Below are 55698 nucleotides of genomic sequence, written 5' to 3' on the forward strand. Positions count from 1 at the left end.
CAACAGCCCCCTCACAAGGAAGACATCATGACCGTGACCGTTGAAACTCTCGAGAAGCTCGAACGCAAGATCACGCTGACCCTGCCGGTCGGCACCATCCAGAACGAAGTCGATTCGCGCCTCAAGAAGCTCGCGCGCACCGTCAAGATGGACGGCTTCCGTCCCGGCAAGGTGCCGATGAATGTCGTGGCCCAGCGCTATGGCTACTCGGTGCACTACGAAGTCATGAACGACAAGGTCGGCGAAGCCTTCTCGCAAGCGGCCAACGAAGCCAAGCTGCGCGTGGCCGGCCAGCCCCGCATCACCGAGAAGGAAGAGTCGCCCGAGGGCGAGCTGGCCTTCGACGCGGTGTTCGAAGTGTTCCCCGAAGTCAAGATCAACGACCTCTCGGGCGCTGAAGTCGAAAAGCTCTCGGCCGAAGTGGGCGACGACGCGATCGACAAGACGCTGGACATCCTGCGCAAGCAACGCCGCACCTTCGCCCAGCGCGCGCAAGACGCCGTCGCGCAAGACGACGACCGCGTCACGGTCGACTTCGAAGGCAAGATCGACGGCGAGCCCTTCCAGGGCGGCAAAGCCGAAGACTTCCAGTTCGTGGTCGGCGAAGGCCAGATGCTCAAGGAATTCGAAGACGCCGTGCGCGGCATGAAGTCCGGCGACAGCCGCACCTTCCCGCTGTCGTTCCCGGCCGATTACCACGGCAAGGACGTGGCCGGCAAGCAAGCCGACTTCATGGTCACCGTCAAGAAGATCGAAGCCTCGCACCTGCCCGAAGTCAACGAGCAGCTGGCCAAGTCGCTCGGCATCGCCGAAGCCACCGTCGAGGGCCTGCGCGCCGACATCAAGCGCAACCTCGAGCGTGAAGTGAAGTTCCGCTTGCTGGCCCGCAACAAGAACGCCGTGATGGACGCGCTGGTGGCCAACGCCGAACTCGACCTGCCCAACGCCAGCGTGCAGTCCGAAGTCAGCCGCATGATCGAAGGCGCCCGCGCCGAGCTCAAGCAGCGCGGCATCAAGGACGCCGACAAGGCCCCGATCCCCGACGAAGTGTTCCGCCCGCAAGCCGAGCGCCGCGTGCGCCTGGGTCTCGTGGTGGCCGAGCTGGTGCGTGCCAACGAGCTGCAGGCCAAGCCCGAGCAGATCAAGGCCCACATCGACGAGCTGGCCGCCAGCTACGAAAAGCCAGCCGACGTGGTGCGCTGGTACTTCAGCGACAACAACCGCCTGGCCGAAGTCGAAGCCGTCGTCATCGAGAACAACGTGACCGATTTCGTGCTCGCCAAGGCCAAGGTCAACGAGAAGTCGGTGTCGTTCGACGAACTGATGGCGCAGCAGCAAGGTTGATCTCCTGGCTGCCCGCAACGCCAATGGGGCTTGTGCTTTGCGGCACGAGCCCCATTTCACTCAGGCGTACAGTTCATACACAGCGAACGATTCATCTTCCGGAGAGCTAATTCATGATCGCAAACGAAATTCAAGGCCTCGGCATGGTCCCGATGGTCGTCGAGCAATCGGGCCGCGGCGAGCGGTCCTATGACATCTATTCGCGCCTCCTGAAGGAGCGCATCGTGTTCCTGGTGGGCGAAGTCAACGACCAGACCGCCAACCTCGTGGTGGCCCAGCTGCTGTTCCTGGAGAGCGAGAACCCGGAGAAGGACATTTCCTTCTACATCAACTCCCCGGGCGGCAGCGTGAGCGCCGGCATGGCGATCTACGACACCATGCAGTTCATCAAGCCCGACGTGTCGACCATGTGCCTGGGTTTTGCGGCCAGCATGGGCGCGTTCCTGCTGGCGGCCGGCGAGAAGGGCAAGCGCTTCTCGCTGCCCAACTCGAAGATCATGATCCACCAGGTGCTGGGCGGCGCACGCGGCCAGGCGACCGACATCGAGATCCATGCGCGCGACATCCTGCGCACCAAGGACCAGATGAACCGCATCCTGGCCGAGCGCACCGGCCAGCCGCTGGAAAAGGTCAAGACCGATACCGAGCGCGACTATTTCCTCACGGCCGACGAGGCCAAGGACTACGGTCTGGTCGACCAGGTCGTTGCCAAGCGCGGTTGAAGCTGCCGGCGCCTGTGGCGCAAAAGGCGAAAAACGGCGTTTTCCACACGGGAAACGCCGTTTTTGTTTAGTTATCATTGTCCATACCCTGTCACGAGGCACCTGTCCATGGCCGAAAAAAAAGGCTCTTCCAGCGAAAAAACGCTTTATTGCTCGTTCTGCGGCAAGAGCCAGCATGAGGTCAAGAAGCTGATCGCGGGCCCTTCGGTCTTCATCTGCGACGAGTGCATCGACCTGTGCAACGAGATCATCCGCGACGAACTGCCGGCCGGTGAAGAAGCACGTGAAGCGCGCAGCGACCTGCCCACGCCGCTGGAGATCAAGACCAACCTGGACAACTACGTGATCGGCCAGGAGCCGGCCAAACGCATGCTGTCGGTGGCGGTCTACAACCACTACAAGCGCCTTCGCCACAAGGAAAAGGCCAAGGGCGACGACGTCGAACTCAGCAAGAGCAACATCCTCTTGATCGGCCCCACGGGCTCGGGCAAGACGCTCCTGGCGCAAACGCTCGCGCGCATGCTCGACGTGCCCTTCGTGATGGCCGACGCCACCACGCTGACCGAAGCCGGCTACGTGGGCGAGGACGTCGAGAACATCATCCAGAAGCTGCTGCAGAGCTGCAACTACGAAGTCGAGCGCGCCCAGCGTGGCATCGTCTACATCGACGAAATCGACAAGATCTCGCGCAAGTCGGACAACCCCTCCATCACGCGCGACGTGTCGGGCGAGGGCGTGCAGCAGGCGCTGCTCAAGCTCATCGAAGGCACCATGGCCAGCGTGCCGCCCCAGGGCGGGCGCAAGCACCCGAACCAGGACTTCCTGCAGATCGACACGACCAACATCCTGTTCATCTGCGGCGGCGCGTTCGCGGGCCTGGAGAAGGTCATCGAAAACCGCACCGAGGCCTCGGGTATCGGCTTCGGCGCGACGGTCAAGAGCAAGGCGCAGCGCAGCATCACCGAGGTGTTCCGCGAAGTCGAACCCGAAGACCTGATCAAGTTCGGCCTCATCCCCGAACTCGTGGGCCGCATGCCCGTGGTCGCATCGCTCGCGGAACTCAGCGAGGACGCGCTGGTCCAGATCCTGACCGAGCCGAAGAACGCGGTGGTCAAGCAGTTCACCAAGCTCCTGCAGATGGAGGGCGTGGACCTGGAAATCCGTCCGGCGGCGCTCAAGGCCATCGCGCGCAAGGCGCTGGCCCGCAAGACCGGTGCACGGGGCCTGCGTTCGATCCTTGAACAGTCGCTGATCGACACCATGTTCGAATTGCCGAATGCGACCAATGTCGACAAGGTGGTGGTCGAGGAATCGACCATCGACGAAAACAAGCCCCCGCTGCTCGTGTACCGCGAAGCGGCGAAAAAGGCGTAAAGCCAAAGACGCGAAGGATCTGCATGTCTGGCCATACCCCCCTGCCTCCCGAAGCCCTCGACCTGCCGCTGCTGCCGCTGCGCGACGTCGTGGTGTTTCCCCACATGGTGATCCCGCTCTTCGTGGGACGCCCCAAGAGCATCAAGGCGCTCGAACTGGCCATGGAGGCCGAGCGCCGCATCATGCTGGTGGCCCAGAAAGCCGCCGCCAAGGACGAGCCCTCGGTCGAGGACATGTTCGAAGTCGGCTGCGTCTCGACCATCCTGCAGATGCTCAAGCTGCCCGACGGCACGGTGAAGGTGCTGGTCGAAGGCCAGCAGCGCGCACGCGTGAACCGCATCGATGACGGCGAGACGCACTTCACGGCCAACGTGACGCCCGTCGAGGCGACCGAAGGCGGCGAGAAGGGCACCGAGGTCGAGGCCCTGCGCCGCGCCGTGATGCAGCAGTTCGACCAGTACGTCAAGCTCAACAAGAAGATCCCGCCCGAGATCCTGACCTCGATCTCGAGCATCGACGATGCCGGCCGCCTGGCCGACACCATCGCCGCCCACCTGCCCCTGAAGCTGGACAACAAGCAAGCCGTGCTTGACCTGGACGACGTCAAGGCGCGTCTGGAAAACCTGTTCGGCCAGCTCGAGCGCGAGGTCGACATCCTCAACGTCGACAAGAAGATCCGCGGCCGCGTGAAGCGCCAGATGGAGAAGAACCAGCGCGACTTCTATCTGAACGAGCAGGTCAAGGCCATCCAGAAGGAGCTCGGCGAAGGCGAAGAGGGCGCGGACATCGAGGAGATCGAGAAGAAGATCAAGCTCGCCAAGATGTCCAAGGAAGGCTTGAAGAAGGCCGAAGGCGAACTCAAGAAGCTCAAGCTGATGTCGCCCATGTCGGCCGAGGCCACCGTGGTGCGCAACTACATCGACGTGCTCATCGCCCTGCCGTGGAGCAAGAAGACCAAGATCAAGCACGACCTGGCGAATGCCGAGGCCGTGCTCAACGCCGACCACTACGGGCTGGAGAAGGTCAAGGACCGCATCCTGGAATATCTCGCGGTCCAGCAACGCGTGGACAAGGTCAAGGCGCCCATCCTGTGCCTCGTGGGCCCACCGGGCGTCGGCAAGACCTCGCTGGGGCAGTCGATCGCCAAGGCGACCGGCCGCAAGTACACGCGCATGGCGCTGGGCGGCATGCGCGACGAAGCCGAGATCCGTGGCCACCGCCGCACCTACATCGGCGCGCTGCCGGGCAAGGTGCTGCAGGGCCTGAGCAAGATCGGCACGCGCAACCCGCTGTTCCTGCTGGACGAAATCGACAAGCTGGGCACCGACTTCCGCGGCGATCCGTCGAGCGCGCTGCTCGAGGTGCTCGACCCCGAGCAGAACCACACCTTCGGCGACCACTACGTGGAAGTCGACTTCGACCTGAGCGACGTGATGTTCGTCGCCACCTCGAACTCGATGAACATTCCGCCGGCGCTGCTGGACCGCATGGAAGTCATCCGCCTCTCGGGCTACACCGAGGACGAGAAGACGCACATCGCGATCAAGTACCTCCTGCCCAAGCAGCTGAAGAACAACGGCGTCAAGGAAGAAGAACTCCTGGTCACCGAAGAGGCCGTGCGCGACATCGTTCGCTACTACACGCGTGAAGCCGGCGTGCGTTCGCTCGAGCGCGAGCTCTCCAAGATCTGCCGCAAGGTGGTCAAGGGCCTGCTGCTCAAGCAGATGACGCCCAAGGTCACCGTCGACGGCGCGAACCTCAACGAGTTCCTGGGCGTGCGCAAGTACAGCTTCGGGCTCGCCGAGAAGCAGAACCAGGTCGGCCAGGTGGTCGGCCTCGCGTGGACCGAAGTCGGCGGCGACCTGCTGACGATCGAGGCGGTCACGATGCCCGGCAAGGGCGTGATCAGCCGCACCGGGTCGCTGGGCGACGTGATGAAGGAATCGGTCGAGGCTGCACGCACCGTGGTGCGCAGCCGCTCGCGGCGCCTGGGCATCAAGGACGAGATGTTCGAGAAGCGCGATATCCACATCCACGTGCCCGACGGCGCCACGCCCAAGGATGGCCCGAGCGCGGGCGCCGCGATGACGACCGCCTTCGTGTCGGCGCTCACCGGCATCCCGGTGCGCGGCGACGTGGCGATGACGGGCGAGATCACGCTGCGCGGCGAGGTCACGGCCATCGGTGGGCTGAAGGAAAAGCTGCTGGCCGCCTTGCGCGGCGGCATCAAGACCGTGCTGATCCCCGAAGAGAACGCCAAGGACCTGCAGGACATCCCCGAGAACGTGAAGAACGGCCTGGAGATCGTGCCCGTGAAGTGGATCGACAAGGTGCTGGAGATCGCGCTGGAGAAGATGCCCGAGCCGCTGTCGGACGAAGAGGTCGCGGCCTCCGCGGCTGCCGTGGCCGAGCTCGCCAAGCAGCGCGCCGGTGGCGCCGCGACCGAAGGCTCGGTCAAACATTGAGGGTGTGAATTTGCCGGGCCTCGAAAAACTGGTATATAATTCGAGGCTCGAAACGCGGGAATAGCTCAGTTGGTAGAGCGCAACCTTGCCAAGGTTGAGGTCGAGAGTTCGAGACTCTTTTCCCGCTCCAGTTTTGAAAAAGGGAAGCAACTGCTTCCCTTTTTTTCGCAAGTTCGTTTTTTGGTTCTGCGTGGCGCGATAGCAAAGCGGTTATGCAACGGATTGCAAATCCGTCTAGCCCGGTTCGACTCCGGGTCGCGCCTCCACCTTCTCGTTAGACACGATTCGACCCGACAAACAAGCCCCGCCAACCACCGTTGTCGGGGCTTGTTTCGTTTGGGTTATCGTCGATGTTCAACCTGACGCCCGGATGGTGAAATTGGTAGACACATCGGACTTAAAATCCGCCGCTTCCTTGATCGGGGCATACGGGTTCGACCCCCGTTCCGGGTACCACATATAGAAAAAGGAGCATTCGATGCCTCGCTACAACGCTCCATTTGAAATCCATGTGCATGGCGACGTGCCACTGCGCCCGGACGTGAACTTCGAGCAGATCCAGGAAGCGCTCAAGCCGCTCTGGAAATATGCAGGCGCCAAGTCGCTGGCCGACGGTGCCACCAGCACCTACGAAGAAGAACCCGGCATCCGCTTCGAGCAGAAGGACCACACGCTGCAGATCTGCTGGACCGTGCCCGGCGACGAAGACTTCCGCCAGGCCTTGGACGAAATGTGCATGGCCCTGAACGAGCTGTCGGATCGCGGCGCCGCCATCGAGGTCACTTTCTACGACACCGACTTCGACGAGGAAGAGGGCGACCCCGACGAAGAATCGCGCGACGATTTCCTGATGCTGTTCGTCGGCCCCAACCCGGCGGCAATCATGCAGGTGCAGCGCGACCTCTTGGTGGAAGACGTCGTCAACCTCATGGAGCGCCACTTCGACGGCGCCGAGCTGGGTGGCGTGGTCGCCGAGATCGATCGCCTCTTCAGTGACCGTTTCGATGCACTGGTGAACTCGCTCGAAATCGGCAAGCGCCCGCGCGGCACCGGTGGCCCCGGCAGCGGCGGAAGCGGCGGTGGCCACGGCGGCGGTCGCCGTCCGCGTCACCTGCACTAACCCCGCGACCACTCACCCGACGCACAAGGCCGCATGGCCCTGTTTCCCGCCTCCGCGCTGCGCCCGGGCGTGCGCAAGCGCGAGGTGTTTGGCTGGGCGATGTACGACTTCGCCAACTCGGGCTACACGACGGTCGTCATCACGGCCGTGTTCGCCGCCTACTTCGTGGGCGGCATCGCGAAAGGCGCGCCCTGGGCCGCCTTCGCATGGACCGCGGCGCTCAGCATTTCCTACGCGATCGTGATGCTCACGACGCCCGCCATCGGCGCCTGGGCCGACCTGCGCGGCGCCAAGAAGCGGGTGCTGGTCATCGCCACCACCGGCTGCGTGCTGGCCACGGCCGCACTGGCGTTCACGCCGCGCTTTGCGGGCGCCTCGGGCGGCATTGCGCTGGCCATGGCGCTGGTGATCGTCTCCAACGCTTTCTATTCCTACGGCGAGTCCCTCACGGGCGCCTTCCTGCCCGAGCTTGCAACGCCCGAAGGCATGGGCAAGGTGAGCGGATGGGGCTGGAGCTTCGGCTACGTCGGCGGCATGCTCACGCTCGGCATCTGCCTGGCCTACGTGCTGTGGTCGCAGGCCAAGGGCCTGCCGGCTTCGCATTTCGTGCCGGTCACCATGCTGATCACGGCCGCGATCTACGGCGCCGCTGCCTGCGCCACCTTCGCGCTTCTGCCCGAGCGGGCGCAGCCGAAAACCGCCGGCGGCGAACTCGGCGCATGGCAGCAACTGCGCGCGACCTACAAGCAGGCGCGCGCGTACCGCGACTTCATGTGGCTGCTGGTCTGCACCGTCTGCTACCAGGGCGGCGTGGCGGTCGCGATCACGCTCGCTGCGATCTACGCCGAGCAGGTGATCGGCTTCGTGGCGAGCGAGACGATGGTGCTGATCTTCGTGCTCAACGTCGCCGCCGCCATCGGCGCTTTCTCGTTCGGCTACATCCAGGACCGCATCGGCCACAAGGTGTCGCTCGCGGCCACGCTGGTGGCGTGGATCGCGGTCTGCGTGATCGCCGCCGTGGTGACCACCAAGGGCGGCTTCTGGTGGGCCGCCGCCATCGCAGGCCTCGCGATGGGTTCGAGCCAGTCCGCCGGCCGTGCGATGACGGGCTACCTCGCGCCGCCGCAGCAGCTCGCCGAGTTCTTCGGGCTCTGGACCTTCGCGACCCGGCTGGCCAGCATCATCGGCCCGCTGAGCTTCGGCGCCATCACCTGGGCCACCGGCGGCAATCAGCGCATCGCGATCCTCTCGACCGCGGTGCTGTTCGTGGCGGGGTTGTTGCTCTTGCTGCCGATCGACATGCGGCGCGGCCGCGAAGCCGCGCTGCGCAGCTGAGCCGTCAGAACAGGCTGTTGTTCGTCAGCGGCCAGCCGGCCTTGCTCTGGAACTTCCAGTTGGCCGTGTTCTTCACGCTCGCGGCAAAGTTCGCGATGTCGGTCGGCGTCGGCGAGGCCGGCAGCATCGGTCCGTTGTAGAGCACGTCGAACTGCGTGGGGAAGATGATCGCTGCGCCCGCGGCCGTCAGCGTCGCGGGAATGGCGTTCGCGTCGGGCACCGGTCCCAGCGTGATGCTGGCCAGGTACGTTCCCACGCCGCTGATGGTGCCGGCAGCACCGTCGCCCAGGCCGGCGATGGTGCCGCCGACGAAGGCGTAGACCGTCTCGTAGCTGGCGCTGATGCCGCCGCCCGCGCCCTGCACGGTGCCGACGTTGGTGATCGGGTTCGTGTTCTTGGCCACGTCCGGCTGGATGGTCACGATGGTGCCCGCGGGCAGGGCGCGGTCTGCGGTCCAGACGAAGGCGCTCTCGTTGGTGATGGTGTCGAAGTCGGCGGCGGTGCGGTCGCGGTCGGTGAAGAAGATGCGCGTGCCCGTGTCCATCGGCTTGAGCAACACGAAGGCGAAGGCGTCGGTCTTGTCGGCGTTCGCGCCCATGAAGAGGATGTCGCCGGCAGCCAGCGCGGGCGGTGCGCTGGTCGTGAAGCTCAGCGTGGTCGCGTCGGCGATGCCTGCGTAGGCGTTGCCCTTGGCATCGGTGATCGCGTTGGCGTCCACGGTCACGTAGTAGCCGGTGGATGCTGCCAGCGGCTGGCTCGGTGTCAGCGTGATCACGTTGAACGCGGCTTGCAGGCGCGTGGCCGGGCTCGCGGCCGAGAAGCTTTCGACCACGCTGCCGTCGGCCTTGTGCAGCACGATGCTGCCGGCGCCCAGGCGCACGCCTTCGTTGAAGCTCAGGGTCACCTTCGCGTTCGCGCCGACGCTGCCGTCCGTGGCTTTGGGCGAGCCGCTGCGAAGCACCGGGCCGGCGGTGTCGACCCATGGTGCGCCCAGGCGCACGACGAAGCCATCGAATTTCTGGTCGGCCGGCGGCAGGTCCTTCGAGGCGTCGCTCTGGCCGGGCCAGACGGTGTCACCGTTGTCCAGCAGCAGTTGCACTTCTGTGCCGGCCGTCACCGGCCCGGGCACTTCGACGGTCGATTCGAAGCTGCCGCCCGTGTCCTTGCGCAGCTTGTCGAGGTCGTTCGACAACTCGACCGGTGCAGTGCCCGGATTGCCGTTCCACGAAAAGAGCGCGAAGTTGCGGTCCACGTCTGCGCTGGCGGCGCCTGCCGGGCCGGCCACGATCAGGTAGTTGCCGTCCGTGCCCTTGTCGATCGAACGGATGCCCCGGCCGCCGAGTTCCAGCTCGATGGGTGCGCCGAACGCGGCCTGCGTGGCCGTGCCGCCCACCAGTGCAGCGTAGTTCTGCACCGGCACGATCAACGCCTTGGCGCGCGTCGATGCGCCCGTCTGCGGTGCGCGGAAGCCCAGCCACAGCGCACTGTCGCCCGGTGCGCTGGTCATGCCCTCGACCGAGAAGCCATCGACCCGCTCAGGCACGATGCCCGCGCCGGCCGACACCGTGAAGCCGAAATGGTTCGCGCCCAGGCCGTGCGCGTTGGTGGCATCCCAGGCGACGAGTTGTGCTTCGAGCGACGAAAACTGGCCCACGTAGCTGAAGGCTGTTGCGGCGCCAGTGCCAGTGACTTTCACGGCGAATAGGTGCGAACGATCAGGCGCATCGCCCCCATCCTTCTTGTTGCTGTTGGAGCCCGTGAGGTACAGCGTGTCGCCGATACGCGTGCCGGCTTCCAGGTCGAGTTCCTTGCCGAGCTTGGGGCCTTCGAGCTCGTAGCTCCATTCCTTCACCGCGGCGCCGCTGGTGCGCGGGTACACGCGCAGCACGTTGGCCTCGTCGTCGGCCACGATCATGAAGTTGTCGGGCAGGGCGAATGCGGTCGATGCGTCCGACGAGCCCTCGGTGGTGCCGGCATTGGGGGTGAACGTGGCCTTGGAGACGAACTGGTCCGGCTCGGCTGCCGGCGGCGCTGCCGCGGGTGGCTGGGCGGCCGGCGGGGGCGCGACCCCGACCGGCGGGAAGGCAATGCCGCCACCTGCGTCGCTACCGCCGCCGCATGCGGCCAGTACGAGAGCGAGGGCACTGGCGAGCAGCATGGGCTTGAAGGGAATGCGGGAGGCGGAGGGTGTGTTCATGTTGCGCGGTTCTTGTTCTGGACAAACCGCGCATGCTGGTACTTTCGTGTGACGGTGCCGTGAAAGACGGCACGAATTCAGTTGCCCGTCAGGGCGATTGCTGCAGCAGCGACTTCGGCACCTTGAACCGTTCGCCGTCGTAGCGCAGCGTCACGGTGCTGAACTTCGCGGGCAGCGCCTTCTCGACGCAGCCCTGGTCTTCCTGCTCCTGCGCGCGGCTCTGCACGAGCGTGCGCGACAGCTGCAGGTCCGCAAAGCCGTTGCTGGCGGCCTTGCCCACCGAGAGCATGGTGCGCAGCTTCTCGAAATGGCCGGTGCAGGTCGTGTCCCAGCCGCCGTTGTCGTGGTCCAGCTCGATCTCCTGCAGCACCTCGCGCAGCCTGCTGCCGTGCTGCACGTAGAGGCGAACCGTCTCGCTGGCCAGCGGGCTCGACGGCGCGCTGCTGCCGCGGTAGCGCACGCGCAGGCCGAAGGCGCGCGCGTCGGCGGCGAGCACGTAGCGCGAGGTGTCGATGCGGATGTCCTGGATCGCGGTGGTCGCGTCCTCGTCGAGCGCCTCGGGCTGGAAGAGGCGGCCGATGACGGTGTCGCGCTCGGTGTTGCCGTTGTCGGGCCGCTGGATCAGCAGCACCTCGAGGTCGAAGACCTTGGCGCCCTTGTCGGTGGTCTCGCGCGGCATCGGCAGCACGACGATGCTGCGGCCGGGGAACGCGGGCCACACCTTGCAGGCCGCGAGCCGTTCGTCGAGCGGGCGCTTGGGGTACAGCTTGGCGTGCATGCGCTCGGCCAGGCCGCTTTCGCAGGCGGCGTGGCCGAGGCCGGCCGCAGAGAGGCCCAGCAGGAGCAGGGCGTGGCGAAGAAGGGAGCGCATGAGGTACGGCGGTTTCAGGTGGCGATTGCCGTTGTACCTTGCGGCGAAATCTGCAGCCAGCGCGCGGCGGCCACTTCGAGAACGGCCTGGTCACCGCTGCTCTGAAGCATCAGCCCGCCTTCGCCGTCCGAGAGGCGGCCAGCAGCGGCCAGCACACGCCGCGTCTGCTGCGCGACCGGCGCGCCGGTGTCGATGAAGCGCAGCGCGGGCGGCGCATGGCGCTGCAGTTCGCTCTTCACGAGCGGGTAGTGCGTGCAGCCGAGCACGATGGTGTCGACTTCGCCGGGCGCATCGCCGAAGGGACCGGCCTCGGCCATGTAGCGCGCGCAGAGCGTCGCGATGGCTGCGGTGTCCAGGCCTTCGATGGCTTTGACGAGTCCGTCGCACGGCACGGCACGAATGTGGGCAGACCCGGCGAATGAGTCGCGCAAGGCCGCGTACTTGGCGCTGGCCAGCGTTCCGCGCGTGGCCATCACAGCGATGTGGCCCGTGCGGCTCGTCGCCACGGCCGGCTTGAGCGCAGGCTCCAGGCCCACGATGGGCAACGTGGGGTGCTCGGCACGCAGCAGGTGGATCGCCGCCGTCGTGGCCGTGTTGCAGGCCACGACCAACGCCTGGATGCCGTGTTCGGCGATCAGCTGTTCGGTCACCTTGCGCGAGCGTTCGATCACATACTCATCGCCGCGCTCGCCATACGGCGCATAGGCCGCATCGGAGAAATAAATGAAGCGTTCACGCGGCAGCTCGGCACGCAGCGCGGCGAGCACGCTGAGACCGCCGACGCCGCTGTCGAAGACGCCTACAAGGCTCAAGCTTCTTCCATCATGATGGTCTTGAACTCGCCGCTGGCGATGCGCTTCTGCCACTCGGCCGGGCCGGTGATGTGCGCGCTGGTGCCGCCCGCGTCGACCGCCACCGTCACGGGCATGTCGACCACGTCGAATTCATAGATCGCTTCCATGCCCAGGTCCTGGAAGCCCACGACCTTGGCGGTCTTGATGGCCTTGCTCACCAGGTAGGCGGCGCCGCCCACGGCCATGAGGTAGGCGCTCTTGTGCTTCTTGATCGCCTCGATGGCGACCGGGCCGCGCTCGGCCTTGCCGATCATCGCGATCAGGCCGGTTTGCGCCAGCATCATCTCGGTGAAGCCGTCCATGCGCGTGGCGGTCGTCGGGCCGGCCGGGCCCACGGCCTCGTCGCCCACCGGATCGACCGGGCCGACGTAGTAGATGACGCGGTTGGTGAAGTCGACGGGCAGCTTCTCGCCCTTGGCCAGCATGTCCTGGATGCGCTTGTGCGCGGCGTCGCGGCCGGTGAGCATCTTGCCGTTAAGGAGCAGCGTGTCGCCCGGCTTCCAGCTCGCCACTTCGGCGGGCGTGAGTTGGTCCAGGTTCACACGCTTGCTCTTCTTTTCGTCGGGTGCCCAGTTCACGTCGGGCCAGAGATCCAGCGACGGTGGATCGAGGTACACCGCGCCGCTGCCGTCCATCACGAAGTGCGCATGGCGCGTGGCCGCGCAGTTGGGGATCATCGCCACCGGCTTGCTGGCCGCGTGCGTCGGGTACATCTTGATCTTGATGTCCAGCACGGTGGCCAGGCCGCCCAGGCCCTGCGCGCCGATACCGAGCGCATTGACCTTCTCGTACAGCTCGATGCGCAGCGCCTCGACCTTGGTGAGCTCCGCGCCCGAGGCCTTTTTGGCCTGCAGCTCGTGCATGTCCAGGTCGTCCATCAGGCTTTCCTTGGCCATGAGCGCGGCCTTCTCGGCGGTGCCGCCGATGCCGATGCCCAGCATGCCCGGGGGGCACCAGCCGGCGCCCATGGTGGGCACGGTCTTGAGCACCCAGTCGACCACGCTGTCGCCGGGGTTCAGCATCACGAGCTTGCTCTTGTTCTCGCTGCCGCCGCCCTTGGCCGCGACCGTCACCTCGACGGTGTTGCCCGGCACGATCTCGGTGAAGATCACCGCGGGCGTGTTGTCCTTGGTGTTCTTGCGGTCGAATTGCGGATCGGCCACGACCGAGGCGCGCAGCGTGTTGTCGGGGTGGTTGTAGCCGCGGCGCACGCCCTCGTTGATGGCGTCGTCGAGCGATCCGGTGAAGCCGCCCCAGCGCACGTCCATGCCCACCTTGAGGAACACGTTGACGATGCCGGTGTCCTGGCAGATCGGGCGGTGGCCCGTGGCGCTCATCCTGCTGTTGGTGAGGATCTGCGCAATGGCGTCCTTGGCCGCGGGGCTCTGCTCGCGCTCGTAGGCGCGGGCCAGGTGGGCGATGTAGTCGGCGGGGTGGTAGTAGCTGATGTACTGCAGCGCGGCGCTGATCGATTCGATCAGGTCGGCCTGCTGGATCGTGGTCGTCATGGTGGGGGGCTTTTTGTAGTGGGTAACACGGGAAATCGCCCCCCGATTATCTCAGCCGCCGCCAGCTACCTCGCCGCCGCCCGCGCTTCGGCGATCCAGCCGTCGAACAAGGCCTGGTGCACCCGGATCCACCCATCCGCATGCCGCTCCACGTCCTGCTGCGTATTGGCGCCCTGGCTCATGCGCAGGTTCTGGGCGTTGATGTCGCCGATCGGCAGCTTCATCACCTCGAACAGCTTGCCGGCCGCCGGGTTCTTCTCGACGAAGGCCTTGTTCGCGACGATCTGCTCCCGGTTGGCCTGGAAGCCGTAGTTCTTGCCATTGGGCAGTTGCGTGTCGGCCTGGCCCTCCTGCGAGGACGAGAAGGGCACCTGCAGCCACACCACGTCCGCGCCGGGGCGCAGCACGGCGCTCACCCAATACGGCGTCCACGTGTAGTACAGCACCGGCTTGTCCTGCTTGAAGCGCGCGATGGTGTCGGCCATCAGCGCGGCGTAGCTGCCCTGCTTGTGGGTGACGGTGTCGCGCAGCTTGTAGGCCGTGAGGTGGTTCTCGATGGCCAGCTCGCAGCCCCAGCCGGGGTTGCAGCCCGTCAGGTCGGCCTTGCCGTCGCCGTCCGCGTCGAAGAGCTTCGCGATCGCCGGGTCCTTTAACTGCGCAATGCTGGTGATGTTGTATTGCTCGGCGGTCTTGCGGTCGATGAGGTAGCCCTGCACCGCGCCGTCCGAGTACACGCCGGTGCGCGAGAGCTTCGCGTCGCCGCCGCTGTTCTTGTAGAAGTCCGCGTGCAGCAGGCTCCAGTGGTTGGCCATGAAGGTGGCATCGCCATTGGCGATGGCCAGGTGCTCGGTGGCGGGCTCCAGGTCCTTCATGGGTTCGACCGTGTAGCCGAGCTTTTCGAGGGCGCGCATCACGAGCAGCGTCTGGAACGCCTCTTCGGCCAGCGAGCTTTTGAGCGGTTGCACGGTGACGCCCTTGCCAGGCAGGTCGTTGGCGGCCTGCGCGGCCACGCCGAATGCGACGAAGCCGAGGGCCAGGATGCTGCGAGCGATGAAACTGGTTTTCTTCATGCGTTGATTTCCTCCGTGACCTGTCATTGCGTGGAAAACGCGGGAACGGGCGCGCCCGCATCGCGCGACGGCGTGCCCACGAGCCGCTGCAGCACGCGCAGCGCCAGGCCGGCAGGCCCCGTGTGCCACCAGCGCCGCCCCGCGCTGCGGCGCGACTTGCCCATCGCCTGCGTCAGCCGGTCGAGCGAAATCGCCAGCAGCACGATGCCGAGACCTCCCACGGTCGCAAGACCCATGTCCAGCCTTCCGATGCCGCGCAACACCATCTGGCCGAGGCCGCCCACGGCGATCATCGAAGCGATCACCACCATCGACAGCGACAGCATCAGCGCCTGGTTGATGCCCGCCATGATCGAGGGCATGGCCAGCGGCAGCTGCACCTTCACCAGCATCTGCCAGGGCGAGGCGCCGTAGGCGCGCGCGGCCTCGATGAGGTCGGGCCGCACCTGGCGCAGGCCCAGGTTCGTGAGGCGCACCAGCGGCGCGAGCGCGAAGATGATCGTCACGATCACGCCCGGCACGTTGCCGATGCCGAACAGCATCACCACCGGCACCAGGTACACGAAGGCGGGCGTCGTCTGCATCGCGTCGAGCACGGGCCGCATGATCCGCTGGGCCCGGTCGCTGCTGGCCAGCAGCACGCCCAGCGGCAGGCCGATGACCATGCAGAAGACCAGCGAGGTCAGCACCAGCGACAACGTGACCATCGCCTCGGGCCAGATGCCCAGCATCGCCACGAGCAGCAGCGCGACGGTCGTGCCGATGGCCAGCGCGCGGCCCGCGAACTGCCAGGCGAAGAGGCCGATGAGCGCGATCATCGCGAGCGTCGGCAGGCCGGTCAGCAGGCCCTGCACCCAGTTCAGCGTGCTGTCGATGGGCAGGCGCACCGTCTGGAAGAAGGGGCGGAAATGTTCGACCACCCAGCCCAGGCCCTGGTTGATCCAGGACTCGACGGGAAGGGAGCCGTCCCAGAGGCGGTGCAGCTGGAAGCCGCTGGTCGCGCTGTCGGTCTGGCCGGCGAGTTGGTGCGCGGCGTTCAGCGGCGCATCGAGCCAGGCGCTGGTGGCCGAGGTGTCGGGCGCGGCCGAGAGCGCCTCCCACGGATCGACGAAGGCCGCGGGTTCGGGGGCCGTGTTCAGCGCGGCGCCGATGTCCGGCGCGTTCAGGTCGGAAGGCAATGTGGTGTCGTTCATCGTTCAGGGTCCTTCGTGGATTCAGTGCGGCTCGGCGGCGAGGGCAGGGGCTGCGTGCGGGGAGACGGGCTCGATCGGTGGCGTCTCGCGGTCCAGGAACTTGAGCAGCGTCGTCTTGCTGATCGCGCCGCAGAAGCGCCCGTCGCCCGCCACCACCGGCAGCGCACACGGCGCCTGCGCGAGCTGGCCGATGAGGCCCGCCACCGGCGCCTCGGCGTCGATGCGCGGCAGGTCGGCCAGGAACGCGTGCTGCAGTCCGAGCGGGCCCGAATGCCCGTCGAGCGCGCCGCGCAGCGTGTCGGCCGACACCACGCCCAGGAAGCGCTTGTTGGGGCTGGTCACGTAGGCGAAGTCGCGGTCCTGGTCTTCCAGCAGCTTGAGCGCCGCGCGCGCGCCGCGCTCGGGGTGCTCGCACACCACGGTGAGCGATTTGCGCGCGATGTCCGCCGCCTTGAAGACGGCCGCCGCGTCCACGCCGCGCACGAAGCTGCGCACGTAGTCGTCGGCGGGGCTGCGCAGGATCTCGTCGGGCGTGCCGACCTGGATCACCTGGCCGTCTTTCATGATCGCGATGCGGTCGCCGATGCGCATGGCCTCGTCCAGGTCGTGCGAGATGAAGACGATGGTGCGGCGCTGCTCCTGCTGCAGCCGCAAGAGTTCCGACTGCATCTCGGTGCGGATGATCGGGTCGAGCGCCGAGAAGGCCTCGTCCATCAGGAGGATCGATGGGTCCGAGGCCAGCGCGCGCGCCAGGCCCACGCGCTGCTGCATGCCGCCCGAAAGCTCGTCGGGATAGCTGTCGCCCCAACCCGCCAAGCCCACCTGCGCGAGCGCCTTGTCGGCTTGCGCGAGGCGCTCCTTCTTGCTCGTGCCCGAGAGCTCCAGGCCGAACGCGGTGTTCTCGCGCACCGTCATGTGCGGCATCAGCGCGAACGACTGGAACACCATGCTGATGTCCTTGCGGCGCAGCGCGCGCAGCCTGGCGTCGGAGTGCTCGTTGATGTCGGCGCCGTCGATCACGATGCGCCCGGCGGTCGGCTCGATCAACCGGTTCAGGAGGCGCACCAGCGTCGACTTGCCCGAGCCCGACAGGCCCATGATCACGAAGATCTCGCCGGCCTGGATCTCAAAGGTGGCATCGAAGACGCCGATCGACTGGCCCGTTTGCGCGAGGATTTCCTTCTTCGAAAAACCTTGGCGCACGAGTTCGAGGGCTTCGTCGGGCGAATCGCCGAACACCTTGAAGACATGGTCGATGAGAATTCCTTTGGCCATATGCCGGGGCTCCTTGTTGAAAGGTTGGACACAGCACCGCCCCGGCAAAGCACGGGACGGCAACGGTCACGCCATCAGCCGATGGGCCGTCCGGACGGAGAGCGCGAGAAGACGCGTGCAATGGCCCGGCGAGCCTTGGAGGGCTGCCGACAGGCACTGAAGACGACGTGGCGACGAAACCAGTGCCCGCCGAAAGGTGGCGTGGCAGTGGGGCCGGAAACGATCCGGCCGGTTTGCCGGACAGGGCCCGGCGGGGAGAACCTTGCACCGCGACGGGATTCGGAGATCCGCGAGTAGCGCAGGGCCGACCAACAGGAGTTACATGACTTGTTGGTCGTCTGAAGCCCATGATTATAACTTTTTGACATGACGCGAGTCAACCCAACGGGCGTAACGTGATGTCGGCGGCGGCCCAATGGCCCCGTCAGATGCGAGCTATTCTTGTTGCCCGATACTCGGGCCGCGCCCGACCAGGCGGCGCAACCATCCAAGACTGCGGAGCTTTTTCTCATGACGACTTCCCCCAAGACCCGTGCCGAGCGCGATACCTTCGGTCCGATCGACGTGCCGGCCGACAAGCTGTGGGGCGCGCAAACGCAGCGCTCGCTGCAGAACTTCGACATCTCCGGCGAGCAGCAGCCGCGCGAGATCATCAAGGCGCTGGCGCAAGTCAAGCGCGCATCGGCCGTGGTCAACCACGCGTTGGGCCTGCAGGACGAGAAGAAGACCCAGGCCATCGTGGCCGCGGCCGACGAAGTCATCGCCGGCAAGCACCCGGGCGAATTCCCGCTGGTGGTCTGGCAGACCGGCTCGGGCACGCAGACCAACATGAACGTCAACGAGGTGCTGGCCAACCGCGCGAGCGAAATCCTCGGCGGCGAGCGCGGAGAAGGGCGCCTCGTGCACCCGAACGACGACGTGAACCGCAGCCAGTCGAGCAACGACGTGTTCCCCACCGCCATGCACGTGGCGGCCGTCGAGGCCATCACCCACAAGCTGCTGCCCGCCATCGCCAGGCTGCGCGGCACGCTGGAGCAAAAGTCCAAGGACTTCGCCGACATCGTGAAGATCGGCCGCACCCACCTGCAGGACGCCACACCCCTCACGCTGGGCCAGGAGTTCTCGGGCTACGTGGCGCAACTGGCGCACGGCGAGGCGCACGTGCGCGCCGCGTTGCCGCACCTGAGCGAACTGGCGCTGGGCGGCACGGCCGTGGGCACCGGGCTCAATGCGCCGAAGGGTTATGCGGAGCAGGTCGCCGCCGAACTCGCAAAGCTCACGGGCCTGCCGTTCATCACTGCGCCGAACAAGTTCGAGGCCATGGCCAGCGTCGATGCGCTGGTACATGCCCACGGCGCGCTCAAGACGCTCGCCGCCAGCATGAACAAGATCGCCAACGATGTGCGCTGGCTCGCGAGCGGCCCGCGCAGCGGCATCGGCGAGCTGAGCATTCCCGAGAACGAACCGGGCTCCTCGATCATGCCGGGCAAGGTCAACCCGACCCAGAGCGAAGCGGTCACGATGCTGGCCGCGCAGGTGTTCGGCAACGACGTGGCCATCAACATCGGCGGCGCCTCGGGCAACTTCGAGCTGAACGTGTTCCGCCCGATGGTGGCGCACAACTTCCTGCAGAGCGTGCGCCTGCTGGCCGACGGCATGGTGAGCTTCAACGACCACTGCGCCGTGGGCATCGAGCCGAACCGCGAACGCATCACCGAACTGGTGCAGCGCTCGCTGATGCTGGTGACGGCGCTGAACACGCACATCGGCTACGACAAGTCGGCCTACATCGCCAAGAAGGCGCACAAGGAAGGCACGAGCCTGCGCGAAGCGGCGATCGCCTCGGGGCACCTGACGGCCGAGCAGTTCGACCAGTGGGTGGTGCCGGAGAACATGACGGGGCGTTGATCCGCGCCGCTCCATGAAAAAAGGACCCGCGAGGGTCCTTTTTTGTTGCCGGCCGATCAGTAGCCGATCGTGTAGCGCTGGCGCGAGTGGGCAGGCTTCTCGAGCTCGTCGATGAACGCGATCGCGTAGTCCTCGAAGCTGATCCAGCTGCGGCCCTCGGCGCTCACGAGCAGGTCGTCCTTGCCGAGGCGGAACTTGCCCGTGCGCTCGCCGTCGACGAATTCGGCCGAGGGCGACAGGAAGGTCCAGTCGAGTTCCTTCTCGCTGCGCAGCGCCTCGAGGAACACGCCGCCGGCCGTGGCTTCGGCGCGGTAGGCATCGGGGAAGTTCGGCGTCTCGATCACCTTCAGGCCCGGTGCCGCGAACAAGCTGCCCGCGCCGCCGACCACCAGCAGGCGCTTGACGCCCGCGCGCTTGACCGGATCGATGATGGCCGCGGGCGGCACGGTGGCGAAGTGCGCGGCGCTGAACACGGCGTCGTGGCCGGCCAGTGCCTTCTCCAGCGCGGGGGTGTCGAGCGCGTCGACATCGACGGCCTTCACGTTGGCGCGGCCCGACAGCTTCTCGCTCGCCTTGCGCGCGATGGCGGTGACGGTATGGCCGCGGCGCAGCGCCTCTTCGAGAAGGCGGCCGCCGGCGCGTCCGGTGGCGCCGATGATGGCGATGTGGCTCATGAATGACTCCAGGATGGTGGATGGGATGCATCCCATCTTAGGTTTCTGGTTTCGAAAGAAATACCTCGAAATCCGCGCTTCTTTATTCCTAAAATCGTTCGAATGGACCGATTGAACGCAATGCGGGTGTTCGTGAACGTGGTGGATTCGGGCAGCCTGTCCGCCGCGGCCGAGAAACTGGACATGTCCCGACCCGTGGTCACGCGCTACGTGGCCGAGCTGGAGCAATGGACCGGCGCGCGCCTTCTGCACCGGACCACGCGGCGCCTGAGCCTCACCGCCGCGGGCGAAGAACTGCTGCCGCGCTGCCGCCAGGTGCTCGAGCTCGCGGGCGACATGCAGGCGGCCGTGCGGCATCCGGCCGAGGCGCCGCAGGGGCAACTGCGCATCACGACCGGCACGTCGTTCGCGCAGGCGCAGCTGGCCGACGCCATCGCGGACTACGTGCGTCTCTATCCGGGCGTGGCGGTCGATTTGGTGCTGCTGGACCGCACCGTCAACCTGGTGGACGAGCGCATCGACCTGGCAATCCGCACGGCGGCGGAGATCGATCCCAACCTCATCGCGCGCCGGCTCACCACCTGCCGCTCGGTGGTCTGTGCCTCGCCCGCCTACCTGGAAGAGCACGGCAAGCCGCTGCGCGTGGACGAACTGGCCCAGCGCAACTGCCTCACGCATTCCTACTTCGGCCACAGCCTCTGGAATTTCACCCGCAAGGCGGACGGGGCGCCGTTGTCCGTGGCCGTGAACGGCAACGTGTCGGCCAACGATGCCGCGAGCCTGATGTACCTCGCGCGGGCGGGGGCGGGCATTGCGATGCTGCCGACCTTCCTCACGGCGCAGCTGCTGCAGTCCGGTGAACTGGTGCCGCTCTTCGAGGACTGCGAGCCGCAGGTCGTCGGGATGTATGCGGTGTATGCCTCACGCAAGCACATGCCGGCCACGCTGCGCACGATGCTCGACTTCCTGGCCGAGCGCTTCACCGAAGTGCCGGCCTGGGATGCGCCGCGCGCCGCTGCATAGAACGAGGGCGCGCGGGCTTTTTCTCTCGGTGACTCAGTGACTCAGTGACTCAGTGACTCAGTGAGGCGTGCCGCCCTGCGAGGCGTTCGCGGTCATCAGCTTGTCGGTGTAGGCAATGGCGATCGCCGAGAACAGGAAGGTGATGTGGATCACCGTCTGCGCGATCAGCACGCGGTCGGTGTAGTTGTCCGCGTTGATGAAGGTCTTCAGCAGGTGGATCGAGCTGATGCCGATGATGGCGGTGGCCAGCTTCACCTTGAGCACCGAGGCGTTCACGTGGCTGAGCCACTCGGGCTGGTCGCGGTGGCCTTCCAGGTTCATGCGGCTCACGAAGGTCTCGTAGCCGCCCACGATCACCATGATCAGCAGGTTGGAGATCATCACCACGTCGATCAGCGCCAGCACCACCAGCATGATCACCGTCTCGTTGAGCGAGCCCACCGGCGCGGTCGTCTTGTAGCCGATGCTGGTGATCAGGGCCTGCAGCGCGGTCTGGCTGCCGAACGCGGCCTCGACCAGGTGCAGCAGCTCGACCAGGAAATGCACCACGTACACCGCCTGCGCGACGATCAGGCCCAGGTACAGCGGCAACTGCAGCCAGCGGCTGGCGAAGATCAGCTTGGGCAGCGGCCCCATGGGGATGGTCCGGGTGGGGGGCGGGTTCAAGGGGTCGAAAGGATCGGGAGCGGACATCGGGTGGGGGTTCGTGGAAGACCGGCGATTTTATGGGTGCCCCCGTGTCGCACTCGTGATAACCCTGCGAACTAACATCGGACGCGTCAGTGACCCGTAAGTGGCCCGGTCGACATTACGGCCGCACCCATCCAGGAGACAAAGCGAATGAGCAGCGCATCTAAAAACATTGAATCCGTATTGGTCGAGAACCGCGTGTTCCCCCCCGACGCCCGCGCCACCGAAGGCGCCACGATTTCCGGCATGGCCGCGTATGACGCGCTGTGCAAGGAGGCCGAAGACGACTTCGAGGGTTTCTGGACCCGCCTGGCCAAGGGCAACCTTCAGTGGACCAAGCCCTTCACCAAGACACTCGATGAGTCGAAGGCCCCGTTCTACAAATGGTTCGGTGACGGCGAGCTCAACGCCAGCGCCAATTGCCTGGACCGCCACATCGGCACCCCCGTCGAGAACAAGACCGCCATCGTCTTCGAGGCCGACGACGGTACCGTCACCAACGTCACCTACAAGGAACTGCTCGCCCGCGTGAGCCAGTTCGCCAACGCGCTCAAGGCTGCGGGCATCCAGAAGGGCGACCGCGTCATCATCTACATGCCGATGACCGTCGAAGGCGTGATCGCGATGCAGGCCTGCGCCCGCATCGGCGCCACCCACAGCGTGGTGTTCGGCGGCTTCTCGGCCAAGGCGCTGCAGGAGCGGATCATCGACGCCGGCGCCGTGGCCGTCATCACCGCCAACTACCAGCTGCGCGGCGGCAAGGAACTGCCGCTCAAGGCCATCGTGGACGACGGCATCGCGCTGGGCGGCTGCGAGTCGATCAAGACCGTGTTCGTCTACGAGCGCACGCCCACCGCATGGGCCCGCGTCGAAGGCCGCGACAAGACCTTCACCGAAGCGCTCCAGGGCCAGAGTATCGATTGCCCGCCCGTGCCGGTGAACGCCGAGCATCCGCTGTTCATCCTCTACACGTCGGGCTCCACCGGCAAGCCCAAGGGCGTGCAGCACGCCACCGGCGGCTACCTGCTGTGGGCCAAGCTCACGATGGACTGGACCTTCGACATCAAGCCCGAAGACGTGTTCTGGTGCACCGCCGACATCGGCTGGATCACCGGCCACACCTACGTCGCCTACGGTCCGCTCGCGGCCGGCGCCACGCAGGTGGTGTTCGAGGGCATCCCGACCTTCCCGCACGCGGGCCGCTTCTGGCAGATGATCGAGAAGCACAAGGTCAGCGTGTTCTACACGGCGCCCACGGCCATCCGCTCGCTCATCAAGGCGGCCGAGGGCGACGAGAAGGTGCACCCGAAGAACTGGGACCTCTCGAGCCTGCGCATCCTCGGCTCGGTCGGCGAGCCGATCAATCCCGAGGCGTGGATGTGGTACCACCGCAATATCGGCCATGAGAAATGTCCGATCGTCGATACCTTCTGGCAGACCGAAACGGGCGGCCACGTCATTACGCCGCTGCCGGGCGCCACGCCGCTGGTGCCAGGCTCTTGCACCTTGCCGCTGCCGGGCATCATGGCCGCGATCGTCGACGAGACCGGCAAGGACCTGCCCAACGGCGCGGGCGGCATGCTGGTCATCAAGCGGCCGTGGCCCTCGATGATCCGCACGATCTGGAACGACCCCGAGCGCTTCAAGAAGAGCTACTTCCCCGAGGAAATGGGCGGCACGATCTACCTGGCCGGCGACGGCGCGGTGCGCAGCGCCGACCGCGGCTACTTCCGCATCACCGGCCGCATCGACGACGTGCTGAACGTCTCGGGCCACCGCCTGGGCACGATGGAAATCGAATCGGCGCTGGTCTCCAAGACCGATCTCGTGGCCGAAGCCGCGGTGGTGGGGCGTCCCGACGACGTGACAGGGGAGGCGGTGTGCGCCTTCGTCGTGCTCAAGCGTTCGCGCCCGACCGGCGAGGAAGCCAAGCAGATCGCCAACGAGCTGCGTGCCTGGGTGGCCAAGGAAATCGGCCCCATCGCCAAGCCCAAGGACATCCGCTTCGGCGACAACCTGCCCAAGACGCGCAGCGGCAAGATCATGCGGCGCCTGCTGCGCAGCATCGCCAAGGGCGAGGAGATCACGCAGGACACCTCGACGCTGGAAAACCCGGCAATCCTCGAACAGTTGTCAGAACGCCTGTAGGACGTGGCCGCCTGTCCGTCCGGCCGCGCCGGACGGGCCCTTTGCCTGAGGTAAAACCAACCCGTTGCCGCGCGCCCTGACGCCTGCGGCGCCGGTTGTTGTGTTCGATCTTTTCAGAGGAGGCCCCCCATGGGCGTGAGATCCGCTTTCCTGTTCGTCATCGTGCTGCTGATCGCAGCGCTCGCCGCATTGAACTGGGGGACGCTCGCGGCCCCCACCGATGTCTGGCTGGGCTTCATGACCGTCTCGGCGCCGCTGGGGCTGATCATGCTGGGCCTCACAGTCGTGCTGGCCGCCTTCTTCCTGGTCTACGTGCTGTACCTGCACAGCTCGGTGCTGCTGGACACCAAGCGCCACACGAAGGAAATGCAGGTCCAGCGCGACCTGGCCGACAAGGCCGAGGCCTCGCGCTTCACCGAGCTGCGCAACTTCCTGGAGGCGCAGGAGAACAAGCACATGGCGCACAACGCCGACCGCCACACCGCGCTGGTGGCGCGCATCGATCAGCTGGAGCACGCCGTGCGGGTGCGCTCCGAGCAGACCGACAACACCTTGGCCGCGCACATCGGCCAGCTCGAAGACCGCATCGAGCGCCGGCCGGTGGTGGTTCCGGCCGACATCAATCCGCAAGGGTGAGCGGGTTCAGCGGTTTCAGCGCGGCGTGGCGAGGATCCACGCGGCCAGCTTCTTCGCATCGGCTTCGCTGACCTGGTTGTTCGCCGGCATCGGCACCGGGCCCCACACGCCGGAGCCGCCCTTCACGATCTTGGTGGCCAGGGTGTCGACGGCACCCTTGTCGTCCTTGTATTTCGTGGCCACGTCCTTGAAGGAGGGGCCGAGCACCTTGCGGTCGACCGCGTGGCAGCTCATGCAGTTCTTCGACGTGGCCAGGGCCAAGTCGGCAAAGGCAGGCGCCGCGAGGCCAAGGCCCAGGGCAGCGGCGAACAGAACTCTTTTCATGGGGGATTTATTTCGTAAGGGCTGGGTTACATTCGATGCAACGCGATTGTAGGTAGCGCCGGCCAGCGGCGTCCGGATGCGTTGACAACAACCCGGAGGGATTCGCGATGCTGTTCTTGCTGTTGGGCCTGCTGGGCCTGGGCCTCAAATACTTCGAAGTCGGCGTCGTCGCCGGCTGGAGCTGGTGGATCGTGCTGTCGCCGTTCGCACTGGCCGTCGCGTGGTGGGCGTGGGCCGATTCGTCGGGCTACACCAAGCGCAAGGTGATCGAGCGCGAAAACCGCCGCAAGCAGGCGCGCATCGACCGCCAGAAGGCCAACATGGGCCTGCCGACCAGCAACGGCCAGCGCCCGCGCCGCTGAACGCACAGCGGCTCCCCGGCCACATCATCCCGCGCTGCCAGAACGAAAGCGCGCCATGGATGACGAAGCCGCCACCCACGCACTGATCGTCTTCGGGCTCTCGCTCTTCGTCGGGCCGGCCATCGGCGCGCTCGTGGGCTGGCGCAAAAAGCTCTTCTGGGGTGTCGGCGTCGGAGCGCTACTGATCGGCTGCGCGGGGCTCTACGGCGCGGCCACGGTCGGCTGGCAGCGCCATCAATCGATGGCCGGCACGGTGCTGGTGGAAGGGCGCCTCGTCGAATTCGTCGAGGAGCGCAGCAAGGACAGCAAGGGCCGCACGACGACCACCCGCGTCCCCATCGTCGAATACACCGCCTCCGACGGGCAGGCGCGCCGCGTGAAGGGGCTCGGCGGCGGGCTTTCCGACAAGTCGACGGGCGATCCGGTCGACGTGCGCTACAAGCCGGCCGATCCGTCGCAGGCGTTGGTGGCCGATTTCCAGAACATGTGGGGCATCGTCTGGGCGCTCGGGCTCTTCGGCGGGTTTCCGGCGCTGTCCGGCATCTTCTTCACCGGCATGGCCATCAAGGAGGGCCGCCACCGCAGCGGACGCATGGGGGTGCGCGCGCCCACGCCCGCGCAGCAGCGCTGGCGCACGCGCGGCACGGTGGTGGCCAACGTGGTTTTTCTTGCCGGCTTCGCGCTGGCGTTCTTCTATCCCGACCCGAACCCCATGAAGCAGTTCGGTGCGGGCTTCTTCACCATCGGCGTGGGCGCCTTGCTGCACCTGGTGGTGCAGTGCCTGCCGCCGGCCAGGGACTTCGAGGTCCTGGGCATCCTCGCGATCGTGGGCCTGGGCTTTGCGGCCTTTGGCTACGGCGCGTGGATGATGGCCTGATCAGAACTTGTCGAGCACCGCGCCCGAGCTCGCGCTGGAGGCGTTGAACGCGAACTTGGCCTGCACGCCGCGGGTGTAGCGCGGCGCCGGCGCCTTCCAGCCTTCGCGGCGCTTGGCGATCTCGGCTTCGGGCACGTTCAGTTCGAGCTTGAGATCGTGCGCGTCGATGGTGATCGAGTCACCTTCGTTCACGAACGCGATCGTGCCGCCGGCCGCCGCTTCGGGCGCAACGTGGCCCACCACCATGCCCCAGGTGCCGCCCGAGAAGCGGCCGTCGGTGATGAGGCCGACGCTCTCGCCCAGGCCCGCGCCGATCAGCGCGCCGGTCGGTGCCAGCATTTCCGGCATGCCCGGGCCGCCCTTGGGGCCGAGGTAGCGCAGCACCATCACGTCGCCGGCCACGATCTTGCCGGCCAGGATGGCTTGCAGCGCCGACTGCTCGTCGTCGAACACGCGCGCCGGGCCGGTGATGACCGGGTTCTTCAGGCCCGTGATCTTGGCGACCGCGCCTTCGGGCGAGAGGTTGCCCTTGAGGATCGCCAGGTGGCCTTCGGCGTACATCGGCTTGCCGATCGGGCGGATCACGTCCTGGTCGGCGCGCGGCACGTCGGGCACGTCCGCCAGCACTTCGGCGATGGTCTGGCCGCTGATGGTGATGCAGTCGCCGTGCAGGAGGCCTGCGTTCAGCAGCACCTTCATGACCTGCGGAATGCCGCCGGCCTGGTGCAGGTCGACCGCCAGGTACTTGCCCGAGGGCTTCAGGTCACACAGCACCGGCACCTTCTTGCGCATGCGCTCGAAGTCGTCGATGGTCCACTCCACCTCGGCCGCGTGCGCGATCGCCAGGAAGTGCAGCACCGCGTTGGTCGAGCCGCCGGTGGCCATGATCACGGCCACGGCGTTCTCGATAGCCTTCTTGGTCACGATGTCGCGCGGCTTCAGATCCTTCTTGATCGCCTCGATCAGCACCTTGGCCGATTCCTTGGCCGAGTTGGCCTTCTCGTCGTGCGGGTTCGCCATGGTGGACGAGTAGGGCAGCGAGATGCCCAGCGCCTCGAACGCGCTGGACATGGTGTTGGCCGTGTACATGCCGCCGCACGAGCCCGTGCCGGGAATGGCGCGCTTCTCGATCTCGTGCAGGTCCTCGTCGCTCATGTTGCCCGCGGCGTTCTGGCCCACGGCTTCGAACACGCTCACGATGTTCAGGTCCTGGCCCTTGTAGCGGCCCGGGAGAATGGTGCCGCCGTAGACGTAGATGGCCGGCACGTTGGCGCGCAGCATGCCCATCAGGCCGCCGGGCATGTTCTTGTCGCAGCCGCCGACCACCAGCACGCCGTCCATCCACTGGCCGCCCACGCAGGTCTCGATGCAGTCGGAGATCACCTCGCGGCTCACCAGCGAATACTTCATGCCTTCGGTGCCCATGGCCATGCCGTCGGAGATGGTGGGCGTGCCGAACACCTGCGCGTTGCCGCCGGCTTCCTCGATGCCCGCGATGGCTGCGTCGGCCAGCTTCTGCAGGCCCGAGTTGCAGGGGGTGATGGTGCTGTGGCCGTTGGCCACGCCGACCATCGGCTTCTTGAAATCGCTCTCTTCGTAGCCCATGGCATAGAACATCGAGCGGTTGGGGGCGCGGCTCTTGCCTTCGACGATGTTGGCGCTGCGGCGGTTGATCTGGATTGGCTTGGTGTCCATGGTGTCTCTTCTATCGTGGGGGAGATCGGGGAGCCAAGTATCGGACTTCTGATTGATTGGTTCCAATCCAATTTGAAGCATGGATTGATATGCTCGGCATATGAATGAAGCCCTCATCGACCTGCGCGCCTGGCGCCAGTTCGTCGCCGTGGCCGAGGAACTGCACTTCGGCCGCGCCGCATTGCGCCTGCACATGACGCAGCCGCCGGTGACGCAGGCCATCGCCCAGCTCGAAAAAACGCTGGGCGTGGTGCTGTTCGATCGCACCCGACGGCGCGTGGCGCTCACGCCCGCGGGCGAGGCGCTCTTGCCCGATGTGCGCGAGCTGCTGGCCCGCGCCCAGGCGCTGCCGGCACGCGCGCGCGCCGCGGCGGCGGGGCAGGTGGGGCGGGTGCGGATCGCCTTCGTCTCGACGGTCGGCTTCGAGCAATTGCCGGCCTGGGTGCGCGAGTTCCGCGTGCTGTGCCCCGAAGTGGCGCTCGAACTGGTCGAGGCCACCGGCGACGTGCAGATCGAAGCCTTCGCGCGCGGCGAGATCGATGCCGGGCTGATGCTGCATTCGCCCGGCGCCGCGCCGCCGGGGCTCGCGCGGCTGGCCGTGTCCGAGGAGCCGCTGGTGCTCGCGCTGCCGGCCCGGCACGCGCTGGCCCGCACGCGCAAGCTGCTGCTGGCCGACGTGCTCACCGAGCCGCTGGTGATCTTTCCGCGCCGCATCGTGCCTTCGCTGCACGACGCGATCTTCGGGCTCTATCACGCGGCGGGCCGCGTGCCGCAGCTCGCGCAGGAGGCCATCCAGATGCAGACCATCGTCAACCTGGTTTCCGGGGACATCGGCGTGGCCTGGGTGCCGGAGAGCGTCACGCAGTTCCGGCGCGCGGGCGTGGTCTATCGGCGTGCCGCGGAATTCGCGCCGGCCGCGCGGCGCCGCAGTGGGCCGGCGCTGCCCGTTTGCGAGACCAGCCTGGTGTGGCCCGAAGGGGCGGACAATCCGGCGCTCGCGCGTTTTGTCGCGTTCGTGCGCGAGCGCGGCGCAAACACATCCTGAGGAGTGCACGGATGCATACGATCCTGGTGATGGGCGGCGGCTTCGTGCTGCTGGTGGTGTTTCTGTTGGCCAGCCGCTTCGTCGGCGACGGCTCTTCGCTGGCGATGGCCAGCGCCGCCAAGTGGTTCATTCCGGCATGGTTCATCGGCGCCGGCATCAACATGGCGGTGGGCGTGATCAAGGCGGGGTACTCGGTGGCCGAGGAGCTGCCGATCTTCCTGGTGATCTTCGCGGTGCCTGCCGTGGTCGCGGGGCTCCTGTGGTGGAAGTTCGGGCGCTGAGATTGCCCTGACGATTGCCCTGAATATCCCCGTGCCGGCCGCGACATCCGGCGCGGGCACAATCCGCGGATGCTCATGTATCCGCAGATCAACCCCATCGCCCTGCAGCTCGGGCCCGTGGCCATTCACTGGTACGGCCTGACCTACCTGGCGGCCTTCGCGCTGTTCTATTTTCTCGGCACCCGCCGGCTGCATCACGAGCCCTACCGCTCGCTGGTCGGGCAGGGCGCCTGGCAGCGCAAGGACATCGAGGACATCCTTTTCCTCGGCGTGATGGGCGTGATCGTCGGCGGGCGCCTGGGCTATTGCCTCTTCTACAAGCCCGAGTTCTATCTCACGCATCCGCTCGAAATCGTCTACGTGTGGCAAGGCGGCATGAGCTTCCACGGCGGCATGCTGGGCGTGATCGGCGCGATGGTGTGGTTCGCGCATTCGCGGGCGCGGCCGTTCTGGCAGGTGATGGATTTCGTCGCGCCCTGCGTGCCGACGGGCCTCGCCGCAGGCCGCGTGGGCAACTTCATCAACGGCGAACTCTGGGGCCGCTTCAGCAGTCCCGACCTGCCCTGGGGCATGGTGTTTCCGCAGAGCGGGTCGATGCAGCCGCGCCATCCCTCGCAGATCTACCAGTTCCTGCTCGAAGGGCTGCTGCTGTTCGTGATCATGTGGCTCTACGCGCGCAAGGAACGCAAACAGGGGCAGGTGGCCTCCGTCTTCCTGATCGGCTATGGCGCGCTGCGCTTCTTTGCCGAGTACTTCCGCGAGCCCGATGACTTTCTCGGCCTCCGGGCGCTGAGCCTGAGCCAGGGGCAGTGGCTGAGCGTGCCGATGGTGATCGGCGGCATTGCGCTGTGGTTCTGGTTCGGCCGCTCCAAGCGCGTCGTTGCGCGCGCCTGAACCTCTAAGTTCTCAGGGTAAATCCGGGCCGCGCAGGCGATGCGCGGCACTTGCGCCGCAGCGTTGGCGCGCTCACAATTACGCGTAATTACAGGAAATTACGCCGAGCCACCCAAGGTCGAAAGCCCGAATCGCCATGCGCCTGGTCCCCAACTCCCTGCACGACGAAGTCGCCGCCACGCTGCGCGAGCAGATCTTTGCGGGCACGCTGGCGCCGGGCAGTTTCCTGGACGAAGTGGCCTTGTGCGAGCGCCTCTCCATCTCCCGCACGCCGCTGCGCGAGGCGCTCAAGGTGCTCACCGCCGAAGGCCTGCTTCGGCACGAGCCGCGCCGCGGCTGCTTCGTCAACGAGGTCACCGAACGCGACCTCGACGAGATCTTCCCGGTCATCGCATTGCTCGAAGGCCGCTGTGCCTACGAGGCGGCGCGCAACGCGAGCGATGCCGAGCTGCACGAGCTCGACGGGCTGCACGAGCGCCTGGAGCGCCACGCGAAGGCGCGGCGCATCAACGACTACTACGCCACCAATCACATCATTCACGAGGCGATCATCAAGCTGGCCGACAACCGGTGGCTCGCGCAGGTGATCGGCGACCTGCGCAAGATACTGAAGCTCGCGCGCCTGCAGCAGCTGCATGCGCCGGGCCGGCTCGACCAGAGCCTCTCGGAGCACCTGGCCGTGTTCGCGGCGCTCAAGGCGCGCGACAGCGAAGGCGCCGATGCCGCGATGCGCACGCACCTCACGCGCCAGCGCGAGGCATTGCGCGAAGTCGCGCGGCAACAGAAATCCAGGGTGATGCCATGACGATCTGCCGCGGCGCGCCCGCATCCGTTCACAGGGGAGTCCAGCGATGAGTGCGACCGAATGGTTCCAGGCGCGGCTGCGTTCTGGCGAAAAGTCCAAGGTGCCCGTGGCGCCCGAAAGCACGGCCAAGAGCGCACCCAAGAGCGCAACCAAGAGCACGCTCAAACCCAGCGAGCGCACGACCGCCGAGCGCCTGCAGGTCACGCTGCGCAAGGCCGACGAGGCCCTGTCGCCGCGCGCGCTGCGCCGCGTGCTCGCTGACCTGCAGGCCGTGATCGATCCGCGCGTGAGCGAGGTCGAGGGCGGCCGCCGGGCTCATGCCATCGCAGAGGCCTACGCCGACGCCACGCCCGAGGAGCGCCGCGATTACTGGGCCCTCATGAGCGAGCACTTCGCTGCCGATGCGCAAAAGCTCAAGACCGCGCGCGACCAGCACCAGGCCGCGGTCGGCACGCCCGACGAAGGGCAGGCCGAGCTGCGCCTGCGCCGCGCGCTCGTGTCGCCGCGCATGCGCCTGCTGCAGCGCTTCGCGGTCGAGCCCGCGGGCATGCGCTTTCTGGTGGATCTGCGCGCCGACCTGCTGCCGTGCCTGAAGGCCGACAAGCGCCTGCTCGCGCTCGATGCCGAACTCGAGCACCTGTTCTCCACCTGGTTCGACGTCGCCTTCCTCGAGCTGCGCCGCATCGACTGGGATTCGCCGGCTTCGCTGATCGAGAAGCTCATCCGCTACGAGGCGGTGCACGACATCAAGAGCTGGTCCGACGTGAAGAACCGCCTGGACGACAGCGACCGCCGCTGCTACGGCTTCTTTCATCCGCGCCTGCCCAACGAGCCGCTGATCTTTGTCGAAGTGGCGCTGGTCGATCGCATCAGCGACGGCATCACGCCGCTGCTGGACGAGGCCGCCGTGCCGGTGCTGCCCGCCAAGGCGACCACCGCGATCTTCTATTCGATCAGCAACACCCAGACGGGCCTGCGCGGCGTGAGCTTCGGCGATTCGCTCATCAAGCGCGTGGTCGAGACGCTGCAGGACGAGTTGCCGCGCCTGAAGACCTTCGCCACGCTCTCGCCGATTCCGGGCTTTCGCACATGGCTCGCCAAGAACGCTGGCGACCTGTTGCCGCGCCTGGACGAGAAGCGCGAGGCCGAACTCGGCCGGCTCGTCGGCTCCATGCCGCCCACGGCCGAGCGCCTGCTCGCCGCCGTGGACGCGGCCGCCACCTTCGATGCGAAGTCGCCGCTGCGGCAATGGCTGCTGCAGGCGGCGGCCGAATACCTGGGCCACGCGCTGGTCGACGGCACGCCGGCCGACCCGGTCGCGCGCTTTCACCTGGGCAACGGCGCGCGGGTGGAGCGGCTGAACTGGGCGGGCGACCCGTCGCCCAAGGGGCTGAAGCAGTCGTACGGGCTCATGGTCAACTACCTGTATGACCTGAAGCGCCTGGACAAGCACAGGGCCTGGCTGGGCGATGGCAAGGTCGCGGTATCGGGAGACATCGAAAGCCTGTTCTTCAAAAAAGGCTAGTGTTCGGAAAAGCGAAAAAAAAGCGGGTGCAGAGAAGGCGCCTACCGCCGCATCGGGCGGCAAAATCCACAACGATCGGAGAAGAGACACATGAACCAGAGTTTTCAGCGACGTGATGTTTTGCGCGTGGCCGCCGCCGGTGCGGCCGTTCTTTGCGGCGCCGCGCGCGCCCAGGGGCAGGGCTGGCCGACCAAGCCGGTAACGATGATCGTGCCGTTCCCGGCCGGCGGCGGCACCGACGCTTTCGCGCGGCCGCTCTCGGGCCAGTTCACCAAGGTGGCGGGCCAGACGCTGGTGATCGACAACCGCGGCGGTGCCGGCGGCACGCTAGGCGCGAGCATCGCGGCCAAGGCGCCGGCCGATGGCTACACGCTCTTCATGGGCGCTGTGCACCACGCCATCGCGCCCTCGGTGTACCCCAAGCTGGACTACGACATCGAGAAGGACTTCGCGCCGCTCATGCTGCTGGCCAACGTGCCGCAGGTGGTGGTCATCAACCCCAAGCGCGTGCAGGCCAACACGATCCAGGAATTCATCGCGCTGGTGAAGCGCAACCCCGGCAAGTTCAACTACGGCTCGGCCGGCTCGGGCACCTCGCACCACCTGGCGGGCGAGCTCTTCAAGATCCAGACCGGCACCTTCATCACCCACATCCCGTACCGCGGCGCGGGCCCGGCGCTGTCGGACCTGATCTCGGGCAACGTCGACCTGATGTTCGACGGCCTGGGCTCTTCGTCCCAGCACATCAAGAGCGGCCGCATCAAGGCGTTGATGGTCGCGGGCAGCAAGCGAAACCCCGCCTTCCCCGACGTGCCGTGCGCCGCCGAAGTGGGCCTGCCCGACTACACGGTGACCACCTGGTATGGCCTCTGGGCGCCGAAGAACACACCGGCCGATGCGCAGGCGCGCGCGGTCGAAGACATGAAGAAGGCGCTCGCCACCGACGAGCTCAAGACCATCTGGGCGCAGAACGGCTCCGAGATCCCGACCCTCACCATGGCGGCCTACGGCGGCTTCGTGAACGCCGAAATCAAGCGCTGGGCCACGGTCGTGAAGGCGTCGGGCGCCAAGCTCGAATGACGGCTGCGGGCACTGTTTCACTGCGCCGCGAAGGCGCGGTGGCGGTCGTCACGCTGTCGAACGCGGGCCGCCTCAATGCGATGACGCGCGCGATGTGGCGCGCGCTGCGCACAGCGTTCGCGGGCCTGGACGATGCAGGCCTTCGGTGCGTCGTGATCCGCGGGGAGGGCGCCGCCTTCTGCGCGGGCGGCGACATCTCCGAATACCCGTCGTTCCGTTTCGAAGCATCGAGCCTGCGCGAATTCCACGAGAACGAAGTCTGGGCCGCGCTGCAGGCCCTGCTCGACTGCCCGGTGCCGCTGGTCGCGCAGATCGAGGGCGCCTGCATGGGCGCGGGCATCGAGATCGCGAGCTGCTGCGACATCCGCATCGCGGGCGCCTCCGCGAAGTTCGGCGCGCCGATCGCCAAGTTGGGCTTTCCGATGGCGCCGCGCGAAGCGGCCCTCGTGCATGGCGCCATCGGCGACGTGCTCGCGCGCGACATGCTGCTGGCCGCCGGCGTGCACGGCGCCCAGCGCCTGTACGACGCGGGCTTCCTGCTGCAGGTGCTGCCCGACAACGAGGTGGCGACGGCCGTGCAGGCGCACGCCGAGCGCATCGCCGCGCTCGCGCCGCAGGCCGCGCGCCTGCACAAGCGCACGTTCGCGATGCTGAAGGCCGGCGCGCCCTCGCTGCAGACTCTGCTTGCCACGGCCTACGACTACGCCGATTCCGCCGAGCACCGCGAAGGCATCGATGCCTTCCTTGCCAAGCGCACACCGAATTTCTGAAGTACCGGTTCAAAGACGAAGCGATGAAGAAGCCCACCAACGCCAACCTGTTCGCCGCCTTGCGCGCGGCCTTTCCCGCCGACCTCGACGCCATCGCGGTCGAGACCGACAACGGCCTGTTCTATTCGTGGCGCGACCTCGAACGCGCGAGCGCGATGATCGCCAACCTGCTCGATGCGCTGAAGCTCGAGAAGGGCGCGCGCATCGCGGTGCAGGTCGAAAAATCCGTCGAGGCGATGCTGCTGTACCTCGCGACGCTGCGCGCGGGCTATGTGTTCCTGCCGCTGAACACCGCCTACCAGAGCGCCGAGATCGAATACTTCATCGGCAACGCCGAGCCCGCGGTCGTGGTGTGCACGAGCCGCAATGCCTCGTGGGTCGGGCCGATCGCCACCGCAGCGGGCACGCGGCATGTGTTCACGCTGGACGACGACCGCACCGGCACGCTGCTCGAAGTGGCCGCGCAGTGCAGCGACAAGCACACGCCCGCGAAGAAGTCGCCCGATGACCTGGCCGCGATCCTCTATACGAGCGGCACCACCGGCCGCAGCAAGGGCGCGATGCTCACGCACGGCAACCTGCTGTCCAACGCACAGGTGCTCAAGGACTGCTGGGGCTGGGCACCGGGCGACGTGCTCATCCACACGCTGCCCATCTTCCACGTGCACGGCCTCTTCGTCGCGCTGCACGGCGCGCTGCTCAACGGCAGCAAGATGCTGTGGTTCTCGAAGTTCGACCCCAGGCGCATCGTCGCCAAGCTGCCCGAAGCCACCGTGTTCATGGGCGTGCCCACGCTCTACGTGCGCCTCCTGGCCGAGCCGGGCCTCACGCGCAAGGCGGTGCGCAACATGCGCCTGTTCGTCGCGGGCTCTGCGCCGCTGCTCATCGAGACCTTCGACGAGTGGAAGAAGCGCACCGGCCACACCATCCTGGAGCGCTACGGCATGAGCGAGACGGTCATGCTCACCTCCAACCCCTACAAGCCCGAGCAGGGCGAGCGCCGCGGCGGCACCGTCGGCTTTGCGCTGCCGGGCGTGCAACTGCGCGTGCGCGACGAGAACGGCAACGACTGCACCACCGACGAGATCGGCGGCATCGAGGTCGACGGCCCCAACGTGTTCGCCGGCTACTGGCGCATGCCCGAGAAGACCAAGGAAGAGTTCACCGCCGACGGCTTCTTCAAGACCGGCGACGTCGGCAAGATCGACGGCCGCGGCTACATCACCATCGTCGGGCGCAGCAAGGACCTGATCATCAGCGGCGGCTACAACGTCTACCCGGCCGAGATCGAGGGCTACATCAACGAGATGACCGGCGTGGCCGAGAGCGCGGTCATCGGCGTGCCGCACCCCGATTTCGGCGAGGTGGGCGTGGCCATCGTGATTGCCAAGGCGGGCACGGCCATCGATGCCGAGGCGATCGTGGCGGAGCTCAAGTCGAAGCTGGCGAACTTCAAGATTCCCAAGCGCTGCTTCGTCGTGGCCGAGCTGCCGCGCAACACGATGGGCAAGGTGCAGAAGGCGCTGCTGCGCGCCGAGCACAAGGAGCTGTTCGCCTAGGGCTTCGCAATCCTTGGCGCGAGGGCGGTGGCACGCGGCTCGTGAAAGATGAGTGCGTCCACCGCCTCCACCGCCTCCGGTGAAGGCCGGCGGAACTCTACGCCGAAGCCTTCGAGCGTCTCGACGTTGAACCGGCGCCCGCCGGCCGGCAGCAGCCGGTAGGTCGGCTGGCCCGGGATCGTCATGTTGAGCTGGTCGCCGGCGTCGAGCCGGATCTCGATCACGCGGCCCGCATGCAGGTAGTCGCCGGCGCACAGCCGGCGGAAGGCGGGGTCCAGCACCTCGCCGGCCGCGATGCGGCGGAACACGATGTCGTCCACCATCTGCTCCAGGGGCACTTCGATGCGATCGATGTGGCCCTGCCGGTCGTAGCGGAAGGTGAGGGTGCGGTCGCTCGGATGCATGATCGTCGGCCGGTCGGGCGTGACGAAGACGTCGTAGTGGCGATGCTGGAGCAGGTCTTCCGTGCCGCGCCAGTGCCATGCAAGCGCATCCCCGCGTTGCTCGATGCGGATGCGCCCATAGGCCGGGTGTTCGTACTCGCCGGCATAGTCTTCGAGCGGATGGCTCGGCCGCGTTTCGCTGTGGCGAACATCGGCGGCGGCCTTCTTGTCGAGCTTCTGCTGCGCCACGGCCTGCCGGCGCTTCGGTGCCAACCGGCCGAACCAGTCGATGGGTTCGCGGCCCGAGAGGCGGTCGAGCGCCGCGAAGGTGAGGATGGGCGTGGCGCCGCCCGGCGTGCGGTTCGTCAGCACCACGATGCCGGCGCGGCGTTCGGGCACCAGCGTCATCAGCGTGCTCCAGCCGGTCCATGAGCCCGAGTGCGCGATCGTGCGATCGCCGCGGTACTGCTCGCAGAAGAGGCCCAGGCCGTAGTGCGAATCACCGATCTCCGCGTATTCGGAGCGGCCCATGTGCACGCGTGGCGTCGTCATCTCGCGCAGCGCCTGCGGCGAGAGCAGCTGGCGGCCGTCCGCCTTGCCGTCGAGCAGGAAGCGCGCCCATTTCGCGAGGTCGGCGACCGAGGCGTTGATGCCGCCGGCGGGCGTCGCGCGGATGGGCGACAGCGGCGAGCGGTGGCGCACGTCGCCATCGATGGCGTGCGGACGGGCGCCGTCTTCGGCGGCGCCGAGCGCCTCGATGGAAAAGCCGAAGTGGTTGAAGCCCAGCGGCTTCATCAGCCGCTCGGTGGTGAAGTCCTCGAAGCGCTGTCCGCTGATGCGCTCGGTGATCATTCCCGCGACGAGGTAGCCCAGGTTCGAGTACTGGAAGGTGTCGCGCAGGTCCTTGTTAGGCGCGAGGTGCCGGAGCGCGGCCAGCATCTGCGCGTTGCTCAGGTCGCCGGGCATGTGGATCCAGTCGTGGCGCGGCAGCCCGCTGTGGTGGCAGAGGAGGTCGCGCACCGTGAGCCGCCCGGTCGCCACCGCGTCGTGCAGGCGGAACTCGGGGAGCACTTCGCGCACGGGCCGGTCCCAGTCGAGCTTGCGCTCGTCGACCAGCAGGCCCAGGCCCGCAGCGGTGAACGACTTGGTGATGGAGCACAGCAGGAACTGCGTGTCGGTGGTCACGGGCAAGCCGGTGTCGGTGTCGCGCACGCCGTAGCCCTTTTGCAGCACCACCTCGCCGTCCTGGATCACCGCCAGCGCGAGGCCGGGCACTTGCCATTCCTGCATCGAGGCTTCGACGAGGCTTTCGAGATCGCTCCACATGATCGGGGTCCTTGCCTTTGGGCCGTTAGATAGGGGGGCGAATCCTAAGGCAATCCCGCGCGTCGAATTTTTTCTTATGCCGCAGCCAGCCCGTTCATGAGCCCGCTGCGCGCGTGGCAGTTGATGTACTCGTAGCTCTGCTCGTCGGCCTTGAGCACCGACACCTCGTGGTACACGCGCAGCTGCAACTGGAAGTTCAGCGCCTGCACATAGCGCATGAAGCTGCCGAAGATCGCGACGTGCGTCGGGTGCGATTCGGCCCAGCGCTCCATGTCGGCGAGCGAGCGCCAGTAGCTCAGGCCGAACGACTTCTGCAGCGGCGCGCCCTTCGCGTCGAGGTGGTGCATGTAGCGGTTGCTGTAGCAGCCGATGGCCAGGCCCTGGTCGCGCAGGAACTCCATGCCTTCGCGCAGCACTGGCTCCATGTCTTCGAGGTAGAGCGTGCGCTCCTGGCCGGTGGTCTCGGTCCACTCCTGGCCGGAGCGGATCATCGCGATGTTCTCGTGGCCCGCGACGCGCACGCGCTGGCCCGGTGCCGGCATGCCGGCGATGACCGCGCGCGTGCCCGAGGGCGACAGCGCATCGGTCTGCGAGAGCGCAATGCGGTCGCGCATCGACCCCCAGTAGCCGTGCTCCTGCAGCTCGCCGCTGACCTCGCCCATGACCACGCCGACGCCCTCGAAGCGGTCCGGCGTGTTGAACATGGTCTCGAAGTGTTCGACGCGCGGCGAGGCGATTTCGCGGAAGTAGCCGAGGCCTTCGGCGAGCCGTTCGTCCGATCGCCACCATGCATCGACGGCGGGCGTCGCGCTCCAGCGTGCGAAGGCCGCGGCGTCGTCCCAGTAGGCGATCGCGACCATGTTGTCGAAGCCGTCGGCATCCACGTAATGCGTGAGGTCGTGATGGCCGGGCCCGTCGGGCAGCGCGAAGTCGCGTGCGATCTTCATCAGCGCGGCGCAGGCGCGGCCCTGCATCTGCGTGCCGCGCGACTGCACGCCGAAATAGCCCATCGCCACCTGCGTCACCGAGGCCGGCGCGCGGGCCGACCAGACAGGATAGGGCGGCGTGTAGTCGTCCTCGACGCGGCGGTGCCGCGTGCGGGGGCATTTCAGGTGCTCGGCGATGGCGGATTCCATGGCGGGCTCCCGCACGTCAGGCCGCGAGCTGCAGGCGCGGCTCGGTGCCCGCGGCCACGGCTTCGGGTGCGCTGCGATCGGGCTCGGGCGAGCGCTGCAGCACCACGGGCTCGCGGCGCGTCTTGTTGAGCAGCAGCTGCGTGACGTCGGGGCGCGAGTAGTGTCCGCTCGGGTCGCCCGCGGCCTTGGCGAGCGAGATCATGCCCAGGTCGATGTCCGCGATCACCAGGCCTTCCTGGTCTTCGGCCAGCGGCGTGCCGAGCGGCGAGCCGTCGGGTGCGTAGATGCGCGCGAAGCCGCCGCCGGTGCGCAGCATCTGCTGCTTGCCCGCGTCGGTGCACATCAGCTCGCTCATCGCGGGCGAGACGGTCGCACACGGCGCGATCACGAAGCACTGGCCCTCGGCCGCATACACCTGGCTCGCCGCGTTGTTGACCTCCGGCCCGAGCGCATAGGCGGCGCCGCGGTAGAGCGAGAAACTGGGCCATGCGCCGCAATGGATCTGCTCGTTCTGCGCATACATCGCGTATTTGCTCAGCGGCTGCAGGTGCTCCCAGCACGAGAGCGAGCCGATGTTGCCGATGGCCGTCTCGGCCACCGCGAGATCCGAGCCGTCGCCCTCGCCGAACACGGTGCGCTCCACGTGCGTGGGCTTCAACTTGCGCCGCGTCTGCACGGTGTTGCCCTGGTCGTCGAAGAGCGCCTGCGCGATGTAGAGGCTGCCCGCCGCCTTCTCGCTGTAGCCCAGCGATACCCAGATCCGGTGCTTGCGCGCAGCCTCCGCGATGCGTTCGAACTCGGCCGAGCCGACCACCAGCGAGTTGTCGTGGTAGCGCTGCACGAACTGCATGCCCCAGGCGGGCGAATCGAGCCAGATCCACCAGGGGTAGCCGGGCACCCAGGTCTCGGGAAAGGCGATGAGCTTCACGCCCTGGTCGGCGGCCTGCGCCATGAGCTCGATGGTCTTGTCGATGGTGCCGTCGAGGTCGAGGAACACGGGCGCGGCCTGCACGGCGGCGACGCGCAGCTTGGGGTGAACGGTGGTGGGCATGGCGAACCTCCAGAGGTGATGGTGGCGGGGTGGATGAAACAACTTCGCACACCCCCAACGCGGGTTTGCGCGGTGGCATGCGGGTTGCTTGAAGCGTAGATTCGCCGCCGCGGAACGCCTTGATCCGAACTGGCGGCGTTCTTGTTCCAGCGTTGCACGCGCTTTCCGGGGACCCCCATGAACCAGTTGCTCAGCACCGATGCCGTGGCGCGCGACCAGCGCCTGGCCTACTGGACCGACATGATCTGCAACGTCTACGTGCAGCTCGGGTGCGACCCGGTGCGGCCGGACGACATCGGCCGCTTCGAGGGCAGCATCCGGCAGCACTCGCTGCCCAGCCTGGACGTGTCGGTGGTCAAGTCAGGCGCTCAGAAAGTCATGCGCACGAGCGGGCACATCGCGCGCTCGGGTGACGACTATTTCCTCGTGAGCATCCAGGCCGAGGGCCGCGGCGTGGTGCGCCAGGACGGGCGCGACGCGGTGCTCTCTGCGGGCGACTTCGCGCTGTACGACAGCACGCGGCCCTATGAGCTGCTGTTCGACGACAGGTTCGAGCAGATCGTGCTCAAGCTGCCCGGCGAGCGCCTGCGCAGCGAGCTGCGCGACACCGAGGCGCTGACGGCCACCACGGTATCGGGCAAGGAGGGCGCGGGGCATCTCCTGCTCGGCATGATCCGCACGCTGCGGGAAGACATCGACACGCTGCAGCCCGCATCGGCGCTGGCCGTGGCCAACGGGGTGCAGAGCATCCTCGTGGCGGGGCTGCAGACGCTGCCTGCGGCGCGTGCGCCGTCGCTGAGCAATCTGACGGCATACCACCTCGCGCGCGTGAAGCGGTGCATCGACGAGCAGTTGGCCGATCCCTCGCTCTCGATGGGCAGCCTCGCGGCATCGCTCGGGGTGTCGGCGAGCCACATCCACCGCGTGTTTAAGAGCGAGCCGCTGACGCCTTCGCAGTACATCTGGGAGCGCCGGCTCGAAGCCTGCAGCCGCGACCTGCTGGAGCCGCGCCTGGCGGGCAAGCCGGTGGGGGAGATCGCGTATGGGCGCGGCTTCAACGATGCGGCGCATTTCAGCCGCGCGTTCCGCGAGCGCTTCGGCTGCTCGCCGCGCGAGTGGCGGCACCCACAGGTGCCGCGGGTGCAGTAGCCGAGGTCTACTGGACCAGCAGCACCGAGATGTCGGTCTCGCCGATCACCTTGGTCGCGACCGAACCCATCAGCGCGCGTCCGAAGAGACCGTGGCCATGGGTGCCGAGCACGATCAGCTCGGCGTGCGCGGCGGTGGCCGACTTCAGGATTTCCTCGGCCGCGTGGCCGTGGCGCTTGTCGATCGTGTAGTTGCCCACGCCCTTCTCGGCGAGAAGCGCCTTCACCGGATCGAGCACCTTCGCGCTTTCCTCGGCGTAGTACTCCGCGACGATCTCCTTGCTCAGATGCCGCGTCACGTGGCCCGAGATGCCGGTGCACACGTGGACCACGATGAGCTCGTGCCCGTCCACGAACATGGCGCGGTTGGTGACGAGGTAGTCCAGCGCCTTGCGGGTGTAGGCGCTGCCGTCGACGGCGATGAGGATTTTCATGAAACCGTTATACGGCTGCGACCAGTGGGTCGCAACGGGTCTCACCCGAGAACCGAAGGGCTATTTCCAGCCCCGTGCTCCAGCCCCGTGCCTCAGCCCTGCAGGCCCTTCCAGAGCATGTAGGCGGCGAGCAGATAGAGGATGCTCGCGAACACGCGCTTGAGCTTCTTCACGGGCAGCGTGTGCGCGGCCTTGGCGCCCAACGGCGCGGTGAACACGCTGCACAGCGCAATCACCACCAGCGCCGGCAGCCAGATGTAGCCGAAGGAGCCCGCGGGCAGGCCCTGCATCGACTGGCCGCTGATCGCATAGCCCACCACGTTGGCCACTGCGATCGGAAAGCCCAGCGCCGCGCTCGTGGCCACCGCGTTGTGGATCGAGATGTTGCACCACGTCATGAACGGCACGCTGATGAAGCCGCCGCCCGCGCCCACCAGGCCCGAGATGAAGCCGATCGCGCCGCCCGCGGCGAGCTGGCCGCCGGTGCCCGGCATCTGGCGCGTGGGCTTGGGCTTCCTGTCCAGGAACATCTGCGTGGCCGAGAAGCCCACGAAGAGCGCGAAGAAGATCGCCAGCGCCGTGCCCTTGAGCAGCGCGAACACGCCCAGGCTGCCTGCCAGGCTGCCGATCACGATGCCGGGCGCCAGGCGCTTGACGATGTCCCAGCGCACCGCGCCGCGCTTGTGGTGCGCGCGCACGCTCGATACCGAAGTGAAGATGATCGTGGCCATCGAGGTGGCGATCGCCATCTTCACCGCGAGGTCGGAGGACACGCCGCGGTGACCCATGATGATCGTGATGAAGGGCACCATCAGCATGCCGCCGCCGATGCCCAGGAGCCCCGCGAGAAAGCCGGTGCCAAGGCCGAGCGCGGCCAGTTCAAGAATCAGGAGGGGGTCGAGGAGATCGGTCACGCTGCGGGTCTTCGGACAAAGCAACGGCCCCGAGCAGTGTGTGCTGGGGGCCGTGCCGATGAAAAAAGGTGTCTGCAAGTGGGCGCCGAACCCGCATCCTGAACCAGGGTTCAGGTGGGCGAGGGCAGCAAGACTTCGGGTTCATCTGACGCGAGATGATCACGCCCGTCAAGCGATGTACCAAGCCCGGCTCCGGAGAGCATTGGAACAAGGAAATATTAAGCCCGACGCGCACCGCAGACAGTTCGGATTTTACGCTCCGTATGCGTCCATGGTGTTCATTCAGAGCAAATGACCATCGCCGGCCAGTGCCTGATCGAGCTTTTGAATGAGCTGGGTGGCCTTGGCATCGACCTCGCCAGGCTCGGCCGTGGCAGGCGCGGGCGCTGTTGCGACAGGCGCTGCAACAGCAGTGGCCTGTTGCGCCGCGAGATCGAAGGCCAGGTTCAGCGAAGCCAGCACCGCGATGCGATCGCGCGCCTTGACTTTTCCCGCATCGCGGATCTTGCACATCGCCGCATCCACGCGTTCGACCGCATCGCGCAGCTGCGGCTCGCCGCCGTCGGGACAGCCGAGCAAATAGCTCTGGCCCATGATCTGTACTTCTATCTGCTTCATGCGGTGGAGTCTTCGGGAGGTGGTTCAGCCGGCAGCCGCTCGAGCAGCGCATCCAGGCGCGTGCGTGCCGCGGCGAGCCGCGACTTGAGCCCGTCGCGTTCGCGCGTGAGCGCATCGACCTGTTCCTGGAGCAGCGCATTGGTGCGCTGTACCTCTTCGTGACGCACGAGCAAGCGTTCCACACGCTCGGCGATCTGATCGATGGGGCTGGAGGCGGGCATGGTTGGCGATTGTAGTTTCCCGGGGAATGGGGCCCGCCGGCAGGGCGCGCGGTGCCTCGACTGGCATGGATTCTGCTGCCTTCGCAGTGGCGTTTCAAACATTTATAGCCACTCCATGACCACGAAGAACAACACTCTATTCAGCCGGCGCGACCTGCTCGCGCTCATCGGCAAGACCGCGGGCGGCGGCGCGATGTACCAGGCGATGACCTCCCTGGGTTTCGCTGCCGAGTCCAATTACAGCGGCCCTCCGAAACTCGATGGTGCGAAGAAAGGTGCGTCGGTGCTGGTTCTTGGTGCGGGCCTGGCCGGCATGGCCGCCGCGCTCGAGCTGCGCAACGCGGGCTATTCGGTGAAGGTGCTCGAGTTCAGCAACCGCGCGGGCGGCCGCTGCTGGACGCTGCGCGGCGGCGACACCTTCACCGAGCTCGGCGGTGCCTCGCAGCAGTGCGGCTTTGCCAAGGGCGAGTACTTCAACCCCGGTCCGTGGCGCATACCTTTTCATCACCACGCGGTGCTCGGCTACTGCAAGCGCCTGGGCGTTGCGCTGGAGCCCTTCATTCAGGTGAACTACAACGCGCTCGTGCATTCGAGCAAGGCCTATGGCGGCAAGCCGCAGCGCTATCGCCATGTGCAGGCCGACTATCAAGGCTACGTGGCCGAGCTCTTGGGCAAGGCGACGCAGCAGGGCAACCTCGATGCGGCGCTCACGAAGGAAGACAAGGAAAAACTCCTCGAAGGCCTGCGCCGCTGGGGCGCGCTCGACACGCAATTCCGCTACCGCGAAGGAACCATCAGCAGCGACCGCCGCGGCTATGAAGTCGATGCGGGCGGCGGCCTCATGCCGCTGGCCAAGCCGTCGAAGCCGCTCGACATGAGCGAGCTGCTGCAATCGAACCTTTGGCGTTACATCGCGAGCGGACAAGACTACGAATTCCAGAGCGCGATCTTCCAGCCCGTGGGTGGCATGGACATGATCGCCAAGGCCTTCCAGAAAGAAGTCGGCAGCCTCATCCGCTACGGCGCGAAGGTCACCAAGATCGAGCAGAACGACCGCGGCGTCACTGTCACCTACACCGACGAGGCCAAGGGCGGCGCGGTCACGCAGGCCAAGGCCGACTGGTGCCTGTGCACCATTCCGCTGTCGGTGTTGAGCCAGATCGACGTCCAGGTCAGCGCGCCGATGCAGGAGGCCATCAACGCCGTGCCCTATGGCGCGTCGGTGAAAGTCGGCCTGCAGTTCAAGCGCCGCTTCTGGGAAGAAGACGAGCACATCTACGGCGGCATCAGCTACACCGATCTGCCGATCTCGCGCATCTCGTACCCCTCGACGCGCTACGGTGACAAGGGCAAGGCGGTGGTGCTCGGGGCCTATGTGTTCGACGGCCCGAACTCCTACGAATTCACCGCGATGGCGCCCGAGGAGCGCGTGCGCCGCGCGGTCGAGTTCGGCACGCAGCTGCATCCGCAGTACGCGCGCGAATTCGACAACGGCATCTCCGTCGGCTGGCACCGCGTGCCGGGCTCGCATGGCTGCTACGGCATGTGGACCGACGAGACGCGCCAGAAGCACTACAAGAACCTGTGCCAGGTCGACGGGCGCATCGCGCTCGCGGGCGAACACGCTTCCTACATTCCGGCCTGGCAGGAGGGCGCACTGCTCTCGTCGCTCGATGCGATCCAGCGGCTGCACGCCCGCGCCGTCGCTGCATGAACGCAGAGTAAAGGACACACCCACCATGAACAACAACAACCTCACGACTTTCAAGCGCGCGCTGCTCGGCCTTTCGTTCGGCGCCATCGCCGCGATGAGCGGCCAGGTCTTCGCGCAATCGCCCGAACCCGCGTTTTCCGTCGGCCCCCGGTTCCAGGAGAGCTCGGGCGAATCGATCTACCGCGCCACCTGCCAGGCCTGCCACATGGCGCAAGGGCAGGGCGCGAAGGGCGCGGGCGCCTACCCGCCGCTCGCATCGAACCCGCGCCTGGCCAGCGCGGAGTACCCGCTCTATGTCGTCATCAACGGCCAGAAGGGCATGCCCGCCTTCGGCAAGATGCTCAGCGACGAGCAGATCGCCTCGGTGGTCGGCTATGCGCGCACCCATTTCGGCAACCAGTACGCCGATGCCATTCCCGCGGAGAGCGTCAAGAAGCTGCGGCCTTGACCGCGTTGCGGCATTCACCGGATCCTTCCTTCGTCCACCACCCCAGCAGAGAGACAACACGCATGACCATGACCATGACCCTGTTCACCAAGACCCAGCCACTGGCGCTCGCCGCCGCCCTGTTCGCAGCCGGCGCCGGCGCGGCGCACGCGGCCGACGAAGTCATTCGCCACCGTATTCCGAACTCCACCTTTCCGATTTCGGCCGCGGTCGAGGTGCCGTCGTCGCTCACCAACGTGTACCTCTCGGGCCAGGTGCCGCCGCTGCAGGATGCGGCCGCGCCCAAGAACAGTGCCGCGGCCTATGGCGGCGACACCAAGGGCCAGACCGTCGGCGTGCTCAAAGCCATCGAGAAGAGCCTCACGGGCCTGGGCCTCACGATGGGCGACGTGGTGAAGATGCAGGTGTTCCTGGTCGGCGATCCGGCCAAGGACAACAAGATGGACTTCGTCGGCTTCATGGAGGGCTACACCCAGTTCTTCGGCACCACCGCGCAACCGAAGCTGCCGGTGCGCTCGGCCATGCAGGTGGCGGCACTGGCCAACCCGGCGTACCTGGTCGAGATCGAGGTGATGGCGGTCCGCCCGGCCCCATCGAAGTAGCCTCACCAGCGGCCCGATGGGCGCGGCAGCCAAAACTTTCGGCTTAGCGCCGCTGCCGAAGGGCCTAAAATCCCGCCCGTTGGTGCTCGCGCCGTGGTTCGCACGGCGCAGTTCAACGGGAAGCAGGAGTGAACGCCCCGAGGGTCCGCAAGCCGGACATCGGAACAAGGCCGAAGCCGCCTGCGCTGCCCCCGCAACGGTCAAGCAGACGACGCCGCAAGGCGCCACCCCTTTCCATCCAGCCACTGGGCGCCCTGAAACAGGTGCCTGGGAAGGCGGCAGGGGCCGTTCTGCCAGCCCGGATACCGGCCAACAAGGCGGCTGCCGCATGCAATGAACCGATGAAACGGTTCGTGCCTGGGGCGGTCATTGCGCCCCGAGGCGCCGGCGGGGAGGCCGGCCAGGGGCATTGACGTTCGTTCGGCTGATCCATGACTTCCTGCGTTTCTCTTTCCCGCGGCCGCGCTCCTGCGCGCCGCTCTCTCGCCTGCCTGCCGCTCGCGCTGGCCTCGGCCTTCGGCGGCCTCGCGCTGATCCCGCTGTCCGCGCTCGCGCAGGACGCCACGCCCGCGCTGCCCCAGACGGTGGTCACCGCCAACCGCACGCCGCAGCCGTTGTCGGACCTGGTGGGCGACGTGTCCATCATCGACCGCGAGACCATCGAGCGCAGCGGCGCGACCGGCGTGGCCGACGTGCTGGCGCGCCAGCCGGGCATCGAGATCACGCGCAACGGCAGCGTGGGCAACACCACCAGCCTCTTCATCCGCGGCGCGGAAACGCGCTTCACCGCCGTCTACCTGGACGGCGTGCGCATCGATTCGCAGACCACCGGCGGCGCCGGCTGGGAAAGCATTCCGCTCTCGCAGATCGACCGCATCGAAGTGCTGCGCGGACCAGCGGCCGCGGTGTATGGGTCGGACGCCATCGGCGGCGTGATCCAGCTCTTCACCAAGCGCGGCGAAGAGGGCGTCTCGCCCTACGCGGGCATCGGATTCGGCAGCCACGGCCTGCGCAAGATCGAAGGCGGCGTGAGCGGCAAGTCGGGCCTGTTCGACTACTCGTTCGGCGTCGCGCACGAAGAGAGCAAGGGCTTCAACGTGCAGCCCGCCGACAAGCGCACGCCTTCGAAGGACGGCTTCACCAGCCCCGACCGCGACGGCTACCGCAGCACGTCGGGCAACCTGAAGCTGGGTTTCCAGATCACGCCCGACCAGCGCATCGACGCCACCTTGCTCCAGAGCAACATCGAAGCCGGCTACGACCCCTCGGTGAGCTTCAGGACCAAGCCGCCGATCCTCTTCAAGAACGACGTCTCGACCAACACGCTGCGCACCGCGGGCCTCACCTGGTCGGCCAAGTGGAACGACATCTACAGCACCCGCGTGCAGGTGACCGACTCGCAATCGGTCTACAAGACGCAGCCCTCGTTCTACCGCACCGAAACCAACCTGCGCGGCTACCTGTTCCAGAACGAATTGCGCTTCGGCCCGCACCTGGTGACGGCCACGCTGGAGCGCCGCGAAGACGCGCTGGAGAACGCGCCCACCACCTCGGCCAAGCTCCTGTCGCAAGACCGCTCGCAGAACGCCCTGTCGCTCGGCTACGGCTTCGTGCAGGGCCCGCATTCGCTGCAGCTGCACGTGCGCCGCGACAAGGACAGCGAGTTCGGCGGCAAGACCACCGGCAGCGCCGCCTACGGCTTCGCCATCCTGCCGTCGCTGCGCTTCACCGCGTCGGCCGGGACGGCCTTCCGCGTACCGACGCTCTACCAGCGCTTCAGCGAATACGGCATCGCGACGCTCAGGCCCGAGGACAGCCGCAACGTCGAGCTGGGCCTGAACTACGCCAAGGACGGCACCACCGCCGGCATCGTGGTTTACCGCAACCGCGTGCGCGACCTGATCAACTTCGTCGGTACCGCCAAGGGCTGCGCCTCGGCGTTCGGCTGCTACACCAACGTGAACCGCGCCACGCTGCAGGGCGCGACGCTCTCGGCCAGCCAGCGCCTGGGCGACGTCACGTTGCGCGCCTCGTTCGACGTGCAGGACCCCAAGGACGCCGACACCGGCAACCTGCTCGCGCGGCGCGCCAAGCGCCACGGCACGCTGGGCGCCGACTGGCGCGTGGCCGGCTGGACGCTGGGCGCCGAGGTGCAGGCCTCCAGCCAGCGCTTCGACGACACGGCCAACACCGTCAAGCTGGGCGGCTACACGCTGCTGAACCTCTCGGCCAGCACGCAGATCACGCGCGACCTGAACCTCATCGCCCGCATCGACAATGTGGGCGACAAGGACTACCAGTTCGCACGGCTCTACGCCAACGGGGGCCGCAGCGCCTACCTCGGCCTCAAGTGGACACCGCAGTAACCAACCGCTCGCCACGACACGCCGCAGCCACCTGCGCCGCGGTGCTGGTGGCCGCGCCCGCCTCGGGGCAGGGCAAGACCACGGTGGCCGCCGCGCTCGCGCGGCTGCATGCGCGCCAGGGCCGGCGGGTGCGCGCCTTCAAGTGCGGGCCGGACTTTCTCGACCCGCACTGGCTCGCGCTCGCCACCGGCGCGCCGGTGCATTCGCTGGACCTCTGGATGACGGGCGAGGCCGATTGCCGGGCGCGCCTGCATGCCGCGGCGGCCGAGGCCGACCTCGTGATCGTCGAAGGCGTGATGGGCCTGTTCGACGGCACGCCGAGCGCGGCCGACCTCGCCGAGCGCTTCGGCTTGCCGGTGCTCGCGGTGATCGATGCGCATGCGATGGCCGGCACCTTCGGGGCGCTGGCCTATGGCCTGCAGAACTTCAGGCCCGGCCTGCCGTGGGCCGGCGTGCTGGCCAATCGCGTGGCGAGCGAGCGGCACGCGGGCATGCTGAAGGACGCGTTGCGGGAGCCTTCGCAATGGATGGGCGCCTTGCTGCGCGACGCGCGGTTCGCGTTGCCCGAGCGCCATCTGGGCCTTGTGGGCGCGGGCGAACTCGACGACGCGATGGCACGGCTCGATGCGGCGGCCGATGTACTGGCGGAAACGCCGCTGGGCCAGTTGCCGGTCTCGCAACTGCCGCAGGTGCGCTTCGATGCCGCATCGACGCAAGATACAGCCGCTACGCAATTGCTGAAGGGCCGCACCATCGCCATCGCGCGCGATGCGGCGTTCTCTTTCATCTATCCCGCCAACCTCGATGTGCTCTCGGCGCTCGGTGCGCGGCTCGTGTTTTTCTCGCCGCTCGCAGGCGATGCGTTGCCAGCGTGCGATGCGGTCTGGCTGCCGGGCGGCTACCCCGAGCTGCATGCCGAGGCCCTGTCGGCGAACGAGCCGATGCGCGCCTCATTGGCCGCGCATGCCGAAGCAGGCAAGCCCATCTGGGCCGAGTGCGGCGGCATGATGGCGCTGTTCGATGAACTGGCCACGCACGCTGGCGAAGAGCCGCAGCACGTTCACCGCCTCTGGGGCCTGCTCCCCGGCCGCGTGACGATGCAGAAGCGCCTCGCCGGCCTCGGACCGCAACAGCTTGAACTTGGAAGCCACACCCTGCGCGGCCACACGTTCCACTATTCGCGCTGCGAAACGCCGCTCGCGCCTTCCGCCCACACCGCGCGGCCCGGCGCCACGCAGCCCGTCGGCGCGCGCGGCGGCGAGGCCTTCTATGTGCATGGCCCGGTGCGGGCCAGCTATTTCCACGCATGGTTCGCCTCCAGCCCCGAGGCCACGGCGCGGCTCTTCGGCGCCATGCCGATCGCGCTGGACAACGACGCAGCAAAGGAAGAGATCGATGAGCGTTGAGCACGAATTCATCCTCGGTGGCCAGAAGAGCGGCAAGTCGCGCCGCGCCGAGCAGCGCGCCATCGACTGGCTCGCCGCCGCGCCCGGCACCCACCGTGCCGTGCTGATCGCCACCGCCCAGGCTTACGACGACGAGATGCTCGAGCGCATCGTGCGCCACCAGGCCGACCGCGCCGAGCGCGTGCCCGGCATGCGCACCATCGAGGAGCCGGTCGAACTCGCGCGCGCCATCGTCACGCAGAGCGCGCCCGAGACGCTGGTGGTGGTCGACTGCCTCACGCTCTGGCTCACCAACTTGCTGATGCCGGCGCGCTGCGAAGCCGCGCGGCCGGTGACGCGCACGCCCGCGGCGCACGCCACCATGCTGCAGATCGCGCTGCGCGAGGCGCGCGGACCGGTGGTGCTGGTGGGCAATGAAATCGGCCTGGGCGTGATTCCGCTCGGCCGCGAGACGCGCGCCTTCGTCGATGCGCTCGGGCGCCTGAACCAGGACGTGGCCGCCGCCTGCAGCCGCGTGACGCTGATGGCGGCCGGCCTGCCGCTGAGCCTGAAGGCGCCCGCCTGATGAAGCTGCGCCTGCTTTCATCGCTCGCCGTCGCCATCGGCCTGTCGCTCTGCGCACTCGCGGCGCACGCCTTCGATGTGGTCGACGAACGCGGCACCACCGTGAGCCTGCCGCAGCCGCCGCAGCGCATCGTCTCGCTGTTGCCGTCGCTCACCGAATCCGTCTGCGCGCTGGGCGCCTGCGAGCGGCTGGTGGGCGTGGACAACTATTCCAACTCGCCGGCCGCGGTGCGCGCGTTGCCGCAGATGGGCGGCGGCATCGAGCCCAACGTGGAAGCCATCGTCGCGCTCCGGCCCGATGCGGTGCTGCTGGCCAAGTCGTCGCGCGTCACGCAGCGGCTCGAGGCGCTGGGCCTGAAGGTGCTGGTGCTCGAACCCAAGAGCCATGCCGACGTGCAGCGCGTGCTCGACAAGCTCGACCAGGTGCTGGGCACGCACGAGGCGCCGCGCGTGTGGCGCGTGATCGATGCGAGCGTCTCGGCGGCGGCGCAGTCGGTGCCCGCGAGCGCGCGCGGCAAGCGCGTGTACTTCGAGGTCAACAGCACGCCATATGCGGCGGGCGAGTCGTCGTTCATCGGCGAGACGCTCACGCGGCTGGGCATGAAGAACATCGTGCCGGCCCAACTCGGGCCGTTTCCCAAGCTCAACCCCGAGTACGTGGTGCGCGCCAATCCCGACCTCATCATGGTCAGCGTGCGCAGCGCGCAGGGGCTGGAGCAGCGGCCCGGCTGGGGCGGCATCCGCGCGGTGCGGGAAGGGCGCATCTGCCGCTTCGACGCGCTGCAATCCGACGTGCTCGTGCGGCCCGGTCCGCGCATGGACGAGGCCGCGCGCCTGATGGCGCAGTGCCTGGTGGACAAGGGCCAGTGAACGCCGCGCACAAGCAAATGCACATGCACACCGCGCACCTGCGCCGCGTGGTGGTTTTCGGCACGGCACTGCTGGTGCTGGGCGTCGCGCTGCTGCTGTTCGGCCTGGGCATCGGCAGCACGGGCTTCGAGAGCCTGCTGGCCGCGCGGCACGACCCGGTGGCGCTGCAGATCGTGTGGGACATCCGCCTGCCGCGCACGCTCGGCGCGTGGCTCGCGGGCGCGCTGCTCGGCCTGGCGGGCGCGGTGGCGCAGGGGCTGTTTCGCAATCCGCTGGCCGATCCCTATCTGCTGGGCAGCGCCTCCGGCGCCTCGCTGGGCGTGGCGGTGGCGCTGATGCTGTTCGGGGGCTCCGCCGCGAGCACGCAATGGGTGATGCGCCTCGGGCTCACGGGCGCGGCCTTCGTCGGCGCGGTGCTCGCGGTGCTGCTCACGCTCACGCTCGCGCGCGGCGTGCAGCAGACGCTGCGGCTCCTGCTTGCGGGCGTGATCGTTGGCGTGGTGCTCGGCGCCGCGAAGGACCTGATCACTATCGCCTCGGCCGACATCCTGCAGGCCATCCAGGGCTTCATTCTCGGCAGCACCGGCCTCGTCGGCTGGAGCGCCTGCGCGGTGATGGGCGCGGTGTGCGCGGTGTGCCTGCTGGCCGCATGGGCGCTCGCGCCGGTGCTCGACGGCTTGGCGCTCGGCGAGGCGACCGCGCGCAGCCTCGGCCTGCCGCTCGGCGCGATGCGCGCCGCGCTGGTCGTGGTGCTCGCGCTGGCCACCGGCGCGGCCGTGGCGCAGACCGGCCTGATCGCGTTCGTCGGCCTTGCGGCGCCGCACCTCGTGCGTTCGGTGGTCAAGACCACGCATGCGCGGCTGATCGTGCTCGCGGCGCTGATGGGCGGCTTGCTGCTGATGGCGGCCGACCTGCTGGCGCGCTGGCTGATCGCACCGCAAGAATTGCCGGTGGGCGTGCTGACTGCGGTGCTCGGCGGCAGCTACCTGCTGTGGCTCATGCATCGCCGCAGCGCGCGTGGAGGTTTGTCATGAGCGGCCCCGCCATCGAAGCGCGCCGCATCAGCGCCACGCTCGGCACGACCGAAGTGCTGCACGGCATCGATCTTGAACTTTCATCCGCGCGCTGGACCAGCATCGTCGGCCCGAACGGCGCGGGCAAGTCCACGCTGCTCAAGGCGCTCGCCGGCCTGCTCGCGCACCGCGGAGAAGTGCGGCTCTTCGGCGAGGCGGAGGGCAAGATCCCGGCCCGCATCCGCGCGCAGCGCCTGTCCTGGCTCGGCCAGAGCGGCACGGGCGAGGCGAGCGCCGACGACCTGATGGTCTACGACGTCGCGATGCTCGGCCGCCTGCCGCACCAGCGCTGGCTCGCCGCGCCGAGCGCCGCCGACCGCGATGCGGTGGAGCAGGCCCTGCGCAGCACGCAGGCCTGGGACTGGCGCGACCGCCCGCTCGGCCAGCTCTCGGGCGGTGAGCGCCAGCGCGTGCTGCTGGCCCGCGCGCTCGCGGTCCAGGCCCAGGTGCTGCTGATGGACGAGCCGCTCGCCAACCTCGACCCGCCGCACCAGGCCGACTGGATGCAGACCGCCCGCACGCTCGTGGCCGAGGGCCGCACCGTGGTCAGCGTGCTGCACGAACTGCCCATGGCGCTGGCCGCCGACGAAATGGTCGTGATGGACAGGGGCCGCGTGGTGCACCACGGCGGCTGCGACGACCCGGCCACCCACACCGCGCTCGAACAGGTGTTCGACCACCGCATCCGCGTGCACCGCGTGGCGGACCAGTGGATCGCGCTGCCGAAATAAGGAACACACACATGCAGATCGAAACTCCCCCCAGCGCAAAGCCCTACGAAAAGCCCGAGGGCGAACGCCGCGGCATCGTCATCGTCAACACCGGCGACGGCAAGGGCAAGAGCACGGCGGCCTTCGGCCTCGCGCTGCGCGCCCACGGCCGCGGCAAGGCCGTGAAGATCTATCAGTTCATGAAGGTGCCTTCGGCGCGCTTCGGCGAGCACCGCATGTTCGAGCAGATCGGCATCCCGATCGAAGGACTCGGCGACGGCTTCAGCTGGAAGAGCCAGGACCTCGAACGCTCGGGGCAGCTTGCGCGGGACGGCTGGGAGAAGGCGAAGGCGGCGATCCTCTCGGGCGAATTCTTCCTCGTGGTGCTCGACGAGATCACCTATCCGCTGATCTACGGCTGGCTGCCGCTCGAAGGCGTGCTCCAGACGCTGCGCGCGCGGCCCAGGCACGTGCATGTGGCGCTGACCGGCCGGCGCTGCCCGCCCGAGATCATCGAGCTGGCCGATACGGTGACCGAGATGACGATGGTCAAGCACGCGTTCAAGGCCGGCATTCCGGCGCAGCGCGGCATCGAGGACTGAGCGCGATGGCGCAGCAGCAGCACGCCTTCGCGGACGACGAGGCGAGGGCGGTGTACCGCGCCATCCGCGAGCGGCGCGACATGCGGCACTTTGCAGGCGGCGAGGTCGCGCCCGAAGTGCTGCGGCGGTTGCTCGAAGCGGCGCACCAGGCGCCCAGCGTCGGCTTCATGCAGCCGTGGCGCTTCATCCGCATTCGCGGCGCCGCGTTGCGGCAGCGCATGCACGACGCGGTCGAGCGCGAACGCGTGCTCACGGCGCGGGCGCTCGGCGAGCGCGAAGACGAATTCATGCGCCTGAAGGTGCAGGGCCTCCTCGATGCGGCCGAGGTGCTGGCCGTGTCGCTCGCGGACGATCGCGACCGTCATGTGTTCGGCCGCCGCACGCTGCCGCAGATGGACCTGGCCTCGGCCTCCTGCGCGATCCAGAACCTCTGGCTCGCGGCGCGCGCCGAAGGGCTGGGCATGGGGTGGGTGTCGCTGTTCGATCCGGTCGAATTGAGCGCCTTGCTCGGCCTGCCCGAAGGCGCCGAGCCCATCGCGCTGTTGTGCCTCGGCCCGGTGCACGATTTCTACGAAGAGCCGATGCTGCAGCGCGAACGCTGGGCCCGGCGCGAGCCGCTCTCGGCGTTGGTGTTCGACGAATGCTGGGGCCAGCCGTCGGACCTGTTTTCTTCCGCCCCCACCGCCGTGGAACCCGCCTGATGCTGGCCTTCGATACCGTCCTCTTCGAACTCGCGCGCCTGTTCCTCTGGCCCGTGACGCTCGGCGTGCTGCTGTCCTTCGTCTACGCGGTGTATTGCCTCGGCGCCTTCGGCATCGAATACCTGCAGCGCCGCCGCGACCCGTCGCGCGCATTGGTGCTGCAGCGCCACCTCGGCGCGAGCCAGGAGCAGATGGAGCTGGTGGTGCTCAAGCACCTCGAAGGCGTGCGCCTGTGCAGCCGCGTGGCGCCGATGCTCGGGCTGATCGCCACGATGATCCCGATGGGGCCGGCGCTGGTCGCCGTCGCGTCGGGCGAGTCGCAGGGCGTGGCGCAGAGCCTCGCGCCCGCGTTCGCCGCGGTGATCGTGGCGCTCGCCTCGGCCTCGATCACCTTCGTGGTCTACACCGTGCGCCGCCGCTGGCTGATGCGCGAACTGGTGACGGTGCTCGATGCGCGGGACCGCTTGTCATGAGCCGGCGCCAGTTCTCGATCTTGAGCAGCCTGGATGCCGACGACGACGACCCGGTGCTCTCGACCATCAACCTGATCGACGTGTTCATGGTGGTGATCGGCATGCTGATGATCGCGGTCATCAACAACCCGATGAACCCGTTTGCGCAGGACAAGGTCACGGTCATCCGCAACGAAGGCAAGCCTGACATGGAGATCATCACGCGCGAAGGGCAGAAGATCACGCGCTTCAAGGCCAGCGGCGCGACGGGGCAGGGCGACGGCGAGAAGGCTGGTACGGCGTGGCGGCTGAAGGACGGCACGATGGTCTATGTGCCGGCGGATGCGGTGCCTGCGGCGCAGGACGGGAAGTGACGCGCGTCTTCGTCTGGCTCGTGTTGATGGCGCTGGCGTTCTGCGCGCAAGCCGAGCCGGACGAACCTTCGCGCATCGTGGTGCTGAGCACGTCGCTGGTGTCGCCGGCGCGCGTGGTGCGGCTGCAGGAAGCGGCGCACGAGGTGGGGCTGCCGCTGCAGGTGGTGTCGGCCGCCAAGGATTCGCCCGAAGCGCTCGCCGCGGCGCTTGACGGCGCGCGGCTGCTGGTGATCGACGCGCCGCACATCAGCGTGGCGCAAGCCGCGGCGGCGCGCTTCGGCGATGTGATTTCGCGCAGTGCCATTCCTTATGTGCTGGTCGGCGAATTCGCGCTCGTCGCGAAAGAGCAGGCCTCCAGTGCAGCGCCCCTCGCGGCCGAGCGCGGCGTCGATGCGGTCTGGGCACAGCGGTTGCGCGAGTACTGGCGGTTCGCCGGTACGGCCAACCTGAAGTCGGCGATGAAAGCGCTCGCGCAGATCGACGACGTCAACGGACTGCCGCCCCCCGTGCCGACGCCGCTCTTGGGCTTCTATCACCCGCGCTGGCCGCGCATCGAGAGCGACATCGCAGCGGTGGACCGGCTGGCGGGCACTGGTGGAACCGTCGCCATCGCCATCAACAGCGCCACCGTGACGGGCGACGACACCGGCTGGCTCGACGCGCTGCTCGCCGCGCTCGAACGGCGCGGCCTGCGCGCCTACGCCTTCTACGGCCCGCGCCAGCAGAAGGACCTGTTCTTTCGCATGACGCACGCGACCCACGCAGCCGGCGCGGACGAGCACCGCGTGGCCGATGTGATCGTCAACGCCGCGCTGGTCTTCACGCCCAACGAGCGCAAGGCCGAGCTGGAGCGCATCGGCGTGCCGGTGCTGCAGACGCTGCCATCGCTCGCGATGGACGCCGCGCAGTGGGCCGCCAGCAAGGACGGCCTCGCGCAGACCGACATCGCCTCGTACTACAG

Annotated in this window: 53 protein-coding genes, 3 tRNA genes and 1 riboswitch (1 of these 57 only partly in view); of the genes, 38 read left to right on the forward strand and 18 right to left on the reverse strand. The window is 67.5% G+C overall.

The features are described from left to right. Nucleotides 1-27: 27 nt before the first annotated feature. The 9 genes from tig to JC881_RS20180 all read left to right on the forward strand — a co-directional run bounded on the left by tig (nucleotide 28) and on the right by JC881_RS20180 (nucleotide 8360). Nucleotides 28-1344, forward strand: coding sequence for a trigger factor (tig, locus tag JC881_RS20140; RefSeq protein WP_198787474.1), 1317 nt, complete (start codon nucleotides 28-30; stop codon nucleotides 1342-1344). A 113-nt stretch (nucleotides 1345-1457) separates the two neighbouring features. Beyond that, entirely contained in the window at nucleotides 1458-2066 is a 609-nt protein-coding gene (clpP, locus tag JC881_RS20145) for an ATP-dependent Clp endopeptidase proteolytic subunit ClpP (protein ID WP_176657927.1), read from the forward strand. 108 nt (nucleotides 2067-2174) lie between these two features. Continuing rightward, the gene (gene clpX, locus JC881_RS20150; protein WP_013541833.1) at nucleotides 2175-3440 is read left to right on the forward strand and encodes an ATP-dependent Clp protease ATP-binding subunit ClpX; all 1266 of its coding nucleotides are present in this window, start codon (nucleotides 2175-2177) and stop codon (nucleotides 3438-3440) included. Between the two features lie 23 nt (nucleotides 3441-3463). Beyond that, complete coding sequence (gene lon / locus JC881_RS20155; protein ID WP_198787475.1) at nucleotides 3464-5905, forward strand: endopeptidase La; 2442 nt, start codon at nucleotides 3464-3466, stop codon at nucleotides 5903-5905. 54 nt (nucleotides 5906-5959) lie between these two features. Beyond that, nucleotides 5960-6035, forward strand: a tRNA-Gly gene (locus tag JC881_RS20160). Nucleotides 6036-6097: 62 nt separating this feature from the next. Then, nucleotides 6098-6171, forward strand: a tRNA-Cys gene (locus JC881_RS20165). A 98-nt stretch (nucleotides 6172-6269) separates the two neighbouring features. Beyond that, a tRNA-Leu gene (locus JC881_RS20170) sits at nucleotides 6270-6361 on the forward strand. A gap of 22 nt (nucleotides 6362-6383) precedes the next feature. Beyond that, nucleotides 6384-7025, forward strand: a complete 642-nt coding sequence (locus JC881_RS20175) for a DUF6806 family protein (protein ID WP_198787476.1) — start codon at nucleotides 6384-6386, stop codon at nucleotides 7023-7025. A 33-nt stretch (nucleotides 7026-7058) separates the two neighbouring features. Then, nucleotides 7059-8360, forward strand: a complete 1302-nt coding sequence (locus tag JC881_RS20180; RefSeq protein ID WP_198787477.1) for an MFS transporter — start codon at nucleotides 7059-7061, stop codon at nucleotides 8358-8360. 4 nt (nucleotides 8361-8364) lie between these two features. Here JC881_RS20180 and JC881_RS20185 read toward each other — a convergent pair whose 3' ends face one another. The 7 genes from JC881_RS20185 to proV form a co-directional block, all read right to left on the reverse strand. Then, nucleotides 8365-10557 (reverse strand): Ig-like domain-containing protein, encoded by a 2193-nt coding sequence (locus JC881_RS20185; RefSeq protein ID WP_198787478.1) that lies wholly within the window; start codon nucleotides 10555-10557, stop codon nucleotides 8365-8367. 88 nt (nucleotides 10558-10645) lie between these two features. Further along, a complete protein-coding gene (locus tag JC881_RS20190; RefSeq protein ID WP_198787479.1) occupies nucleotides 10646-11428 on the reverse strand; it encodes a hypothetical protein in 783 nt (260 codons plus the stop codon). A 14-nt stretch (nucleotides 11429-11442) separates the two neighbouring features. After that, nucleotides 11443-12240, reverse strand: coding sequence for a glutamate racemase (murI, locus tag JC881_RS20195; RefSeq protein WP_198787480.1), 798 nt, complete (start codon nucleotides 12238-12240; stop codon nucleotides 11443-11445). Continuing rightward, on the reverse strand, nucleotides 12237-13790 hold the full coding sequence (locus tag JC881_RS20200) for a fumarate hydratase (protein WP_198787481.1): 1554 nt from the start codon (nucleotides 13788-13790) through the stop codon (nucleotides 12237-12239). The genes murI and JC881_RS20200 overlap by 4 nt, the downstream gene beginning before the upstream one ends. A gap of 65 nt (nucleotides 13791-13855) precedes the next feature. Next, entirely contained in the window at nucleotides 13856-14860 is a 1005-nt protein-coding gene (gene proX, locus JC881_RS20205) for a glycine betaine/L-proline ABC transporter substrate-binding protein ProX (RefSeq protein WP_198787482.1), read from the reverse strand. Nucleotides 14861-14883: 23 nt separating this feature from the next. Beyond that, the gene (gene proW, locus JC881_RS20210) at nucleotides 14884-16053 is read right to left on the reverse strand and encodes a glycine betaine/L-proline ABC transporter permease ProW (RefSeq protein WP_198787483.1); all 1170 of its coding nucleotides are present in this window, start codon (nucleotides 16051-16053) and stop codon (nucleotides 14884-14886) included. A gap of 21 nt (nucleotides 16054-16074) precedes the next feature. Continuing rightward, nucleotides 16075-17328: a glycine betaine/L-proline ABC transporter ATP-binding protein ProV gene (gene proV / locus JC881_RS20215; RefSeq protein ID WP_198787484.1), complete on the reverse strand. Its 1254-nt coding sequence runs from the start codon at nucleotides 17326-17328 to the stop codon at nucleotides 16075-16077. A 510-nt stretch (nucleotides 17329-17838) separates the two neighbouring features. On the opposite strand from proV, the gene fumC reads away from it, so the two are divergent. Further along, complete coding sequence (gene fumC, locus JC881_RS20220; protein WP_198787485.1) at nucleotides 17839-19236, forward strand: class II fumarate hydratase; 1398 nt, start codon at nucleotides 17839-17841, stop codon at nucleotides 19234-19236. 56 nt (nucleotides 19237-19292) lie between these two features. On the opposite strand, the gene JC881_RS20225 is transcribed toward fumC, so the two are convergent. Beyond that, nucleotides 19293-19910, reverse strand: a complete 618-nt coding sequence (locus JC881_RS20225; protein ID WP_198787486.1) for an NAD(P)-dependent oxidoreductase — start codon at nucleotides 19908-19910, stop codon at nucleotides 19293-19295. Nucleotides 19911-20012: 102 nt separating this feature from the next. Here JC881_RS20225 and JC881_RS20230 point away from each other — a divergent pair, with 102 nt between their 5' ends. Beyond that, nucleotides 20013-20933, forward strand: coding sequence for a LysR family transcriptional regulator (locus JC881_RS20230; RefSeq protein WP_198787487.1), 921 nt, complete (start codon nucleotides 20013-20015; stop codon nucleotides 20931-20933). Nucleotides 20934-20990: 57 nt separating this feature from the next. Here the strand turns inward: JC881_RS20230 and JC881_RS20235 are convergent, their stop codons facing one another. Beyond that, a complete protein-coding gene (locus tag JC881_RS20235; RefSeq protein WP_198787488.1) occupies nucleotides 20991-21626 on the reverse strand; it encodes a YqhA family protein in 636 nt (211 codons plus the stop codon). Between the two features lie 147 nt (nucleotides 21627-21773). Here JC881_RS20235 and acs point away from each other — a divergent pair, with 147 nt between their 5' ends. Beyond that, a complete protein-coding gene (acs, locus tag JC881_RS20240; RefSeq protein ID WP_198787489.1) occupies nucleotides 21774-23771 on the forward strand; it encodes an acetate--CoA ligase in 1998 nt (665 codons plus the stop codon). A 129-nt stretch (nucleotides 23772-23900) separates the two neighbouring features. Then, entirely contained in the window at nucleotides 23901-24407 is a 507-nt protein-coding gene (locus JC881_RS20245; protein WP_198787490.1) for a LapA family protein, read from the forward strand. Nucleotides 24408-24422: 15 nt separating this feature from the next. On the opposite strand, the gene JC881_RS20250 is transcribed toward JC881_RS20245, so the two are convergent. Beyond that, nucleotides 24423-24731: a c-type cytochrome gene (locus JC881_RS20250; protein ID WP_198787491.1), complete on the reverse strand. Its 309-nt coding sequence runs from the start codon at nucleotides 24729-24731 to the stop codon at nucleotides 24423-24425. 107 nt (nucleotides 24732-24838) lie between these two features. Between JC881_RS20250 and JC881_RS20255 the strand changes: the two genes are divergently transcribed. Together JC881_RS20255 and JC881_RS20260 are read left to right on the forward strand one after the other, a co-directional pair. Further along, entirely contained in the window at nucleotides 24839-25093 is a 255-nt protein-coding gene (locus JC881_RS20255) for a TIGR04438 family Trp-rich protein (protein WP_198787492.1), read from the forward strand. A 55-nt stretch (nucleotides 25094-25148) separates the two neighbouring features. Further along, nucleotides 25149-25970 carry a DUF3592 domain-containing protein gene (locus JC881_RS20260; protein ID WP_198787493.1) on the forward strand — a complete coding sequence of 274 codons (822 nt, stop codon included), beginning with the start codon at nucleotides 25149-25151 and terminating at the stop codon, nucleotides 25968-25970. On the opposite strand, the gene ilvD is transcribed toward JC881_RS20260, so the two are convergent. Beyond that, nucleotides 25971-27665 (reverse strand): dihydroxy-acid dehydratase, encoded by a 1695-nt coding sequence (ilvD, locus tag JC881_RS20265; protein WP_198787494.1) that lies wholly within the window; start codon nucleotides 27663-27665, stop codon nucleotides 25971-25973. Nucleotides 27666-27765: 100 nt separating this feature from the next. Between ilvD and JC881_RS20270 the strand changes: the two genes are divergently transcribed. The 8 genes from JC881_RS20270 (at nucleotide 27766) to JC881_RS20305 (ending at nucleotide 35624) form a co-directional block, all read left to right on the forward strand. Then, nucleotides 27766-28710 carry a LysR family transcriptional regulator gene (locus JC881_RS20270; RefSeq protein WP_198787495.1) on the forward strand — a complete coding sequence of 315 codons (945 nt, stop codon included), beginning with the start codon at nucleotides 27766-27768 and terminating at the stop codon, nucleotides 28708-28710. A gap of 11 nt (nucleotides 28711-28721) precedes the next feature. Beyond that, the gene (locus JC881_RS20275; RefSeq protein WP_198787496.1) at nucleotides 28722-28991 is read left to right on the forward strand and encodes a hypothetical protein; all 270 of its coding nucleotides are present in this window, start codon (nucleotides 28722-28724) and stop codon (nucleotides 28989-28991) included. Nucleotides 28992-29060: 69 nt separating this feature from the next. Further along, a complete protein-coding gene (lgt, locus tag JC881_RS20280) occupies nucleotides 29061-29885 on the forward strand; it encodes a prolipoprotein diacylglyceryl transferase (RefSeq protein ID WP_198787497.1) in 825 nt (274 codons plus the stop codon). 136 nt (nucleotides 29886-30021) lie between these two features. Beyond that, nucleotides 30022-30690 (forward strand): GntR family transcriptional regulator, encoded by a 669-nt coding sequence (locus JC881_RS20285; RefSeq protein ID WP_198787498.1) that lies wholly within the window; start codon nucleotides 30022-30024, stop codon nucleotides 30688-30690. A gap of 46 nt (nucleotides 30691-30736) precedes the next feature. Continuing rightward, on the forward strand, nucleotides 30737-32215 hold the full coding sequence (locus JC881_RS20290) for a malonyl-CoA decarboxylase (protein WP_198787499.1): 1479 nt from the start codon (nucleotides 30737-30739) through the stop codon (nucleotides 32213-32215). 90 nt (nucleotides 32216-32305) lie between these two features. After that, complete coding sequence (locus JC881_RS20295) at nucleotides 32306-33295, forward strand: Bug family tripartite tricarboxylate transporter substrate binding protein (RefSeq protein WP_198787500.1); 990 nt, start codon at nucleotides 32306-32308, stop codon at nucleotides 33293-33295. Beyond that, a complete protein-coding gene (locus JC881_RS20300) occupies nucleotides 33292-34065 on the forward strand; it encodes an enoyl-CoA hydratase/isomerase family protein (protein WP_198787501.1) in 774 nt (257 codons plus the stop codon). Before JC881_RS20295 ends, JC881_RS20300 begins: the two co-directional genes overlap by 4 nt. A 23-nt stretch (nucleotides 34066-34088) precedes the next feature. Beyond that, nucleotides 34089-35624 (forward strand): malonate--CoA ligase, encoded by a 1536-nt coding sequence (locus JC881_RS20305; RefSeq protein ID WP_198787502.1) that lies wholly within the window; start codon nucleotides 34089-34091, stop codon nucleotides 35622-35624. Here the strand turns inward: JC881_RS20305 and JC881_RS20310 are convergent. From JC881_RS20310 to JC881_RS20320, 3 genes are all read right to left on the reverse strand, one after another. Then, nucleotides 35621-37333, reverse strand: a complete 1713-nt coding sequence (locus JC881_RS20310) for a serine hydrolase (RefSeq protein ID WP_198787503.1) — start codon at nucleotides 37331-37333, stop codon at nucleotides 35621-35623. The genes JC881_RS20305 and JC881_RS20310 overlap by 4 nt on opposite strands. A gap of 74 nt (nucleotides 37334-37407) precedes the next feature. Next, nucleotides 37408-38469: a phenylacetaldoxime dehydratase family protein gene (locus JC881_RS20315; protein WP_198787504.1), complete on the reverse strand. Its 1062-nt coding sequence runs from the start codon at nucleotides 38467-38469 to the stop codon at nucleotides 37408-37410. A 16-nt stretch (nucleotides 38470-38485) separates the two neighbouring features. After that, complete coding sequence (locus JC881_RS20320; protein WP_198787505.1) at nucleotides 38486-39520, reverse strand: carbon-nitrogen hydrolase family protein; 1035 nt, start codon at nucleotides 39518-39520, stop codon at nucleotides 38486-38488. 177 nt (nucleotides 39521-39697) lie between these two features. On the opposite strand from JC881_RS20320, the gene JC881_RS20325 reads away from it, so the two are divergent. Further along, on the forward strand, nucleotides 39698-40669 hold the full coding sequence (locus JC881_RS20325) for a helix-turn-helix domain-containing protein (RefSeq protein ID WP_198787506.1): 972 nt from the start codon (nucleotides 39698-39700) through the stop codon (nucleotides 40667-40669). Between the two features lie 7 nt (nucleotides 40670-40676). Here JC881_RS20325 and JC881_RS20330 read toward each other — a convergent pair whose 3' ends face one another. From JC881_RS20330 to JC881_RS20345, 4 genes are all read right to left on the reverse strand, one after another. Then, nucleotides 40677-41102 (reverse strand): universal stress protein, encoded by a 426-nt coding sequence (locus JC881_RS20330; RefSeq protein WP_198787507.1) that lies wholly within the window; start codon nucleotides 41100-41102, stop codon nucleotides 40677-40679. A 92-nt stretch (nucleotides 41103-41194) separates the two neighbouring features. Beyond that, a complete protein-coding gene (locus JC881_RS20335) occupies nucleotides 41195-42016 on the reverse strand; it encodes a sulfite exporter TauE/SafE family protein (RefSeq protein ID WP_198787508.1) in 822 nt (273 codons plus the stop codon). Nucleotides 42017-42298: 282 nt separating this feature from the next. After that, a complete protein-coding gene (locus tag JC881_RS20340; RefSeq protein WP_198787509.1) occupies nucleotides 42299-42634 on the reverse strand; it encodes a cell division protein ZapA in 336 nt (111 codons plus the stop codon). Further along, nucleotides 42631-42855, reverse strand: coding sequence for a hypothetical protein (locus tag JC881_RS20345; protein ID WP_042581495.1), 225 nt, complete (start codon nucleotides 42853-42855; stop codon nucleotides 42631-42633). Before JC881_RS20345 ends, JC881_RS20340 begins: the two co-directional genes overlap by 4 nt. Nucleotides 42856-42970: 115 nt before the next feature. Between JC881_RS20345 and JC881_RS20350 the strand changes: the two genes are divergently transcribed. From JC881_RS20350 to cobN, 14 genes are all read left to right on the forward strand, one after another. Beyond that, on the forward strand, nucleotides 42971-44569 hold the full coding sequence (locus JC881_RS20350) for a flavin monoamine oxidase family protein (RefSeq protein WP_198787510.1): 1599 nt from the start codon (nucleotides 42971-42973) through the stop codon (nucleotides 44567-44569). Nucleotides 44570-44594: 25 nt separating this feature from the next. Further along, nucleotides 44595-45017, forward strand: coding sequence for a c-type cytochrome (locus JC881_RS20355; protein ID WP_233101923.1), 423 nt, complete (start codon nucleotides 44595-44597; stop codon nucleotides 45015-45017). A 62-nt stretch (nucleotides 45018-45079) separates the two neighbouring features. Beyond that, nucleotides 45080-45619, forward strand: coding sequence for a RidA family protein (locus JC881_RS20360; RefSeq protein WP_443083363.1), 540 nt, complete (start codon nucleotides 45080-45082; stop codon nucleotides 45617-45619). Nucleotides 45620-45683: 64 nt separating this feature from the next. Beyond that, nucleotides 45684-45947, forward strand: a riboswitch (cobalamin riboswitch). 103 nt (nucleotides 45948-46050) lie between these two features. Then, on the forward strand, nucleotides 46051-47985 hold the full coding sequence (locus JC881_RS20365) for a TonB-dependent receptor domain-containing protein (RefSeq protein WP_198787513.1): 1935 nt from the start codon (nucleotides 46051-46053) through the stop codon (nucleotides 47983-47985). Further along, nucleotides 47970-49391, forward strand: coding sequence for a cobyrinate a,c-diamide synthase (locus JC881_RS20370; protein WP_198787514.1), 1422 nt, complete (start codon nucleotides 47970-47972; stop codon nucleotides 49389-49391). The genes JC881_RS20365 and JC881_RS20370 overlap by 16 nt, the downstream gene beginning before the upstream one ends. Then, complete coding sequence (locus JC881_RS20375) at nucleotides 49381-49956, forward strand: bifunctional adenosylcobinamide kinase/adenosylcobinamide-phosphate guanylyltransferase (RefSeq protein WP_198787515.1); 576 nt, start codon at nucleotides 49381-49383, stop codon at nucleotides 49954-49956. The genes JC881_RS20370 and JC881_RS20375 overlap by 11 nt, the downstream gene beginning before the upstream one ends. Continuing rightward, entirely contained in the window at nucleotides 49956-50825 is an 870-nt protein-coding gene (locus JC881_RS20380; protein WP_198787516.1) for an ABC transporter substrate-binding protein, read from the forward strand. Before JC881_RS20375 ends, JC881_RS20380 begins: the two co-directional genes overlap by 1 nt. A 23-nt stretch (nucleotides 50826-50848) precedes the next feature. Beyond that, nucleotides 50849-51859 (forward strand): FecCD family ABC transporter permease, encoded by a 1011-nt coding sequence (locus tag JC881_RS20385; RefSeq protein ID WP_198787584.1) that lies wholly within the window; start codon nucleotides 50849-50851, stop codon nucleotides 51857-51859. After that, on the forward strand, nucleotides 51856-52629 hold the full coding sequence (locus tag JC881_RS20390) for an ABC transporter ATP-binding protein (protein ID WP_198787517.1): 774 nt from the start codon (nucleotides 51856-51858) through the stop codon (nucleotides 52627-52629). The genes JC881_RS20385 and JC881_RS20390 overlap by 4 nt, the downstream gene beginning before the upstream one ends. 11 nt (nucleotides 52630-52640) lie before the next feature. Next, complete coding sequence (gene cobO, locus JC881_RS20395) at nucleotides 52641-53210, forward strand: cob(I)yrinic acid a,c-diamide adenosyltransferase (RefSeq protein WP_198787518.1); 570 nt, start codon at nucleotides 52641-52643, stop codon at nucleotides 53208-53210. A 5-nt stretch (nucleotides 53211-53215) separates the two neighbouring features. Then, the gene (gene bluB / locus JC881_RS20400) at nucleotides 53216-53911 is read left to right on the forward strand and encodes a 5,6-dimethylbenzimidazole synthase (protein WP_198787519.1); all 696 of its coding nucleotides are present in this window, start codon (nucleotides 53216-53218) and stop codon (nucleotides 53909-53911) included. Beyond that, on the forward strand, nucleotides 53911-54384 hold the full coding sequence (locus JC881_RS20405) for a MotA/TolQ/ExbB proton channel family protein (RefSeq protein ID WP_198787520.1): 474 nt from the start codon (nucleotides 53911-53913) through the stop codon (nucleotides 54382-54384). The genes bluB and JC881_RS20405 overlap by 1 nt, the downstream gene beginning before the upstream one ends. Then, nucleotides 54381-54737, forward strand: coding sequence for a DUF2149 domain-containing protein (locus tag JC881_RS20410; RefSeq protein WP_198787521.1), 357 nt, complete (start codon nucleotides 54381-54383; stop codon nucleotides 54735-54737). Before JC881_RS20405 ends, JC881_RS20410 begins: the two co-directional genes overlap by 4 nt. Beyond that, a protein-coding gene (gene cobN / locus JC881_RS20415) for a cobaltochelatase subunit CobN (RefSeq protein ID WP_198787522.1) crosses the window boundary here: on the forward strand, nucleotides 54734-55698 show its 5' portion. It continues 3061 nt past the right edge of the window; only the first 965 of its 4026 coding nucleotides appear in the window; the start codon lies at nucleotides 54734-54736; its stop codon lies off the right edge, out of view. The genes JC881_RS20410 and cobN overlap by 4 nt, the downstream gene beginning before the upstream one ends.

Origin of the sequence: Variovorax sp. IB41 (genome assembly GCF_016405905.1) — a bacterium.
GTDB lineage: Bacteria > Pseudomonadota > Gammaproteobacteria > Burkholderiales > Burkholderiaceae_C > Variovorax.

Excerpts from the sequence above, each read along its gene's own strand:
- JC881_RS20345 (WP_042581495.1), bottom strand. The coding sequence starts at position 42,855 with ATGCCCGCCTCCAGCCCCATCGATCAGATCGCCGAGCGTGTGGAACGC.
- lgt (WP_198787497.1), top strand. The coding sequence starts at position 29,061 with ATGCTCATGTATCCGCAGATCAACCCCATCGCCCTGCAGCTCGGGCCC.
- JC881_RS20285 (WP_198787498.1), top strand. The coding sequence starts at position 30,022 with ATGCGCCTGGTCCCCAACTCCCTGCACGACGAAGTCGCCGCCACGCTG.
- JC881_RS20340 (WP_198787509.1), bottom strand. The coding sequence starts at position 42,634 with ATGAAGCAGATAGAAGTACAGATCATGGGCCAGAGCTATTTGCTCGGC.
- proX (WP_198787482.1), bottom strand. The coding sequence starts at position 14,860 with ATGAAGAAAACCAGTTTCATCGCTCGCAGCATCCTGGCCCTCGGCTTC.
- JC881_RS20380 (WP_198787516.1), top strand. The coding sequence starts at position 49,956 with ATGAAGCTGCGCCTGCTTTCATCGCTCGCCGTCGCCATCGGCCTGTCG.
- JC881_RS20180 (WP_198787477.1), top strand. The coding sequence starts at position 7,059 with ATGGCCCTGTTTCCCGCCTCCGCGCTGCGCCCGGGCGTGCGCAAGCGC.
- JC881_RS20390 (WP_198787517.1), top strand. The coding sequence starts at position 51,856 with ATGAGCGGCCCCGCCATCGAAGCGCGCCGCATCAGCGCCACGCTCGGC.
- JC881_RS20300 (WP_198787501.1), top strand. The coding sequence starts at position 33,292 with ATGACGGCTGCGGGCACTGTTTCACTGCGCCGCGAAGGCGCGGTGGCG.
- JC881_RS20225 (WP_198787486.1), bottom strand. The coding sequence starts at position 19,910 with ATGAGCCACATCGCCATCATCGGCGCCACCGGACGCGCCGGCGGCCGC.
- JC881_RS20250 (WP_198787491.1), bottom strand. The coding sequence starts at position 24,731 with ATGAAAAGAGTTCTGTTCGCCGCTGCCCTGGGCCTTGGCCTCGCGGCG.
- JC881_RS20255 (WP_198787492.1), top strand. The coding sequence starts at position 24,839 with ATGCTGTTCTTGCTGTTGGGCCTGCTGGGCCTGGGCCTCAAATACTTC.
- JC881_RS20185 (WP_198787478.1), bottom strand. The coding sequence starts at position 10,557 with ATGAACACACCCTCCGCCTCCCGCATTCCCTTCAAGCCCATGCTGCTC.
- bluB (WP_198787519.1), top strand. The coding sequence starts at position 53,216 with ATGGCGCAGCAGCAGCACGCCTTCGCGGACGACGAGGCGAGGGCGGTG.
- ilvD (WP_198787494.1), bottom strand. The coding sequence starts at position 27,665 with ATGGACACCAAGCCAATCCAGATCAACCGCCGCAGCGCCAACATCGTC.
- cobO (WP_198787518.1), top strand. The coding sequence starts at position 52,641 with ATGCAGATCGAAACTCCCCCCAGCGCAAAGCCCTACGAAAAGCCCGAG.
- JC881_RS20355 (WP_233101923.1), top strand. The coding sequence starts at position 44,595 with ATGAACAACAACAACCTCACGACTTTCAAGCGCGCGCTGCTCGGCCTT.
- JC881_RS20310 (WP_198787503.1), bottom strand. The coding sequence starts at position 37,333 with ATGTGGAGCGATCTCGAAAGCCTCGTCGAAGCCTCGATGCAGGAATGG.
- tig (WP_198787474.1), top strand. The coding sequence starts at position 28 with ATGACCGTGACCGTTGAAACTCTCGAGAAGCTCGAACGCAAGATCACG.
- JC881_RS20305 (WP_198787502.1), top strand. The coding sequence starts at position 34,089 with ATGAAGAAGCCCACCAACGCCAACCTGTTCGCCGCCTTGCGCGCGGCC.
- JC881_RS20260 (WP_198787493.1), top strand. The coding sequence starts at position 25,149 with ATGGATGACGAAGCCGCCACCCACGCACTGATCGTCTTCGGGCTCTCG.
- JC881_RS20385 (WP_198787584.1), top strand. The coding sequence starts at position 50,849 with ATGCACACCGCGCACCTGCGCCGCGTGGTGGTTTTCGGCACGGCACTG.
- JC881_RS20290 (WP_198787499.1), top strand. The coding sequence starts at position 30,737 with ATGAGTGCGACCGAATGGTTCCAGGCGCGGCTGCGTTCTGGCGAAAAG.
- JC881_RS20405 (WP_198787520.1), top strand. The coding sequence starts at position 53,911 with ATGCTGGCCTTCGATACCGTCCTCTTCGAACTCGCGCGCCTGTTCCTC.
- JC881_RS20175 (WP_198787476.1), top strand. The coding sequence starts at position 6,384 with ATGCCTCGCTACAACGCTCCATTTGAAATCCATGTGCATGGCGACGTG.
- lon (WP_198787475.1), top strand. The coding sequence starts at position 3,464 with ATGTCTGGCCATACCCCCCTGCCTCCCGAAGCCCTCGACCTGCCGCTG.
- fumC (WP_198787485.1), top strand. The coding sequence starts at position 17,839 with ATGACGACTTCCCCCAAGACCCGTGCCGAGCGCGATACCTTCGGTCCG.
- acs (WP_198787489.1), top strand. The coding sequence starts at position 21,774 with ATGAGCAGCGCATCTAAAAACATTGAATCCGTATTGGTCGAGAACCGC.
- JC881_RS20360 (WP_443083363.1), top strand. The coding sequence starts at position 45,080 with ATGACCATGACCATGACCCTGTTCACCAAGACCCAGCCACTGGCGCTC.
- JC881_RS20235 (WP_198787488.1), bottom strand. The coding sequence starts at position 21,626 with ATGTCCGCTCCCGATCCTTTCGACCCCTTGAACCCGCCCCCCACCCGG.
- JC881_RS20315 (WP_198787504.1), bottom strand. The coding sequence starts at position 38,469 with ATGGAATCCGCCATCGCCGAGCACCTGAAATGCCCCCGCACGCGGCAC.
- JC881_RS20365 (WP_198787513.1), top strand. The coding sequence starts at position 46,051 with ATGACTTCCTGCGTTTCTCTTTCCCGCGGCCGCGCTCCTGCGCGCCGC.
- JC881_RS20325 (WP_198787506.1), top strand. The coding sequence starts at position 39,698 with ATGAACCAGTTGCTCAGCACCGATGCCGTGGCGCGCGACCAGCGCCTG.
- proV (WP_198787484.1), bottom strand. The coding sequence starts at position 17,328 with ATGGCCAAAGGAATTCTCATCGACCATGTCTTCAAGGTGTTCGGCGAT.
- JC881_RS20350 (WP_198787510.1), top strand. The coding sequence starts at position 42,971 with ATGACCACGAAGAACAACACTCTATTCAGCCGGCGCGACCTGCTCGCG.
- JC881_RS20330 (WP_198787507.1), bottom strand. The coding sequence starts at position 41,102 with ATGAAAATCCTCATCGCCGTCGACGGCAGCGCCTACACCCGCAAGGCG.
- JC881_RS20320 (WP_198787505.1), bottom strand. The coding sequence starts at position 39,520 with ATGCCCACCACCGTTCACCCCAAGCTGCGCGTCGCCGCCGTGCAGGCC.
- proW (WP_198787483.1), bottom strand. The coding sequence starts at position 16,053 with ATGAACGACACCACATTGCCTTCCGACCTGAACGCGCCGGACATCGGC.
- clpX (WP_013541833.1), top strand. The coding sequence starts at position 2,175 with ATGGCCGAAAAAAAAGGCTCTTCCAGCGAAAAAACGCTTTATTGCTCG.
- JC881_RS20190 (WP_198787479.1), bottom strand. The coding sequence starts at position 11,428 with ATGCGCTCCCTTCTTCGCCACGCCCTGCTCCTGCTGGGCCTCTCTGCG.
- JC881_RS20230 (WP_198787487.1), top strand. The coding sequence starts at position 20,013 with ATGGACCGATTGAACGCAATGCGGGTGTTCGTGAACGTGGTGGATTCG.
- JC881_RS20410 (WP_198787521.1), top strand. The coding sequence starts at position 54,381 with ATGAGCCGGCGCCAGTTCTCGATCTTGAGCAGCCTGGATGCCGACGAC.
- JC881_RS20375 (WP_198787515.1), top strand. The coding sequence starts at position 49,381 with ATGAGCGTTGAGCACGAATTCATCCTCGGTGGCCAGAAGAGCGGCAAG.
- clpP (WP_176657927.1), top strand. The coding sequence starts at position 1,458 with ATGATCGCAAACGAAATTCAAGGCCTCGGCATGGTCCCGATGGTCGTC.
- JC881_RS20295 (WP_198787500.1), top strand. The coding sequence starts at position 32,306 with ATGAACCAGAGTTTTCAGCGACGTGATGTTTTGCGCGTGGCCGCCGCC.
- JC881_RS20270 (WP_198787495.1), top strand. The coding sequence starts at position 27,766 with ATGAATGAAGCCCTCATCGACCTGCGCGCCTGGCGCCAGTTCGTCGCC.
- JC881_RS20245 (WP_198787490.1), top strand. The coding sequence starts at position 23,901 with ATGGGCGTGAGATCCGCTTTCCTGTTCGTCATCGTGCTGCTGATCGCA.
- JC881_RS20200 (WP_198787481.1), bottom strand. The coding sequence starts at position 13,790 with ATGACGACCACGATCCAGCAGGCCGACCTGATCGAATCGATCAGCGCC.
- JC881_RS20275 (WP_198787496.1), top strand. The coding sequence starts at position 28,722 with ATGCATACGATCCTGGTGATGGGCGGCGGCTTCGTGCTGCTGGTGGTG.